Genomic DNA, 57,671 nt, shown 5'->3' on the forward strand with positions numbered 1-57,671 from the left:
TTGCCTGGATTGAAGAAAAGACAGGCATTGAATGTGTGAGTCAAGTTCGTTCTTATAAAGGGCTTATGGTGCATGTATTTGGAAAGCTGGCTGCGACTCTGTTTTTCTGGAATTTTTTACGAGTTAGCTCTTAATTCACATTAGAGGGTAAATGTTTTGCGCTGATATATGAGAAATCACATCGCTCAATAGAACATCAATGGCCGAAACCAATATCAATGCCAGCGGTGCGCCAATAAATACGGACAATTTGCTTGCCGCAAACAGCATGGTTGCTAGTCGGTTTTTATTTCCTGACTCTGCGACAAGTTATAGTGATAAAAACGGTAAATAATTATTTGTGATCCATTTTAAAATGGATCACAAATTGTTCGTTAATGAGGTACAGACTGGGCATTTCAGCCGCTGTACTCAACGCCGCTCTGATATAGTCCGACGAGATTGATGTTGGCCTCGTTTACACTAGAATTTGCAGCCAGTATCAACAGCTCAGCCTGAGTCATGGTGCCTCCGCTGCCTTGCAGCATCTCAACATAAGAATCTCGCACTGCTGACGAAGGCTGCTCGCCTACTACGTTTTGGTAGACAAAGTTGACAAAATCGACATTACTTGATGAGCCTGCCAGCGAAATGAACAACGGCGTATTGACGACCATCTGGCTGGCTTGCAGCATCGATTGACCGCTATCGAATAGCTGTAGCCCGATCGCTACGTACTCAGGAATGATATTGTTCGCATCAAAGGCCGCGCCGATGAGGCGCACGGTATTTCCTGCAGCCTGGCCCTGGGCAAGATCAGCTGCGAGATTTTTATCGAGAAAGTGGCCCCGCTCTATATTGTACAGATCGTCGTTGCCATCTGGCCCGCTCACATTAAAACAGGATCCATGCGCGCTGATTACATAATCTGAGCTGTTACCACTAAAGATTACGGTATCCGCACCGGCACCACCATCCAATTTATCATTACCCGCAAGCCCGTTCAAAATATCATTACCAGCCTTAGCCATAATAATGTCGTCCCCAGCGGTCCCAACGAGATTATCTGCGCCATCGGTAGCACCTACCGTTTCATTGCCGGGGACGGTTCCGGTCGCGCCAGCGAGATTCTTGGGTGAATTGATCCCGAACACGCCATCATGATTGATCGCATTCATGCCATCGATCGGCAACGAGAAATAGGTCATTGCGTCTGAAGTCGAATGGTCGGAATTTATTAAACTGACGGTCGCACTGCCACAATTAAATAAAAAATCATCAGAAATAATAAAATCCGGAGTCACAATGCCAAGATTGGCGAAGCTTTGTGTTGCGACGAGTATTGTCGCGCCAGCAGTGTTAGGATTGGGAAGATCTTTGAGTAATCTGATAGCTGTAGTTGAGCCATCTTGAGTGACTCTAATTGTCTGATCTATGCGAAATGTTTCCCCATTAACGGGATCAAGTGATATTTCTATAAACTGAATCTTGCCACTAATGTCCGTATAAAGCTCGTTGATGTGGTATGACATGGAAGCCCTCCTTACCAATGAAGTGGATAAACAACGACCGGGAAAAAATTCTATCGCACATTTTCCGAGAGTGATAGTAATTTAATGAATAAAAAGACCTAATATGATATGTAGTTAACCCGAATATTTCATAAATTGGCACGTGCCCTCACTTGTCTTTTGATTAATAAGAAAGATTTTGCTCAGTCGGGTGTATGAATCACTACACCCCTCCTTCTCAAAACTTCCCTATTAATCAAAATCCTGCGTGATCATCACACGAATTTATGAAATATTCGGGTTTAATGTAGAACAGCAGTTTACCGGATTGCGAAATGATGGCGATACAGCCAAAACCTTATTATCCACAATTTCCGTGGATAAGGCTGTGAGTAACTGCTTTATGTCGCGGAAGGATAATGCTTATTCCCGCTGCTTTAAAAAGATCCCAAGGCTTTTTCTCAACACTGGCGAATAAACAAACCAACACCGCGACGATTTTGTTGAGCTGCGGCCAATCGCGATAAATCCTAGACTCGCTGTATGGTGCAGATTAAACATAGCGATACAAACGGTGTGAGTAATCATTTGCAGCCTTGCTAACAAAATCGATAACAAATCGTTGGCGGGGTGCAGCAGAACGGTTCAACCACCGTACTCAACGCCGCTCTGATATAACCCGACGAGATTGATGTTGGTCTCGTTCACACTGGTGTTTGCAGCCAGCACCAACAGCTCAGCCTGAATCATGGTGCCTCCGCTCCCTTGCAACAATCCAGCGTAGAAATCTCGCTCTGCTGGCGAAGGCGGTTCGCCTACTACGTTTTGGTAGACCAGATTGACGAAATCGACATTATTCGATGAGCCTGCTAGCGAAATGAACAGCGGCGTATTGACGACCAGTTGACTGACTTGCAGCATCGACTGGCCATTATCGAATAATTGCAGCCCGATTGCCACAAATTCAGGGGTGATGTTGTGGGCATCAAAAGCCGCACCGATGAGGCGCACGGTATTTCCGGCTGCCTGGCCCTGTGCCAGATCAAATGCGAGATTTTTATCCAGAAAATCGAATCGCTCAATGCCAGGCAGCGTGTCATTGCCCTCCGGGCCGGTTACACTGAAACCGGATGCCGTTGCGTTGATCGCATATTCCGCCCTGTTGCCGCTATAGACCGCGGTATCTGTGTCAGCGCCTCCATCCAGTAAATCATTGCCCGCTTGTCCGTTCAAAAAGTCGTTACCCGCCCTAGCCTGAATCGTATCATCGCCAGCGGTTCCAATGAGATTGTCTGCGTTATCGCTCCCCGCAATCGAATGACTATGGATGGTTGCAGTCACGCCAGCAAAATTCTTGGGCGAATTAACTCCGATCGTGCCATTGTGGTCGATCGAGTGGATACCATCGAGCGGCAGCGAGGCATAAATCACCTCGTCGACATTGGCAAAATCGACAGTCGCGCCACCACTGGTGAACAAAAATCCATCAGGAACAATGAAATCCGGCGTTACCACTCCAAGATTGGCAAAACCTTGTGTGGCAATGAGCACCGTCGTGTTGGCTGTGAATGTATTGGGAAGATTGACGGGAAACCTGAAAGCATGCGTAACGCTGCCTTGCGTGACCGAAATGGTCTGATTGATCCAGAACGATTCCCCATTATCGGCGCCGACCGACATTTCTATAAACTGGATGACACCATTAGCGTCGGAATAAAGCTCGTTAATACGGTATAGATGAAATGACATAGGACTCTCCCAGCCAATGGAATGGACATAAATTCGATAGAAATTCTATCGCACATACTCCGCTAAAACTTGCCAAGCTAAAATTGACAAAAGGCAATACCAGGCCTTGAAGGTTCCATCAATTAGGCTCGACCTGACCATAAGCATAAATTTTATGAGCTAAACCTTATTATCCACAATTTCCGTGGATAAGGCTGTGGGTAACTGCTTTATGTCGCGGAAGGATAATGCTTATTCCCGATGCTTCAAAAATATCCCAAGGCTTTCCCAACGCTGGCGAATAAACAAGATTTGAAATCACGATGTTTATATTCCCACCTAGCCCGAATATTTCATAAATTGGCACGTGTCCTCACTTGCCTTTTGATTAATAAGAAAGATTTTGCTCAGTCAGGTGTATGAATCACTACACCACTCTTTCTCAAAACTTCCCTATTAATCAAAATCCTGCGTGATCATCACGCGAATTCATGAAATATTCAGGCTAACCCAGTGAGTTATTTACCTCACTTTCCGGGTTACTTCTTTAGTTGATTCTTAAAACAACCCTGTCTGCCTTGTCCCGTCCTTCTGTTCAAGTAGCATGTTTGCCGGTTGTTTCTCTGCGATCTGTGCGGCGTGGCGCAATTGCCAGGCAAATGAAGATCTGTTGAAAGCCCAAAACGGCGAAAGGGGCAGGCCTGCTTTTCTCAAAGCCTGCGCTGCATACTGATGGCAGGTATGAAAAGCGTGGTAAGAATGTTTTGCGGAATAAAACAGAGACGAATCGGAAACAGCGACGGGGTTATGGTGCATTATCGTGGCCTGAAGATGACCACGCAGCCGCCGATAGCCCTCTTCACTCACATGAAAGATAAAAAGATCAGAAGGAGGCTGGTGCGTGCGCTCTGCCCATACCTGGTCGTACCACCCAATCTCGACCACTCCCTCAGTCGGCCAGAAAAGTGCCCGTATGACACCCGTTACTCCTCTGCGACCTTCCAGATACCAGGCACGCTCGGCATAACCCCACTCTTCGAAGTACTGATTAGGAGCAGATAGCAGTGAATGATTAAGGAAAGAGGAGGCCCGAGGAAGCAGGTGTCTTTCTGGTTGTCCGTTATTTGTCGCCAGCTCCTTACTCTGTGGAAAAGCGATCATTGCATGCCATGCATCGAGTGATACATAGATAGTTCGCATAGTAGAATCAGGAGGCGGTGGCCATAAGCCCTCAACTGGCGAGACACAGGCCGAGAGCAGCATGTTAACCGAGAAGCACATTGCAATAGCGCGAACAAAACGCTTACTCGGAGCCTGATCTAAGTCAAATTTCAAGATGTTGAAAAATAATCAAACAATAAGATTACAACCAGTCATCACTGCACACAATTTAAATCGTTTCATTGCATCTATTTCTATCGTATGGATTTTTCATTTTGTCATTTGGCTGGAAAAAGCGTATCTTGATATCCGAATAGCCACCAATTAATTTCATAATGCATGAGTTCAAGAGTAAATTGACGCTAGCTAACATATCAGGATTTGCTCAGCTTGGAATGGTTTTCTGCAGATAAACCAAGTTATTAAAGTATGGACCAACCAGCTATTATTTAATACTTGAACTGACTAATCATCAACCTGGAAATTGTCAAAAAATGAATATACTCATTACTGGCGCAACAGGATTCATAGGTCGGCACCTGGTACAGCGCCTTAAGCAAGACCATCACACGATCAAGGTACTCAGTCGCAATGGCGTGCGGGCACGCCAGAAACTGGGGGTACCGGCTTTTGACTGGAATTATGCTACAGAGGAAGTGCCTCCTGAAGCACTGGAGAATACCCAGATTATCATTCACCTGATGGGTGAGAATCTGGGCGGCGGCCGCTGGACTGACAAACGCAAGCGCGAAATTTATGAATCACGCATTGTCAGCGCCCGCAAGCTAGTAGCAGCAGCCCCTTCCACTCTAGAATGTTTTGTCTGTGGCTCGGCTATTGGTATTTACCCAGGCGAAGGAGAAGGTATTTATGATGAAACCTATGCGGTGCCTGCCCAAGGAAGTTTCATGCAGACCATCTGCCGTGACTGGGAGATGGAGGCCGCAAAAATCGAAAACAAGGGTGTGCGCCGGGTCAGCATTCGCACAGGGGTAGTACTGGGTGATGGCGGCATGGTGGATAAACTCCTGCCGGTATTCAGGGTAGGATTGGGTGGACCTGTCGGTCATGGTCGTCAGTGGCTCTCATGGATTCATATTGACGATCTAGTATCGGTATACATAACCGCTGCACTGGACACTCGCTATCACGGTCCGGTAAACGCTGTTTCACCCAAGCCGGTACGATACCGCGAATTTGCTGCCGCCCTTGGCAAGGCGTTGCATCGCCCCACCTTCTTCCCTACCCCGGCTTTTATCCTGAAACTGGCGTTAGGCGAAGCCGCGGCCCTGGCTCTGAATAGCTATCACATCGCCCCCACAAAATTGCTACAGGAGTATGGCTTTAAATTTAAATTTACGGATTTACCTATTGCACTAGAGGATTTGTTCGGGAAAATTTAGCACTCAGCGCATCGAACGTGACGACACCACTGTCCGTTTTCTGGTTTCGGCAAGATTTGCGTCTGGAAGACAATGCGGGATTTTCTCAAGCCTTGGCATCCGGACGACCTGTCCTGCCCATTTTCATTTTTGACCCGTTTATTCTGGATAGCTTGCCTCGTGACGATGCTCGTGTCACGTTCATTTACGATACCTTGCAAATGATGCGGACTCGACTTCAAGCGCAGTTTAGCCGCTCACTTGCGCTCTATCATGGAAAGCCGCTTGATGTATTTGATCACATCTTGCGTTCATATCTTGTTGCTGCCGTATATACCAACCATGATTATGAACCTTATGCGCGAGAGCGTGACGATGTGGTGCGCAAATGGTTACGGTCAAAATCGGTGGATTTCCATACTTGTAAGGATCATGTTCTGTTTGAAAAAGATGAAGTTGCTAAGGAAGATGGCAGTCCGTATGTCGTTTACACGCCTTATATGCGCAAATGGAAAGCCATTCAGAGTCATACGACGCTTATCATTCATCCAACCGGAACGAAATTGATGAATCTGATCCAGCAATCTCCCCTGCCTGATCTATCACTGGCTGACATAGGTTTTAGCCGATCAACTATCGCCATACCTCCTTACCGGCTTAACTACGAGTTACTGCAGCATTATGAGCGTGACAGAGATTTTCCAGCCATAGCAGGCACTTCTCAGCTAGGGCCTCATCTACGCTTTGGCACGGTGAGCATTCGCAAAATTCTTCAGGTGGCACACCCAGTCAGTGAAACCTTTTGCAATGAGCTGATCTGGCGAGAATTTTTTTGCCAAATTCTGTGGCATTTTCCCCATACCCAGAATAAAAGTTTTAAGTCGTTATTTGACCACATTCAATGGTCAAATAACGAAGCTGAGTTCAAACGCTGGTGTGAAGGGATGACAGGCTATCCCCTGGTAGATGCAGGTATGCGTCAGCTCAATGCAACCGGTTTTATGCACAATCGTGTGCGCATGATCACAGCCAGCTTTTTGTGCAAACACCTGTTAATCGACTGGCGCTGGGGTGAAGCTTATTTTGCAGAAAAATTATTGGATTATGAAATGGCAAGTAATGTCGGCAACTGGCAGTGGATAGCAGGATGTGGCGTTGATGCCGCACCCTATTTCAGGGTCTTCAATCCCACCACTCAAATCAAAAGATTCGATAAAGACTTCGAATATATACAGACCTGGGTAAAGGATTTGCATGCCTCTACTTATCCTAAACCAATCGTCGACCACGCCTTCGCACGCGCGCGCTACCTGGAAATTTGTCGACAGGCTGTTAGCTGACTGTAGCTAAGATTAAAAGAAGTAAGGATCTCAGAGCACACCTTTATCATGAATGCGGTAGGCAGTCTCAACCGGCACAACCCACACCACGCCATCATGCGGTAGGCCCGTTTGGCATTCTCGTACGATTATGTCAACGATGATATTTACCATCTCATCGTTGACTAGTGCCGTTACCAGGATCTTGTCCGTAAAATCGGTTAATTCTTCACGCACTGTTTGATGCTGCTGTCCGATAGCCGTGGAAAATCCCTCACCTTTGCACACTACTAAACTGAAAAATTCAGGTATGCTATGCAGTGCGTTGCGTAATTGGTTCAGGCGCAAAGGACGAATAATGGCACGAACTTCTTTCATAATAGACTCTCCTCATGCTTCCAGGGGTTTTTCATCAAACCAGCGATACAATGTAGGGAGGACTACCAAAGTCAATAAAGTAGAAGTAATCAACCCTCCGATCACCACAATGGCCAAAGGTCGTTGCACTTCTGAGCCTGGGCCGGTAGCAAATAGGAATGGCACCAAACCTAGCATCGCCACAGTTGCTGTCATCAGAACTGGACGGAAACGCTGTTCACAGCCACGGGTAACCGCTTCAGCAACATTGACGCCCTCTTCACGCAGCTTACGAATATAGGAAATCAATACCACACCGTTCAATACGGCAATCCCCCATAACGCAATAAAGCCTACTGACGCAGGTACCGACAGATATTCACCGGTGACGAACAGGCCGATCACCCCCCCTATCGAAGCAAAAGGTAAAACGAGAATAATGAGTCCCGCTAGCTTGATTGAATTGAACAGCAAGAATAATAAGAAAAATATGGCCGCAATAGTCAACGGAACGATCACTGATAGCGTATCCATAGCACGCTCCATATTCTCGAATTGTCCACCCCACTCAAAGTGATAACCGGACGGTAATTTAATTTCCTTGGCAGTACGTTGCTGCAATTCAGCAACAAAACCTCCGAGATCACGCTCATGCACATTAGCGCCCACCACCACACGCCGTTTAGCAAATTCTCGCGATACCTGGGCAGGTCCATCAATAACCCGAATTCTCGCAACAGCGTGAAGCGGTATTAGCGCCCCGCCTCCCGCTATTGCGCCGTCAACACCTGCTGCCGTGCTAGGGGTACGTAATAACAGATCGTGGATGGCATCCACATTATTACGAAAATGCTCTGGATAACGCAGCACCAAGGAAAAACGCCGTTCGCCTTCGAATACATTGGTGATTATCTTGCCGCCAATCGCAGTTTCAATGAGTTCATTCACATCGGCAACATTCAGCCCATGACGTGCAATGGCGCGTCGGTCGATATCGATCGTCAGCGATTGCTGACCGGATAAGCGTTCAATGCGCAGATCACGCGCGCCCCGTACAGACTTTATAATACGCGCCACCTGCTCGGACAATTCTCTCAATTTATCCAAATCATCGCCAAAAATCTTGACTGCGACTTGTGACCGTACCCCGGTCACCATTTCATCCACCCTTTGCGCTATTGGCTGGGATAAAACAATCTGCACCCCCGGTAGAACTGACAGTGCTTTACGGATATCTTCTTCAACTTCTTCCTGGGTACGACCCGATGCCGGATCAATGTTCACAATAGGATCAGACTCATTAGGGCTGGCAGGATCAGCCGGTGATTCTCCACGACCGACTTTAGCCACCACACTCTTCACCCCGGGAATAGCAGCAATCATTTTCATGGCTTCTGTTTCAATTTTTAAGGATTCATCGAGTGAAATAGAAGGCACCCGAATGATCACAGGCGTAATCGAACCTTCTTTCATGATAGGGATGAACGATTTACCCAGGAGGGGAAACAAGACAAATGACAACCCCAATAAACCTACTGCAACCATGATCGTCTTTTTTTCACTGGCCAAAGCCGCATTAAGCAAACGCCGATATCCCGATTTGAGAAAAGCGATAATTTTCGTATCATGATCGGCGCCTCCTTTAAGGATATAGGAACACAATACGGGTGATAACGTTAATGAAACGACCAGCGAGATCGCTAGCGCTATGGCGATGGTATACGCAAGCGGGCTAAATGTTTTTCCCTCCATCCCTTCCAGAGTCATCAGCGGTAAGAACACCAGAATGATAATGGAAATTCCAAATATCACCGGTGTACCTACTTCCGCAACAGCATCAACAATCGTGCGCAGATGCGATTCGCGGGTACCACTGGTATGGCCCAAGCGGTGAAATACGTTTTCCACGACCACCACCGTTGAATCGACCATCAGCCCAATCGCGATCGCCAACCCTCCCAATGACATCAAATTGGCTGAGATGCCCTGCTGATTCATTACCATGAAAGTAACCAACGGCGTGATAATGAGTGTTGCCACCACGATCAGGCTGGAACGAACATCGCCCAAAAATATGAACAATATGATGATGACGAGCAAAATACCTTCGATCAGCACCTTAGTCACCGTCCATATTGCCGCATCGACCAGATCAGTCCGATCATAGAAAGGAACAATCTGCAGGCCACCCGGCAATAGATTCCGTTCGTTAATGTCTGCAACTTTCAACTTTATCCGTTCGACGATCTCCTTGGCATTCCCCCCTCTCAGCATCATGACGATACCCGAGACAGCTTCAGTATAACCACTCTTGATATTAGCACCCGCCCGCACTTCCGATCCAAATCTGACTTCAGCCACATCGCGCACAAACACCGGTATCCCTTTAATCTCTTTCAGCACGATATCTTCAATATCCTGCAAAGTATTAATAAGGCCAACACCCCGGATCAGATATTGTTCAGATTGCAGCGCCAAGATATTACCACTCGCATTCGCGTTATTATTGGCAATCGCCATGTCGACCTGTGCGAGTGTCAAGTCGTAATGACGCAACTGATCGGGATTAACCAGCACATGATATTGCTTGGCGAACCCCCCCTGGGAATTGATTTCCGCGACACCGGGAATTGAACGTAACATGGGGCGTACCATCCAATCCTGGATGGTACGCCGTTCAGTCAGCTCTTCCACAGTTAATTGACGCTCACCATCATCTGGATGCTCAAGATTATATTGATAGACTTCGCCCAATCCAGTCGATACGGGCCCAAGCACCGGAGTTACCCCTGGTGGCATCCTGTCCGCCACGCCGATCATCCGTTCCATGACAAGTTGGCGGGCAAAATAAACATCCGTCTCATCGGTAAACACCAGCGTAATGATGGATAAGCCACTTTTGTTTAGTGAGCACATTTCAACTAGACCGGGCAGGCCCGTCATCGCAATTTCGATCGGAACGGTGACAATTCGCTCCATTTCCTCAGGACTACGGCCGATCGCTTCGGTAGCAACTTGCACCTGTATATTGGTGACATCAGGAAAAGCATCAATGGATAATTTTTGAGCTGCTTGAAAACCTGCCCCCACTAAAATGAGTGAGATAACCGCAACGATAAGGCGTTGCTTAAGCATTGCGCGTACGATCGAAGCAAGCATGATCTATTCCAATTCAGCGAGCTTGCGCTCATTATCAAGATGAAAAGCACCTTCCAGTACGATATTCCGCTCATCGGTCAATCCATTGAGCACAGGACGCATTTCATTGATTTCCTGCGCCAGTTCAACAGGAACACGCAGGAAGTGATTATTACCTTGATCAACAAATACATAATCGATGTTGGAATCTCGCACCACGGCACTTTCAGGCACTACCAGGCTTCTATGAGGATTCTCAGTAATATGCATTTTAGCCAGCATGGCAGGTTTGAGTTTGCGCTTCGGATTCTCCACTTCCGTGCGTACCATGACCGTCCGGGTCAATGGATTAACGGTATCAGCGACAAAAATGATGACACCATCAAAACTGATGTCACCTAATGCTGGAATCTTAATCTCCACATGCTGCCCTTCCATCACATGACGTGCAATATGCTCCGGCACGTCACCCGTCGCCCAAACCGTCGATAAATCAGCCACCGTAAATAATTTATCTGCAGGTTGCACAACCTCACCAATCGCAACATTACGTTCAACAACAGTACCAGGCATGGAAGCAGTAATGGGCACAGAAGGAAGTATCTGTCCACGCTTCAGTAAATCATGCAAGGGTTTCTCATCCACTCCTAATAAGCGTAATTGGTCTTTTGCTGCACTGTATTCGGCACGAGACACTTGCAGTTCAGACTCACGACGCTGCAATTCAGCCGCACCAATCACATCGGCCGTAAAGAGCTGTTGCGCACGCGCAGCCGCCCTTTCTGCAAGCTGCATCACTGAATTCGCACGTAAATATGCCAGTTGTGCTTGCGTTAGTTCTGGACCGGCTATTCGCGCCAGAACGGTACCTATTTTTACTTCATCACCAAGCTTGGCGGAAACCTCAACGATACGCCCAGTGACGTTTGCACCTACTCGAATCAGCTTATGCTGATCTATTTCGATTTGACTCGGTACTTTTATTTTATCCGCCACATCCATGACTTCTGGTTTTCCGATCTTGATGCGCTGTATCATTTCTGGTTTGAGGATGATGCTATTTGGATCAGTTACTTTTGCTTGCGTCGTCTCTTCAGCCTGAGGCACTGAAGAATCATTCTTATCACATGCGGCTAAAAACAGAGCAACAAGAAATACAGCGCCAGTAATTAGAGCTTGAACATTCATGCGAAGATTTACTCCTTGGGATAATGCGCACGTAATCGATCGATTTCGGTAGCGGCTGACTGTAATTCAAAATAGGCTTGCAATAGCTCTGCGCGTGCGCCACGCAACACACGTTGCGTATCGAGCACTTCGATAAAACCACGTTCACCTAAACGAAAAGCGGCTTCTGCTACACGTAATGCAGATTCAGCCTCCTGAATGATGCCGCCCTCATACATCTCCACTCTCCGTTTTGCAATCTGCATGGCCTGCCAAGCGGACTCAAGTAGCCGATTGATTTCATAACGTCGATATTCCAAGGTATCACGCACACGTGCGGAATCAAATATGGCACTATCAATTTCACCACGACGCCGGTAAAACAAAGGAACTTTAACGCTTAGCCCAGCGGTATTCGAAGTGAATTGCTTATCCTGATAATTGCTATACAGAATATTCACTGAAGGTAAAACGGAAGCACGCTCCTGGTCGATACGCAGACGTGCACGATCTTGCTCAGCTTCCAAACGTAAGATATCAGGATTAGTTGTGATAATCTGTTTATGCAGTTCTTCGAGCTCAGGCAATTGAACCGGATCATTAAGGGAAGCAATTATCTCAAAATCAGATTGTAATCTGCCCGCAGTGAGCTGAAAAAGCGCAACCCTCGCTCTTTCCGCATTTAACAACGCAGCCTCTTTTCTGCTTGCCGCAGTCATCACTTCGGTATCAGCACGAATCAATTCAAAACGTGCAGACTCACCCACCTCAACACTTAGCTTGATACGTCGCTGTATCTCTTCCATCAAATCGAAAATACTCGATTCCATATCTGCTTGTTTTTGACGAAGCAATAGCTCATAAGCACGTATGCGCAATTGTGCCGCGAGATCCGCACGTACCTGATCCAGATTAGCGCGACTAGCTTCGACACCTGCTTCTGCTGATCCGATTCGGGCGCTTCGGAAAAAAGGATTTTCTAAAGGTTGAGTTACTGTTACTTGCCGCTGCATCGATGACGGACCGGTAAGTTCAAATGGAAGTCGAGGCGTATCTGGACCGGCCATAAAAGTAACTTCGGGATTAGGAAAAGCAGATGCACTCACTACCCCTGCCTCAGCAATATTGACTTGCGATCGAGCTGCATGAACCAAACCATTAGCTTCCAACCCCAATCGCTGGATCTCTTCAATAGAGTACTGGGTAACTGCTTCTTTAGCCCAAACAAAAGAACTAAAGGAAAAAAATAAGCAGAGTAAGATATAAAATTTCTGCATATGGGAAAACTCTGGACTATTAGTAATCTTTCAATTTTTAATGAAGTTATCAGTGCATATCTAATCGTGCAAATACATGATAGATCATCAATCATGTATTTGTTTATGATTTAGTGGACATTGGCATTATTTCACATAACAGATACTTACTTGTTTCTACTGATCAGAATTTAATTAATCAGCAACAACTATACGCAGTAGAAAATGAATCCAAGCTGAACAAGCTGGATAAAACTGAATAACAAAAATGCTACTTAATAAATTCCTGATTTCTGAGCGCTTGAATGATTCCGCTAAATTAGCATAGGCAGTTTGCTATCGTGACTTACCGTATCGAGAATATTAACCCTAATAACATATTGGCTAAAGAAATTTCTCCAAAAGGGATATAGCTCCAATCATCCTATCCATATCTTATAATTTCTACTTCACCTATTCGTCACTTTGTTCCTCGCTTATAAAGCCTAATTAACAATAATTTTTTTCTATTATCCATTAAATGGTTACATATGATTTATGAAGCTACATCTCCTCATTCCTGGCTTATTTTGGCCTGAAACTAAAAGAACAGAAGTTTATAGTGATTTATCTTTACCTGCTTTGGAAAGGATCCTGGCAAAAAGCCACTATACTGAGAGCCGATCTCAAGCGATAGAAGAATGGCTATGTCAGGCTTTCGGTGTGTCTAAACAGCAAGACTGGCCGGTCGCACCTATCATGTTACATATTGATGGAACAGACGCAGAACAAACTCGCAACGAGTATTGGCTACGCGCTGATCCAGTTCATCTCCGTATTGAGAACAATCATATTCTGATGGCCGATAGTCAAATTTTTACGATTTCCTTAAAGGAATCGATGCAATTTGCCGAAATTCTCAATCAGTATTTCAACAAAAGTGGAATATTTTTTTTACCACTTTACCCTGATCGCTGGTATGTCCGTATCAACAAAACACCTAACTTGCAAACTCGGCTACTCAGTGAGACGGTTGGTAAAAACATCAATAATCTGTTACCAGCTGGCGAAGATAGTTCAATATGGCATAACATTTTTAACGAGATACAAATGCTGCTACATGATCATCAGCTTAACCAAGAAAGAGAAGCACGTGGCGAATTGGCAATCAATAGCATCTGGTTCTGGGGAGGAGGAATTATGCCACAGGTTATACGCTCGACTTTTAATCAAGTATGGTGTGATCATGCTTTCGCCCATGCCCTAGCAGTTGCAAGTGGCATAGCGCATTATCCACTCCCTCATGATGCAACAGTGTGGCAACATTCAACCGGACCCAATAACCAGTTAGTGATTCTTGATACTTTGTGGGGAAAAACACAGTACAAGAATATATATGAATGGCGTCAATCTTTGAGCTCATTAGAACATAGCTGGTTTACACCCTTACTCGAAGCAATGAGACAAGGAAAAATCTCTCAATTGACGATTACTGCATTAAATGAGAATCACATAAGAAATTTTGTAATGACACCTAGCAGTTTATGGAAATTTTGGGTTAGAACTAAATCTTTATCAAATTATGCAAAATGATCAAATTCAGTTTTTTGTACATAATTTTTATTAATAGTCATAGAAGATGAGCGCACAAATATCTCTCAAATTTAGTGGCATCAAACCCTATCTCATAGCAAGCCTTGCCGTTACCGTAACAGGATCTCTTATTGCCGCCAACTACTTTATGCTTGGACTAGAGCCACAGATTATTCATATCCTGTGGATTATTCTGATCGCAGCGCTATTTGCCATGATCGCTCAGATCACGCGCACAGAAAAAGCTTTTGCAAAACATCTGGCATTATTTATAGCTAATAAAGAAAGACTTACTAATGAAATCAAGTATCGGCTCTGGGCCGAAAAAACTTTCTCAGAAAATAAAACCAGATTACAAATTGTTGATGAAAATTTTCCAGTCATGCTCGCATACTTTAATACTGAGCAGCAATGCCGTTACCATAATCGCGCTTATCGCCTCTGGTTTGGGTTGAATGCGGAGCAAATCGACAATCGATTTACACGAGAATTTTTAAGTGAACGTTTTTATTATGGACTTAAGCGCAGCATCAATAATATTTTGGCTGGCGAGATAGTACAAAATAAACGAATACAAAAATTAGCCAATGGTTCAACATGCCTCATTAGTGAGCAATTCGTGCCACATTTTGATTCAAAAGGGAAAGTCATCGGATTTTATACCCTGTATACGCCCCGCATTTTGAAAGAGAACGAGCAATTCTCAGATATAACCCAAGAACAAACAAAATCAGAAAATATTCTGATACAAGATAGCAGCAATGATGATGAGTCAAGTAGCGGAAATGAAAACAAGCATCCTTCATCTGTACCGATTGGCTCTGCAGCACAGGTTATTCAGGCTATTGAACAAGGTAAATTCCATTTATATTGCCAAAATATCCTATCGACAAAAAAAGACTCAAATCCATGCGCATACTATGAGATCTTGATCAGGATGGTTGAGGAGGAAAATAATCTTATACCCCCTGGAGCATTTTTATCTTTTGTCGAGAAATATCATCTGATGCCACGACTGGATCGCTGGGTTGTCAGTTATATGACCAAATGGTTATGCACGCACAAAATAAATTCAGGCATAACCGTTTATATTAACCTTGCCAAAGATACGTTGAGTGATCCCCAGTTTATTGATTTTGTTAAAAAACAGTTGCAGGAATCCAATATTCCTGCACAAGCATTATGCTTCGAAATTGAAGAGTCAGATGCCAAATCAAACTTCCCGAATGCTGCAATCTTTTCACAAAAGATCAGACAGATAGGTTGCAATGTTTCCTTATCTGGCTTTGGTCATGATCGAACTTCATTTAACTTACTCAAAAATATCAAAGTCGATTTCCTGAAAATAGATGGAAGTTTGATCTGTAATATGTTGAATGATCCAGCAGATCTAGCCAGAGTAAATGAAATTAACCGGATAGCGCATCTCATGAAGATCCAAACTATTGCAGAATCTGTTGAATCACCTGAAATTATTGAGAAATTACATGAAATAAGTGTCGATTTCGCTCAGGGATTAGGTATTGCACAACCACAGTTACTTAAAGAACTTAAATAAACGCAGATCAGTTTTAGCAGAAAATAGCATCCTATAGTAGCAATCATAGTGGCACTCCATTATCTCCATTTCATAATAGAGAATATATAGCATGGACAAGCTCTGAGCTTACTGCCCAACTCGCTTATACTCTTCCCATTGTTCAGGTGTGAGCGTTTTCATAGATAGTGCATGAACCTCTTGCTCCATCTTATCCTGCAAAGCACGGTAAACAAGTTGATGTTGCTGAATCATGCTTTTTCCCCGGAACTGTTCACTCACAATAACGGCGCTAAAATGACGCCCATCATCGCCTTCTACCTGAACCCATTCACATGGTAAAGATGTTGCAATACATTGTTTAATATGATCTGAGGTAATCATTCTTGATCCTTTAGATAAAATAAATACATCGTTAGATTTTATTGTTGCTAAAACGCAAATAAGAAAATCTAACAAAATTCGGGCTAATGGCGAATTTTATAACCACTCTTTAACATCCATAATGTCAGGCATGAAACTACTGCTAAACACAATATCACAACTGCCAGGCTGAAGTAGGGTGAAATATCCGATGTACCCAGGAAACCGTGGCGAAGTCCGTCAACAATATAAAAGAAAGGATTCAAGTGTGATATATATTGCCAAACGGGAGGCAGTGAGTAAATCGAATAAAATACACCTGATAAAAAGGTCAGTGGCAAGATAATAAAATTTTGGAAAGCAGCGAGTTGATCAAATTTTTCTGACCAAATACCAGCAATTATACCCAGTGCACCAAGCAGCATACTTCCTGCAATCGCAAACAATAAAATCCATAAAGGCAACTGTACTGGCACTTCGTACAATATCATCGTCACACCATAGACACCTAAACCTACTAATAATCCGCGCACTACCGATGCCCACACATAGGCGAGAAAAATCTCCAGATAAGACAAAGGCGACAACAGAATAAATACAAGGTTACCGGATATTTTCGACTGAATCAGGCTGGAGGATGAATTAGCAAAAGCGTTCTGCATCACAGCCATCATGACTAAACCTGGAACCAAGAAGGCAGTATATGCAATACCTTGGTAAATCTGTACACGCGTTTCCAGTACATGTGAAAAAATCAGCAAATAAAGCAGACTGGACAAAATTGGAGCCAGTATGGTCTGGAAGCTTACTTTCCAGAATCTCAGTAACTCCTTATAAAACAATGTGTAAAAACCAGTCATGATACCCCCAAAGGTTCAACGCCCATGATTTTCACAAAAACCTCTTCTAGATCCGGCTGCTGCAATTGCATTTCCAGTACTTGTATATTCTCTGCACGCAATACTGCAAGCAACGTTTCAACTTGGAAATAATCTTTTATTTTGAAAATATGCAAACCCTCATAACTACTTTTGGGCCACTCCTGTAAAGCAGCCGGCAATATCTCGGTAGAAAGCCGAAGCTGAATGGAGAAACCCTGAACACTATTGATCAGATTACGGATACTATCCAATGCAACAATTTTACCCTGCTTTAGCATAGCAACACGGTTGCATAGCGCTTCTGCTTCTTCAAGGTAATGCGTAGTTAGGACAATTGTATGACCATCTCGATTGAGCTGTTTTATAAAAACCCATAGTGCCTGCCGTAGCTCCACATCGACCCCGGCCGTAGGTTCATCCAGAATGATCACAGGAGGTTTGTGCACCAGAGCCTGGGCTACCAATACGCGCCGCTTCATTCCACCTGATAGCGCACGCATATTGGTATCGGCTTTATCAGTAAGATCCAGACGATGCAGGATCTCATCAACCCAGGCATCATTTTTTCTTATGCCATAATAACCAGATTGAATGATTAATGCTTCCCTTACGGTAAAAAATGGATCAAACACCAGCTCCTGGGGGACCACTCCAAGGTTCTTGCGTGAATGACTGTAGTCAGTTACTACATCATGTCCCATGATTCTTGCGTGTCCTCTCGTTGCCAGCGTCAATCCAGCAAGAATACTAATGAGCGTCGTTTTTCCTGCGCCATTCGGACCCAGTAAAGCAAAGAACTCACCAGGGTTAATGGAAAGATCAATATCTTCCAGCGCAGATAATGCACCATAACGCTTACTAAGCTGTTGAATTTCAATTGCTGCGGTCATAGAGGAATTAACTCTGAAGAGTGGCGGCTATCAGATAAAACAAAGGCAATTTATTTTACGATATTGGTATCGAGCGGGATAAAATCAGCCACGCTGTATAACTGTACCAGGCTGCTTAGATTCTCTGGTAAATTAACAAAATAGAGTTGCTGATTCCTGGCATGAGCCATGCGCAACCACTCAAATAGCATGCTAATAACCGATGAATCAACCTCAGTAACTTCTCCCAGATCGACCACCAGACCATCTTCATCAAACAAAGCAATTCCCTGCTGGGTAATTTCAACTACATTATCGACGATTATAGAGCCACGCACGTAAACTCTTCTACCCTCACGCTGAATTGCCATTACTTTGAATGCGTTATCAAAAAATATGATTATTTATTGACCTTCTAGTGATTTATTCTTCTTGGTGAGTGTTGCAATCAAACCATCTACTCCCGTTTTTCTAATTTCACTATTAAAAGAGCTTCGATAGTTCGTTACCAGACTTACTCCAGCAACGATTACATCATATACCTTCCAGCCTTTATCAGTTTTCTCCATGCTGTATTCAATTGGAACAGGTTCTCTGCCACGACCTTGGATGACACGTGTTTTAACTGTGGTGCTCTTGGCATCAGGTTGGGACGTTAAGGGCGCAACTTCAATTACTTCATCACGGTAATTCGTTAATGCATTGGAATAAGTTCTCACGAGCAAAGTCTGGAATTCACTCACCAACACTTTCTGTTGCTGAGGCTCAGCCTTAGACCAGTTTTTCCCCATTGCTAGCCGGGTCATGCGGGTAAAATTAAAATGAGGAAGTATTTTAGTTTCTATTAGATCAAGCACACGATCTTTATTACCTTTTTTAATACCATCATCTTGCTTAAGAATGGTAATGACTTCATCAACTGTGCTTTTTACCAACTGATCGGGTGCCATCTCTTTTGCTGATAACGGAAGAATTAGCAAAAAAGAAGCCAACAATAGAATAATTTTTTGAATAAGTGCTTTCATGTCTACCTCACCAAAATTTGTCAATCATCAAAAATCTTTAATCCTCGGCAGCCTTATCGAACAGAAAGCGCCCGACCATTTCCTCTAGAACCATAGCTGAATTGGTTTTCATGATCTTGTCACCTTCCGCTAACATTTCTTCATCGCCTCCGGGTGACAAGCCAATATATTGCTCTCCAAGTAATCCAGATGTCAGTATGCTAGCAAATGTATCCTTAGGAAATCGATAGTAAGCATTGATCCCCACCGTCACGACCGCATCGTAAGTCTCTAAGCTAAATTGGATATCGGTGACGCGCCCCACCACTACCCCCGCACTTTTAACAGGTGCTCTAATTTTAAGACCACCAATATTCTCAAAATTTCCTATGAGGGTATAGCTTTCACCCGTGTTATAAGTCGTCAGGTTCCCAACTTTTAATCCGAGTATCAGCAACGCGCCCATTCCGGTCATCACGAACAATCCAACCCAGAAATCCATTATTGTTCGCTGCATCAATCCACTCCCCTGAACATAAAAGAAGTTAAAACAAAGTCCAATCCCAAAATTGCCAGCGCAGAGGTCACTACCGTACGGGTCGTTGCACCGGATACCCCTTCAGCTGTAGGAGGGGCATCAAATCCTTCAAAAACCGCTATCGCTGTAACCGCCACGCCAAAGAAACAGCTTTTGATCACGCCATTTACGATGTCATAACGAAAATCTACCGCATTCTGCATTGACGACCAAAATGAACCCTCGTCAACCCCAATAAAAACAACAGCCACTAAATACCCTCCAAATACACCCATCACAGAAAACATGGCTGCCAGCAGAGGCATGGAAATGACTCCCGCCCAAAAGCGTGGCGCGACTATGCGTGCAATCGGGTCCACCGCCATCATTCCCATCGCAGATAGCTGTTCAGTCGCTTTCATCAAACCGATTTCTGCAGTGATCGCAGAACCCGCACGGCTCGCAAACAGCAACGCCGACATCACGGGACCCAGTTCTCGCACCAGAGACAGCGCCACGAGCGTACCCACTGCTGATTCAGAGCCATACTTCTGTAGTGTCTCATACCCCTGTAATCCCAATACCATTCCAACGAACAGGCCGGATACCAGAATAATGATGAGGGATAATACCCCAACGAAATAAATCTCACGTATAACCAGAGTAAAGCGCAGAAAACTGGTCATCGATTTCAGCAACACCAGGACAAAAAACCGCGCCGCGCAGCCTAAACGCCAAATGCCGTCAATCACCCGATGCCCAATAGCCTGGATACTGGTAATAATGCGTTTAGGCAAAATGTGTCTCCAACCTCAAGTCTTCTTGATACATTTCTGCAGGATAATGAAAAGGGACGGGGCCATCTTCCTCACCATGAACAAATTGATGAACAAACGGAGTGACTGATTCCTTCACTTCTGCCGGGGTGCCATGAGCAGTGATGACCCCATCTGCAAGGAAATAAACATAATCTACAATTTTTAAAGATTCCTGCACATCATGGGTAACCACGATCGAAGTCATACCCAGCGCATCGGTCAATCGACGGATCAGACTGCCAATGACGCTTAACGAAATCGGATCCAGGCCGGTAAAAGGTTCGTCATACATGATCAGCATGGGATCCAGTGCAATTGAACGAGCTAAGGCAACACGCCGAGCCATACCCCCAGAAAGTTCTGCCGGCATCAGATGATATGCGCCGCGTAAACCCACGGCATGTAGTTTCATTAATACCAAATCACGGATCATAGATTCTGGGAGGTTAGTATGCTCGCGCATCTGAAAGGCAACATTGTCGAACACAGACAAATCGGTAAACAAAGCACCAAATTGAAATAACATACCCATTTTTCTGCGTAATCTAAATAAATCATTCCTCCCGAGTTTATGTACTACCTGACCCGCGACTTTGACGCAACCTGCAGTGGGCTTGACTTCTCCCCCGATCAAACGCAATAGGGTAGTCTTACCAGAACCGCTTCCTCCCATGATAGCAATGACCTTGCCTCGAGACATGGTCATATTGACGCTTTTCAGAATGGGACGAGCACTATAGGAAAAGGCGAGATCTTTGATCTCGATCAGGGGTTCAGACATTGCTTACAACTAACTATGGAATTATATATTTAAGCAGAATGTTGAATTTTAATCTAGATTCCTCATGAATATGCCTTCATCTTTTGATTATTTATAAAAAATTAGCAACTCGTGACTATTCTTCTACAAAATGTTGGTAGATGCGCTCTGAGATCATGCTTTATTCCAGTACCCGCATATACGAGCCAATGATATTATTAACCCGAATATTTCATAAATTGGCACGTGTCCTCACTTATCTTTTGATTAATAAAAAAGATTTTGCTCAGTCGGGTGTATGAATCACTACACCCCTCCTTCTCAAAACTTCCCTATTAATCAAAATCCTGCGTGATCATCACGCGAATTTATGAAATATTCGGGTTAAAAATGGCCAAGACCATCAAACCTGAGAACCAAATGATATTTGGTAATTCCGCAGAAGCACCAGCTACAATAAAAAAACAGCAGTACTGCTGCACTGTAAAAAAAATAATCGATGCAACTGCATTCAATACCGATATCGGCTCGAAGCCGCATCAATCGTTTTATCAATTTCCACGGCAAATCATTCTCTTCGAGAAAGGTTGCAAGTTGCCTTAAATAGTAGAGCTACAGCTAGCCCACTACTCAATAAAAGGTACTATACAAATCCATTATAAAGTAATGCAATACATAAAACCGACCATAAAAATATTATCCCGCTTATTGGCGATTTTCATTTGTTTATACCTGCCTGCCTGTTCCGCTGACACAATCTACCGCTCGAAAGATGCACAAGGTAGAGTCACCTATTCAGATGCCCCTACCCCTGATGCCAAGCCAATCAGACTGCCAACTCCCATTCAGCGATCCTTGCATCAAGTTACCAAAGTGCTAGATGGGGATACCATCGTGCTAAAAAAGGGGGAGCGCGTAAGATTACTCGGCATCAATGCGCCTGAAATCGAAAGCCGTTATCGCGATGGTGAGCCAGGTGGCATGGCCGCGAAAGAATGGCTACAAAAAAAACTTCAAGGCCGGAACGTGTCCTTGGAATATGATTGGCAGAAACAGGATCATTACGAAAGATTGCTTGCTCATCTACACCTGTCAAATGGGGAACACCTGAATCTCATGCTGGTAGAAAAAGGATTGGCTATGGTGAATTTGCTACCTCCAAATCTTCGTTATGCTGATGCAATGATCAGAGCACAACAACGAGCAGAAAGACAAAAATTAGGGATTTGGTCGCTGCCTGACTATAAGCCACGACCACTCACACAGATATCGCAGAAATCACGTGGCTGGCAGCGTTTCCTGGGAACGCCCGTTTCATTGAAACGAACCAAACGTTATAGTCGTCTGATTTTCAACAGTAAGATCGATATTCGAATCGACAATGACAACCTTGCTTTATTTCCAGCGCTGGAAAGCTACCTTCATAAACCACTGGAAATTCGTGGATGGGTATCACGTCGAAATGATCATTATTCGATATTAATTCATCACCCCAGTGCGCTTGTCCTGCGCTGACTGCACCCTATCATTCATCAATTAACCCGAATATTTCATAAATTTGCGTGATGATCACGCAGGATTTTGATTAATAGGGAAATCTTGAGAAGGAGGGGTGTAGTGATTCATACACCCGGCTGAGCAAAATCTTTCTTATTAATCAAAAGACAAGTGAGGGCACGTGCCAATTTATGAAATATTCGGGTTAATCCCGGTTGCCTTACTAGTTGACTGCTTCTATTCCCTCATTACCCAATCAGAAATACGGTGAGAAAATGTCGATAAAATAAGTGCTGCTGAGAATTGCAATCAATCCCCGGCATTGCCGGGAGCTATCTTACTAAAACCTAACTATTTACATTTTGGATGAGCCGGATTAGCTGAACAGTCAGGACCACTCCCCCCTCCCCCACCGTCCCCTCCCTTTAGCACCGTTGCGGTGGTCTCGTGCAAACCAGTAAGTCCATCATTGTCAGTAACCGTCAGAAGGACGGTATGTAAGCCCTCTTTGAAGTTAACACTTACTTTCTCACCTGACCCAATTGGTTGACCATTCTCTGTCCAATTCCAGGAAACAATAGTGCCATCTTCATCTTTGGAAGTATCAGAGAAAGTGCAATTCAGGTCGGTGCATGTTTCAGTAAAACTTGCTACAGGCAGCTTGTTGGAGGATGAGGCAGAGGACCCTGAAACTTCCAGTAAGAAATTGCCATTGCCAGAATAGGAAGACACCCCTATGTAATAGTTACCTGCTGCCGCTGTCAATTTCGGTAGGTAATAAATGGTTTCCTGTCGCCCAACGCCACAGTACTAGCCTGATAGGGCACATTCACTGCGCGTGATATCGCCAGATCCACCGCTGATGATATTACCTTTATCATCCAGTAGATACATATCCAGATCAGGGTTCCATTCCCAACCACCCAGGATGTCGCAAATCTGAGGGTTATTCTGATCCCAAGCACAGATCAGATTCCCTTCGATGGTAACGGTAGCGGCAAAGGGAATACCTGCAACGATATCTTCCGTGGTTATGCTAAAGGGGCCAATTAATTGTTGACTTCCATTATTTACCATCTCCTTATATCGATGATAGCGAGGAAATAAAGTGGGAGCAGTATCGCCACCTCCTGCTTGTGCTACAGCACGATTGACATCCAATAATCCTGCACCGTATTCATTGTCAGGCATGATGGGTCCATTATTCGATAGCTCACCACGATCCTGTGCTGAGGAGATCAGCAAGTCACGTACGGCATCGACAGGAGCGGCATTATTCATGAGCAAAGGATTTTGCTCCAGCATCAGCGCGATCGATCCGGCTGTGAAAGGTGTCGCCATAGAAGTACCGCTATAGCTGATATAACCGGTCGGGTCACTTGCCTTGGCCGACAGAATACGTACGCCAGGTGCGGTAATATCAGGTTTGATGCGACCCTCAAGCGTCGGTCCACGGCTGGAGAAAGCTCACCCTTGCCATCCTCCGACCAGTTAGCAGCAGCGTCGACCGTAATTGCCTTCTCTGCCGCACCAGGTGCACCTATTGTGCCCGGTGCAGAACCTGAATTTCCTGCAGCAACAACGACAATTTTAGAATTAATAGGCGTAACGTTACAGCTAGCACGATAATTCGAATCTGATGCGCAGTTTACTGCCAAGCTCATGGCATCCTGTCCGTCCGAAGCACTTGTCGTACCTAAACTCATGGAAATAATCTGCACATCTGTCTGATTAGCGCAGTATTGGATACCTTCAATAATCTGGCTACCACTCCCCACTCCCGCTACCAGCCGCATCAAGCACTTTGGTCGCGTAGATGGAAGCTGCAGGAGCGATACCCGCAATCTTCGAGTTTCCACCTGTGCCGCCACCACCCAATGCTATGGCGGAAACATGCGTGCCATGACCATGATCATCATATGGAGCAGACTTGCTGTTGACTATATCAAGGAAATGAATCGTTCGCCCTGCAAACTGTTCGTGACTCGCATCGATACCGGTATCCACAATGCAAATACCGGTTTCACTCCAAAATTAGTCCTGGCTGCGGCTGCGCCAAAATCACTTGCAGCACCTGATAATTAGGTAGTAACGATAGGATCTTCTTCTACTCGAAAAATATTAGGAATATAGGAAAGCATTTCAACCTGCCCAGCTGTCATGGTTGCCTGAAATCCATGGATAAGGGTGAACTCACGCTGCAACGTGAAAGGCCCAATTGCTTGTTGCGCTGCCGCAGCATTGGATTGATTATTTCCCGGCCCGACAAAGGTAGCAATCACATTGATAAGATCATCCTTCGCCACACCTGCAATGTGCGTCTATAATCCATCCGACAGCCGGTCATTGTCTCGATCCGCCATAATACTCATTTCTTTCATACCCGCTTCTTTCGCGGCAATAGCTTTAGGGAAGCGTGTTTCCTGTGCATCATCTATGCGTGGAGAGGCATAGATCGCCTCAGTTACCAGGCTAAGCGAAAAAATTCCGGTGAGCATGCTCGTTAAGAAAGTGTTCATATTGATTCCTGTGTGAAATGGTCGCAGTAATATTTCTGGAGAGAAAAATCTGTTTGTGCTCTGCCTGCATCTTAGCGACTCATGCAACATGAACAATTGGACTATGGTACGAATCAGGCACGAGCCTTCTAAAAAACACTGACGAAGTGAGTTGATACAAATAGCGGATAGCATCTAATGCTGACTGAAGTTAGAATGCCACGCAACAACCGGATCAATAAGGAAAAACTTGAATAAGCGATCTACCTTCTCATTTGCTGCCAGAATCAAAAGTTTCAATTACGCCTTTGCTGGCATTGCAGTATTGATAAAGAGTCAGCATAACGCCCGGATTCACTTGCTTGCGACCATTCTTGTCATCGGTTGCGGACTGTTCTTTCAGATTGATTCTGTTGAGTGGTGCCTTGCTATTTTGGCTATCCTGGCAGTATTGGTTTCAGAAGCTTTAAACACTGCCATTGAGTTTTTATGCAATGCCGCTTCCCCCACTCCGCATCCACTCATTAAAAAATCAAAAGATGTGGCCGCAGGCGCCGTACTGATCAGCGCTATTGGCGCCATCATCATCGGACTCATCATTTTTCTACCCTATTTCAAAGCACACCTATCACAAGCGCTTAATTGATCCGTTGCGCGGCAAACCTCGGCCTTCAGGCCGGGGAGAATGTCAATCACAGCTTTATCACCCGCTTGTACATATTTTCTACCGCTTACATCATATGATACGAATGGTCGATGGCATTATTCACCATTGATGGTGATAACCAGGCGCCTGCTTCCTCCATAATTGCGATGCTCGCACAAATAAATCCCCTGCCATGTACCCAGATTCAACCGGCCATGAGTGATGGGGATGGTCAAGCTGCTACCTAGCAAACTGGATTTTAAATGCGCAGGAAGATCATCGCTTCCTTCGTCCATATGTCGGTAATACGGCGCGTCCTCAGGTACTGCATGATTGAAGTAATCCTCAAAATCCTGGCGTACTGTCGGGTCTGCATTTTCATTAAGGGTTAACGATGCAGAAGTATGGTGCATAAAGATATTCATGATGCCTATGCTGACACTTGTTAATTCCGGCAGCTGCTGCAATATTTCATCCGTTGCCAGGTGAAATCCGCGTGTGCGGGGTCTAAGATGGAGTTGTTTTTGTATCCACATGAAATATCAGTTTATTTTTTCAAACTAAGCAGTTTTCTCAATTCCAGGCTGCGGGGTTTTTCTGAACCAACGGTATAACATATTAACTGGATACTCAAGTTTCTTGCGGCTTCTGTTCTTGCAGTTGTTTCTCAATCTGCAGTTTAGTTGAATAACTAAGGCAGTTCTGTTTTATTGGTCCATGTCACTTTTCACTACGATCAGATAAACTACGACATCAAAAATTATCTGCACCCCAATTTTACTTATGACAGAAACTGTTATTGATTTGATTCGTCACGGCGAACCTGTTGGTGGACGCCGTTATCGTGGCCATAACATCGACGATCCTCTCACCGAAAAAGGCTGGTCTCAGATGTGGGATGCTGTGGGTGAATATAATGCGTGGCAGCAGATCATCACTTCCCCGCTTCAACGTTGCCTGGCGTTCGCACACGCGCTGGGGGAACGTCACGGAATAGATGTTGCTGTTGAACCTCGATTCAAAGAAGTGGGATTAGGTTCGTGGGAAGGACTTAGTCACGTTGAAATTAAAATGGGTAAAGCGGATGAGTTTCAGGCTTTCCTGAGAGATCCGCTAAACCACCGGCCTCAAGGTGCAGAGAAACTCGATGAATTTGCCAATCGGGTCGACCTAGCCTATGACGAAATCGTTGAGCGTTATCGCAATAAACACTGTCTTATCGTTGCACACGCAGGTGTCATTCGCGCACTGATCGTAAAAACAATTCATGCAGCACCGACTGGTTTCTATCGCATTAAAATCAATAATGGTGGAATTACCCGTATTCGCCACACAGAAATGGGTGGAATGCTGGAATTTCTCAATGGGAAGCTCTGCTAAAAACAAATGACGTTCCTTGCACCGGTACTATTGCGCTGAGATTACATAGCTGAAATCATTGCAAGCCTGATAGCAAGAGCAAGCATTTATTTACAGTTATCGCTGGTCAGATTATAGCTTGATCTTTTTGGGATTAGGTGATTTTATTTATGGATTAAAGAAACCCCATCAATTTAGAAAGGAAGGAATAAATATGCTCACAAAATACATTGACTATCAGGATGGCGATACCCAATTGGAAGGTTATCTTACCTATAACGAAACAGGCGCCCCCAAACCGGCCGTGTTGATTGCGCATGACTGGAGTGGTCGGCGCGAATTTGCCTGCAAGGCGGCTGAAAGAGTCGCGGCTATGGGTTATGTGGGTTTTGCGCTGGATATGTATGGCAAAGGTATTTTTGGTCGCGATGGGGATACCGAAGGCAATGCAGCACTCATGAATCCCTATGCAAGTGATCGAACTCGGTTGAGACAAAGAATTAACGCTGCATTACCTGCAGTGCGTGAGCTGCCACAAGTTGATACAGCACGCATCGCTGCCATGGGTTACTGCTTCGGGGGTATGTGTGTACTGGAGCTGGCTCGATCTGGCGCTGATGTGCGAGGCGTCATCAGCATTCATGGCATTTTTACACCAGGTAATGTAGCCAATGACAAAATAACCGCTAAAGTCCTCTGTCTACATGGCCATGATGATCCCATGGTGCCGCCAGAACAAGTATTCGCTTTTGAAAAAGAAATGACTGAGGCGAATGTAGACTGGCAGGTACATGTCTATGGTGGCACCATGCATGCTTTTACCAATCCTGTGGCGAACAATCCCAGTTTTGGTACAGTCTATAAGGAAGTAGCAGCAAAACGGGCTTATCAGTCGATTACCAATTTTTTAGGTGAGATATTCCAGTAGGAGTAGCCAACACAAATTCTGTCTAAACCCAGGTGCTAAAACTGCTCGTCTTCCCGCAAATACCGCCACTGTCCCTTCGGTAAATCACCCAGCCTGACCTTGCCGATACGCACACGCTTGAGGCCCATCACGTTAAGCCCGACCAGTTGGCACATACGGCGGATTTGGCGCTTCTTGCCTTCCTTCAAAATAAAGCGCAACTGATCCTGATTCTGCCACGTCACGCGTGCAGGCTTGAGCAGTACGCCGTCAAGACTGAGACCATGATTGAGCAAGCGCAGGCTTTTATCGTCCAACTTGCCTTCCACTCGCACCAGGTATTCCTTTTCAATTTGTGAATCGGCGCCGATCAGCTGCTTGGCGATACGACCGTCCTGCGTGAGCACCAGCAATCCAGTAGAATCAATATCCAAACGTCCGGCAGGGGCAAGACCACGCAGCTGCGCAGAGGAGAACTGCTGCGGCGAGGGATCGTTCTTATAGTGATTGCCCGCTGTGAGGAGCGTCACTGCCGCCTGGTAGCCGGGCTCCGGCTGACCGGAAACATAACCGATGGGCTTGTGCAGCAGGATGGTGACGCGCTGGGTTTGTTGGGCTTGCGCCTGCTTGTTGAGAGTGATGTTCTGGTTGGAGTGGATCTTGGTGCCAAGCTCGGTGATTTTTACGCCGTCCACGTATACCCACCCGCGTTCGATGAAGGTATCCGCTTCACGGCGTGAGCATAGGCCACGTTCAGACATGATTTTTGAAAGCCTTACTTTTTCCATGTTTCCTAGTGGACAAAGATTAAATAAGATCACTCATTGATCTTATTTAATGTGCATTATCGCAGCGTTACCCTGAGCAACCCTTGCGATGGGTATCTCATCTTATATTTATTTTGCTGATTTCAGTCTTTATTAAAATAATATGCCCATAGTAAATTATACCGTCAAGCTATGTTGTTGCTTTATTTAATTAAATGCAAAGCGTAGGGGGGGCCGCATCTTGCCTTTTGCCATTAACACAGGACAACTAATGAGCGATCCAGTTATTTAAACCGATTAAAAAGTCAATACAGGCGAAATTTTCGGAGTAATATATTTCAAAGCACTTTGACAAGCGCAGGTGATAAGTTTTTAGTGTGCATCTATAAAGGAGCTACCATGAAACATCACAAATACCTCATTGTTGGCGGTGGAATGGCTGCCGATTCAGCTATTCACGGCATCCGCCAAATTGACTCAAATGGTACGATCGCCATGATCTGTGAAGAATTACACCCACCCTATGATCGCCCTCCTCTATCCAAGTCTTTATGGAAAGACGCGCAATTTGAGTCGATTTGGCGTAGCCAGCATAATCTCGATGTTGCCTTACATTTAGGCAAGAAAATAGTGAACCTTGATCCGGCGAAAAAGACTGCAACTGATAATGCCGGAAATGTATATACCTATGAAAAACTTTTACTTGCTACTGGCGGGTTAGTTCGACGGTTGCCCGATTCAGATGAAAATATCATCTACTTTAGAACTGTGGATGATTACCGGAAATTACGCGAATTATGCGAGCACGGTGCAGATTTTGTTGTCATCGGTGGCGGCTTCATAGGTTCAGAAATTGCTGCCGCACTTGCCATGAACAATAAACAGGTAACAATGATTTTTCCTGAAGCCAGTATTGGCGCTCGTGTCTATCCACAGGCACTCTCAGAATACTTGAATAACTATTATCGGGAAAAAGGCATCACCATTCATGTATCTGACACGGTTAAATCCATTCGGAAAACAGGCACAAAATGGACCGTAATTACAGAAAATGGCACTGAAATATCCGCTGACGGAATTGTAGCCGGACTGGGAATCCAGCCCAACATTGATCTCGCCGAGCAAGCAGGACTTAGAATCGATAATGGCATAGTAGTCGATGAGTTGCTCCGCACGAGTAATCCCGATATTTATGCTGCAGGCGATGTAGCCAATTTCTACAGTCCACTCCTGGAAAAACGGATACGTGTAGAACATGAAGATAACGCAAATATCATGGGAGAAATGGCTGGCAAGAACATGGCCGGTCAGTCGAATCCCTACCACCACCAGCCTTTTTTCTACTCTGATCTATTTGATCTGGGATACGAAGCAGTTGGCGAGCTTGATGCTGGTCTCGATATCATCGAGGACTGGAAGGAGCCCTTCCGCAAAGGAGTGATCTATTATTTGCGTGATGGGCATGTACGCGGAGTCCTCCTATGGAATACCTGGAATCAGGTCGAGGCCGCTACTCAGCTGATTGCTGAGAAAGCTGAACACACCCGTGCAACACTACTAGGCCGGATCATCGATTAGTCATTACACTTATGCCAGTATTTACATGACTCAGCAGCTGAGATGTGTATTTACCGATAGAAAACAATTAATCGGAATTATCCATCAGCCGTATTGTGTCAATAGCACGAACAAAATACTTGCGAATATAGCGATAAGTTCAGCGAAAGGGTTGCATCTTGCCTTTGCCGCCTTATAGAACTACCAATGCTTTTTCGCTCTATTCCACTTATATAAAGCTGCTGCAAATAGATTGTAGGCAATCCGGCATAGTTGTTTGATGGTGGGTAAACCGAACAGCCTTGCCTTCCATTTTTCATAGGGCGAATGTTGCCAAATCACCAGAAACGCATCAAAACCAATATGCATTTGGCCACGCCCATCGACGACGTGTAGTCGCTCGCGAACCGGTTCAATCTCCGAGTTGATCTCGGAGACCCATTGGGAGTTTAAGTGAACGTCTTTCCACTCAATCGCACACCCTTCCATTTTGCCTTTCTGGCGCTCTATACCAGCCTTGCATATAGGGCAAGCGGAGTTGTAATAGACTTTAATTGGATCTTTTCCGTTCATCATTGAAAATTTACCCAAATATTATCTTAGAAAGGAAATTTATCCCAGAGTCGATCGATACGCGCTTTGACCGCGGCGTCCATCTCGATTGGCTTTCCCCATTCACGCGCTGTTTCTCCTGGCCATTTGTTGGTAGCATCGAGCCCCATTTTCCCACCCAGACCTGAGATGGGACTCGCAAAATCCAGATAATCAATCGGAGTGTTTTCCACAATCAAGGTATCTCGCGCTGGATCAACTCGCGTCGTAATCGCCCAGATGACTTCTTTCCAGTCGCGGATATCGATATCGTCGTCTGTGACAATGATAAATTTGGTGTACATAAATTGGCGCAGGAAACTCCATACGCCAAACATCACACGTTTGGCATGCCCGGGATATTGTTTTTTCATGCTAACCACGGCCATACGGTAGGAGCATCCCTCTGGTGGCAGATAAAAATCAACGATCTCGGTGAATTGCTTCTGTAGCAAGGGTACAAATACCTCGTTCAGAGCTACTCCCAGAATAGCAGGCTCATCAGGCGGTTTGCCGGTATAGGTGGAATGGTAAATCGGATTGCGGCGCATGGTGATACGTTCGATGGTGAAAACTGGAAAAGTTTCCTGCTCGTTATAGTAGCCGGTATGATCGCCATAAGGTCCCTCGACAGCCGTTTCATCGGGGTAAATGAAGCCTTCAAGCACGATTTCCGCGCTGGCCGGTACTTGCAAATCATGGCTTAAACATTTGACGACTTCTGTTTTTGCACCGCGCAACAAACCGGCAAACTGATATTCGCTCAGACTATCCGGCACCGGTGTAACCGCTCCCAAAATTGTTGCCGGATCAGCTCCCAGGGCAACGGCAATAGGATAAGGCTGGCCTGGATGAACCATGCAGAAATCGCGATAATCCAGCGCACCCCCCCGGTGCGCGAGCCAACGCATAATCACTTTATTCGGTGCAATCACTTGTTGCCGGTAAATACCGAGATTTTGCCGTGCTTTGTGCGGACCGCGCGTGACCGTGAGCCCCCAGGTAATCAGAGGAGCGACATCCCCTGGCCAACATGTCTGGATTGGCAACTTGGTTAGATCAACTGCCTGCCCTTCCCACACAACTTCCTGGCACGCGGCACTGGAAACGATTTTTGGTGTCATGTTGAGTACCTGCTTCAGCACCGGCAATTTCTCCCAGGCATCTCTCAGGCCTTTGGGCGGATCAGGTTCCTTGAGATAAGCCAGCAGTTTGCCCACTTCTCGTAGCGCAGCAACGGATTCCTGTCCCATTCCCAACGCCACACGCTCAGGCGTGCCAAACAGATTACCCAATACCGGGATGGCATGCCCTTTGGGTCTCTCAAACAGCACAGCAGGCCCCGCTTTTTTGAGTAATCGATCACAAATCTCGGTCATTTCCAGATAAGGATCAATCTCGACCGTTACACGCTTTAATTCACCCCGGTTTTCCAGTTGCGTGAGGAAATCTCGCAGATCTTTGTATTTCATCGATATAGAAGGTTTAGAAGCCAGCTGTCATGAAGGAATCGAGCGCAATACCCGCAAACACTGTAGCGCCGACCCAGTTATTGTGCAGAAAAGCCTTGAAGCAGCGGGCAGGGTTACGGTCGCGAATCAGAAAATACTGATAAGTTACCAGGCCCAATACCATTGCTAGCGCTAGATAATAAGGAGCGCCTCGTTGTAATAGCCATCCTACGTAGACCATCACGCCTAAAAAAACGGCATGACACAGCATGATACCGATTACGTCAAAATGCCCAAGCGTGATTGCGGATGTCTTGATACCGATTTTGAGATCATCTACCCGATCAACCATGGCATATTCCGTATCATAGGCGATGACCCAGCATAAGTTTGCAATTAACAACAGCCAGATGATGGCAGGCAATTCACCGGTTTGTGCAGCAAACGCCATGGGAATGCCAAAACTGAAAGCAATGCCAAGATACGCTTGCGGCATAACAAAAAAGCGCTTGGTGAATGGATAGGTTCCCGCCAGAAAAAGAGCACACACAGAAAGTAATAGCGTCAACTGGTTCAATGGCAATACCAGCAAAAACGCGCAGAAACTCAATCCAGCCGCCAACAGCACTGCTTCTTTGGGACTGACTATGCCGGCTGCCAGGGGGCGGTTTTTGGTGCGTTCAACATACGGATCGATACGGCGATCAGCAAAGTCATTGATCGCACACCCTGCAGAGCGCATCAATATAGTACCCATGATAAAAATGGCCAGAATCATGAAATCAGGTAGACCATCGGCTGCTAGCCATAATCCCCACAAGGTGGGCCATAACAGCAACAAAATACCGATAGGCTTATCCAGTCTTATCAGTTTTGCATAGGCGGCAAGCCGCTCATTATTCATCATATTTTTAACCTCAGAATGGCTGGCAAAAAGACTTCAGTCACCAAAATAGGTTGCCCCTGTAATGTAAATAGTGACCGCCGCGCCCATAAGCTAGTTGGAGGTGTTTGCAATCTTTGGCAGGCTCGTTTAAATAGTGGGTGATGGATATTCAGTTGTTTGTAGCCAAATTCAGCACGTTTAATCATCGGATTGGTAAATAACATGGTGCCTAATGATCGATTGCCCAGACGACTCAATCCCCGCCACGCACTCTGCAGGTGTTTTCGTGCCACAACTGAATGCGCGAATACTACCGGGATATCACCGCAGTAAAGATACACTTCGCGCACTAAGGCCAATTCACCTCGGCGCAAATTCATCATAACCAATTCGTCAGTACATGCGGGTGCAAGCGATTGAAAGAGCGGATCAACAGAAAATTTGCTACAGCGTTGTTGTATCAAGCGTGTTAGCGAATCTCGATGCAATAACCACCAGCGAATGTTAATCGACGCAGTGACAGGAACAGGATACCACGCCAGTGGCTGGTCAGCACTCATTGAAGCAAAATGACAAAAGCTGAGATTATAAAACAGACACAGCGTAAATGACGTCTGCTTTGTTAAAAAGGATAGCGTTGATCAGAAATTTAATCCAGAGTCCTCAATTGAGTACCATTTATGACATATAACCAGTTGCAAGTGCCTGTGCCCAGTCAGGGTATTTGTGCGAATTCGCCAATTTGACCATAGATTGATAGTGATAAGGCACAGAAACGAGAGAAGCGATCCAATGATCGTTCAATAACTCCAGAATGGCGTAATGGGCATCTGGTGTACCATTTTCAATAACATGACGATAAGGCGTTGCATCATCATAGGCAGGTAGTCCAACACTACCTGGATTAACGATAAGTTGGCCAGATGAGGAACGAATCGCGCGCGGTTTGTGAGTATGGCCGCACAGCACTAGCTTCGCTTGAGTTGTACCAAGGCGTGCATCAACCTCTTTACGCGTTGCCATACGTGCCCCATGAACGTCGACAGTTTCCAAAAAATACTCTGAATCACTTGCTGGTGTACCATGACAAAACAGGATATCAGTACCCAAATTTCCTTTAGGGAAGAGAGTCTTGAGCCATGCCAGTTCCTTCGGTGTTAATTGAGAGTAGGCTAATTCATCTATATCAGTGCACTGTTCCGTCCCATGTGCAAGAAGTTGGCGATCATGATTACCCGCGAGATGTACCCAATCTTGCGCCATCAAGTATTGCGCTGTTTCCAATGGAAGCAGCGGACCGGACAAGTTATCACCAAGATTGATCACAGTATCAACACCGTGGTGTTTGAAATGTGCAACAACCGCTTCTAGAGCAGGTAAATTACCGTGGATATCTGAAACAACAGCAATTCTCATATGAACCCCGCTTAGAAAGCGTAAGCTCTCTTACTTACGATAAGATAATGGAGTAACCCCGCCGGACTCCATGATGAGACAGACGGGGTCTGACATGATAAATGTCAGGAATAACCAACCATCACCCGCCTTAGGAAGGCTGCTGAATTCCTGCCAGTAACCAGGCTGCATTACGATCCTTGAGATCTTTTTGTACATGCCAAATCTCATCAAATGGCTCTGGCAGCGCATCAGGTGATTCACGCAATTGTCCATTAAAACGCACGCTGGCAATGGCCAAATCATCAGTGACCGTGACATCCAATAAATTGGCATCAATATAGGTTACCTCAGTTTTCTGAGGCTTATCACCACTCTCGTTAATTTGTTTGCTGAGCTCAGCAAACATTTCGGGTGTCGTATATTCGCGAATATCATCCAAATCACATGCACCATGAGCAGTCTGCAAGCGGATGAACGAGAGTTTGGCATTACGCAAGAATGGCTCTACTTCAAAATCTGCAGGAATACTATTTGTGGTACCGCTACTACCCGTAGCCGCTGAACCCATTTCTCCCACCGCTGATGGTGTTATTGAGTTCGGAGTGAGAATACTGCTAGCACGATCTGCACCGGCACTCGAAAACTGCATTGGACGAGACTCCTGGCCTGTTCGGGGTTTACGCATCATACGTACAATAAAGAATATCACGGCTGCTAGGGCGATCAGTACCAGAATATCCGCCATATTGATATTTTCAAACGCCCCCCCCATGAACAGCGCTGCCAGCAAACCACCCGCAGCCAAACCGGCTAATGCGCCACCCCATTTGCTTGCGCCACCCGCAGCAGCGGCTGCAGGCGCTGCTGCTTGAGACTGCGCTGGTTTTGGAGTAGCCTGTTGATTGATGGATTCACGCTGTGTTCCGATGCTTTTACCACCACCCATCCGTCTTGCTTCCGCGTCAAATGGCAGCAAGGCAAAAGTAAACATGGCTAATGTCAGAAGCGTCAGTATTTTCTTCATATTTATCTCCAAAAGCACTGTTGAAAAGATCAGTATAACATTATCATTTGATTGTAGTGGTGACTTGGAATTCCACTAAACAATCCAAGTTTATATTCATTCATAAGATTATGGAGTAATCACACTATGGCAACTACCTTAATTACCGGTACAAATCGTGGCATTGGATTGGAGTTTGTCCGTCAATATGCTCAAGATGGTTGGTATGTGATAGCCTGTTGCCGTCAGCCTGAAAAAGCGGAAGATCTCAGTCGGCTCACGGCTCAATACCCCGATCACATCAGAATTTATGCACTCGATGTGGCAGATCATCAACAAATTGACCAATTAGCCAGGTCATTGACCAGTGAAACCATTGATCTGCTGATCAACAATGCCGGTATTTATCCGCCTTCTGATGATGGAGGTTTTGGCAGTATCGACTATGCTGCATGGATTCAGGCCATGCAAATCAATACGATGGCCCCGCTCAAGATGGCAGAAGCTTTTATCACTCAAATCAGCAGCAGCAACTTAAAAACGATAGCTACAATTACCAGCAAAATGGGGAGCATTGCTGATAATCAACGAGGTGGAAGCTATATCTACCGATCAAGCAAAGCGGCAGTCAACATGGTTGCCAGGAGTCTTGCCATTGATCTGAAACCTCGTGGCATCACTTCAGTATTGCTACACCCTGGCTGGGTGAAAACCGATATGGGCGGACGAGATGCGCTCATTTCGACGGAACAAAGCGTTACAGGCATGCGACGTATATTGAGTGGCGTAGCATTGGCAGATACAGGAAAATTTTTCGCCTACGACGGGCAACTCATCCCCTGGTAAGCGCTTTTGCTGTCCGATCTACATGCTGATTCATTGCAAATAATCTGACGATAGCGATTTTTCTGAGTGGTAGGGGAAACCACTGCGAAATGCTTATTTTCCTGAATTCAGGAAGAAAATGAATCTGTGGCAGGATATTAGTGAATTTTCACAGATCAGACTTTGTGGTGAATTTTACTCCAGCAGCTTTTTCTTGAGGATCGTATTGACCTGTCCCGGATTCGCCTTACCTCTGGATGCTTTCATGATTTGTCCAACAAGCGAATTGAAGGCTTTTTCTTTTCCACTGCGATAATCTGTAACCTGCTGGGAATGAGCAGCAAGCACCTCGTCAATGAGTTTTTCGATTTCGCTATCATCCGAGATCTGCTTGAGTCCTTTTGCAGCAATAATAGCATCGGCGCTTCCGTCATGCTCACCCTGCCACATACTATCAAAGACATCCTTGGCGCTTTTTCCTGAGATGGTACCATCGCTGATACGCGTAAGTAATTCTGCCAACTGCGCTGGACTTACCGGGCATTGTGCGATCTCGATACCTTCTTTGTTGAGCCGGCCACTAACTTCTCCCATAACCCAGTTAGCACAGAGCTTAACCTGTGCCGGGAGCTGCTTAACCGTATTTTCGAAATAATCGGCCATTTCCCTAGTTGCAATCAGTACACTTGCATCATAACTTGACAGCCCAAAATCTTCTACATAACGATTGTGTCTTGCTTCTGGTAACTCTGGCAGCATTACTTCGACCCGTTCAATCCACTCTTTCGATATCTCCAAAGGCAGTAAATCAGGATCTGGAAAATAGCGATAATCATGCGCATCTTCCTTGCTGCGCATGGTACGCGTTTCATCCCGGTTAGCATCATATAGTCGCGTTTCTTGGGTAATACTCCCCCCGTCTTCCAGGATCTCAATCTGTCGCCTAGCTTCAAAATCGATTGCTTTTTCAAGGAAGCGGAACGAGTTAAGATTCTTAATCTCACAGCGTGTACCCAACCTTTCTGCTCCACGCGGCCGGACAGAGACATTGGCGTCACAGCGGAATGATCCCTCCTGCATATTACCATCACAAATCCCGATCCAGCGAACCAGCGTATGCAGCGCCTTAGCGTAAGCAACCGCTTCTGCGCTACTGCGCATATCCGGCTCGGAAACAATTTCCAGCAAGGGTGTACCGGCACGATTTAGATCAATACCACTCATGCCATGAAAATCTTCATGCAATGACTTGCCTGCATCTTCTTCCAGGTGCGCGCGTGTTAGCCGGACTATTTTTTCGGTCTCACCCACCTGGATCTTGATACTCCCTCCCTCTACAACTGGCAGCTCAAACTGGCTAATTTGATAACCTTTTGGTAAATCAGGGTAAAAGTAATTTTTCCGTGCAAATATTGAAGGAGAGTTAATTTTTGCTCCAACTGCCAGGCCAAATTTGATCGCACGTTCAACTGCCCCATAGTTTAATACTGGCAGCACCCCCGGCAACGCAATATCGACTGCGCACGCCTGGGTATTGGGTTGCGCTCCATAGGCTGTAGAGGCACCTGAGAATATCTTCGATTGTGTCGAGAGTTGAGTATGTACCTCAAGACCGATAACAATTTCCCATTGCATGTTCAAAAAACCCCTTTTACTTCTGAAGTAGCTGATAAATTATGAATAATTACTTGCTATGCTTCAGGCAAGCGCGCAGGTGCGCGCAGATGCCAGTCTGTCACTTGCTGATATTGATGTGCGATATTTAACATCTGAGCTTCTCTGAAGTAATTACCGATGATATGCAATCCCACCGGCCTGTTCTTGTCACCAAATCCCACCGGAATCGACATACCTGGCAATCCAGCTAAATTTGCTGCGCTGGTATAAATATCCGATAAATACATCTGAATGGGATCGTTGCTCTTTTCACCAAAATTGAATGCAACTGCGGGTGAGGTCGGTCCCATGATGACATCACATTGCTTAAATGCTTCAGTAAAATCACTTGCGATCAAACGGCGCAGTTTCTGCGCTTGAAGATAATAAGCATCGTAATAACCATGGGATAGCACGTACGTACCAATCAGGATACGACGTTTGACTTCCGCGCCAAAGCCTTGGGTTCGTGTTTTTTTATACATATCTTCAAGGTCAGTATATTGTGCAGCACGATAGCCATAGCGTACCCCATCAAAACGAGATAGATTACTGGATGCTTCTGCCGGAGCCAAAACATAATAAACCGGAATAGCAAGCCCAGTATTTGGCAAAGAAATCTCAACAATCGTTGCGCCCAGTTTGCGATACTCTGCAATAGCAGCTTCTACCGCACTTGCTACATCATTGCTCATACCTTTAGCAAAGTATTCCTTAGGTAGTCCGATACGTAGCTGCCCAAGTGGTTTTTCCAGATCACAAGCATAATCTTCGGGTTCCCGCTGCAAACTGGTCGAATCACGCGCATCAAACCCTGCCATGACATTCAATAAAAACGCCAGATCCTCGGCTGATTTGGCCATTGGCCCTGCTTGATCCAAACTGGAAGCAAACGCAATCATGCCATAGCGAGAAACCAATCCATATGTAGGTTTGATACCAGAAATACCGCACAGTGCTGCCGGCTGGCGTATGGAACCACCCGTATCCGTAGCCGTCGCAGCAGGTGCCATACGCGCAGCCACTGCGCATGCAGAGCCTCCAGAACTACCCCCGGGGACGGCTGCAATATCCCAAGGATTTTTGACGGACCCATAGTATGAAGTTTCGTTACTGGATCCCATAGCGAATTCATCCATGTTGGTTTTGCCGATATTAACGGCACCTACTTGATTGAAGCGCTCAATTACAGTCGCATCATAGGGAGAGATAAAATTCGAAAGCATTTTGGACCCGCACGTCGTCAACCACCCCTTGGCACAGAAAATATCTTTTTGTGCAACAGGTATTCCCGTGAGAGGATAAGCTTGTCCTGATGCAATCATTTTGTCAGCAATTTGTGCCTGAGCAAGACTCATCTCTTCATTGAGGGTAATAAAAGCATTCAAATCTTGATTAAGCGCCTTAATGCGTTTAAGAAACGCTTTAGTCAGTTCTAAGCTGGAAATTTTTCTTTCTGCAAGTTGTGCAGCGAGCTGCTTGAGGCTAGCGTTCAACATGAGGATTCAAAAATGGTGAATTACAAAAAATAAACTGGAAAGGGGCAATGCGCTTAAGCTCTACTCAATCACTTTAGGAACTAAATAAAGTCCTGCTTCCACCTGTGGCGCGATAGATTGAAATAGCATATGTTGGTCAGATTCAGTAACGACATCTTCACGCAACCGTTGTATCATATCTTGCGCATGACTCATTGGCTCAATATCGGCTGTATCCACAGTCTGCATCTGTTCGATTAAATCAAAAATACCAGATAATTGCATAAGTGCTTGTTGTGCTTCATCCTCACTAATTTCAATACGAGCGAGATTGGCTACACGTTTTACATCATCTAATGATAGAGTCATTTACTGTCAAGAGCTTTATATTTAAATACGTAATAGAGTATCATGACATGTCTGATGAGCGCATACTTTTTGCACATCCACAGTACTTCAATCACTTCTTTTTTTACTGAATCTGTCATCATTAATGGAATTTCGCCATCATGTTTAACCTCCTGAACAATAACTTTTTAGGAAATTATTTCTCAACGGATATGGCAGTTGATTTAGGCACAGCCAATACACTGATTCATGTTCGTGGTCATGGTATCGTATTGAACGAACCATCAGTCGTTGCAATTAGGCAAGAAGGCGGATCCAGCGGCAAGAAAGTTATCCAGCAAGTTGGGCTTGCAGCAAAGCAAATGCTGGGACGCACACCTGGCAACATTACTGCCATTCGCCCTATGAAGGACGGCGTAATTGCCGATTTCACCGTAACTGAGCAGATGCTGAAACAGTTCATTAGAAAAGTAAATCCTCCGCGTCTGTTTTCTGCTAATCCACGCATTGTGATTTCTGTTCCTTGTGGCTCAACTCAAGTAGAACGACGTGCGATTCGCGAAGCCGCCTTTGGAGCAGGCGCACGTAAAGTAGAACTCATAGAAGAGCCGATGGCCGCTGCCATTGGGGCCGATTTACCGGTTGAGACGCCCACGGGATCCATGGTGGTTGACATCGGAGGCGGCACGACTGAAGTTGCGGTGATTTCTCTGGGAGGCGTTGTTTATTCAAATTCTGTACGGGTGGGAGGGGACAAATTTGATGAAGCGATTATCAATTATATTCGTCGCAATTACGGCATGATGATCGGGGAAGCCACTGCTGAGATCATCAAGACACAAATAGGCTCGGCTTACCCAGGAACGGAAGTACGTGAAATCGAGATCATAGGGCGTAATCTGGCAGAAGGCATTCCGCGCAGTTTCACAATTTCCAGTAATGAAATTCTGGAAGCATTGTCCGAGCCATTGAACAATATTGTCAGCGGGGTTAAAACCGCCCTGGAACATACCCCTCCGGAGCTTGGATCGGACATTGCTGCAATGGGGATGGTCATGACAGGGGGCGGCGCATTACTGCGTGATATTGATCGTCTATTAATGGAAGAAACAGGCTTATCGGTCATTATTGCAGACGATCCGCTCACTTGCGTAGTACGGGGTGCTGGCATCGCGCTTGAAAATATTGATCGATCCATCGGGATTTTTGCTCACGAATTTTGATCTGATTTCAATCAGTTACCATGGGTTATTCAAATAAATAACTCAGTAACGAAATTTTAAATTTAAAATGCGATGGAGACAGTTCCACAATTTTTCAGAGCTGGTCCGAGTCCACAGGTACGCTTATTTTTTTTTGTATTATTATCCATCCTCCTGATGGTAATGGATACCCGCTTTAATTCCTTTTCTGAAATACGTCAGACTGTTGGCATGATCATCTATCCTCTGCAAAGGCTCGCACATATACCAACAGCCTTATATGATCAGGCAGGAGAGCTCATAAATGATTTTCGGTTGACAAAAGAAATTGCTTCTCTCAGACAGCAATATTTCTTTAACCAACAAAAACTCTTCCGGCTACAAATGCTAGAAGAAGAAAATGCCCAATTGCGCGCATTGCTGGGTGCTGCCCGGCAAACAGAAGCCAAGGCGATCATGGCAGAAATTTTATATGTTCCACGCGATCCCTTTAATCGTAAGGTAACCCTCAATAAGGGAAGTTTTAGTGAGATCGAAGCAGGTCAGGTAGTCGTAGATAATTTGGGGGTCATCGGACAAATAACACAAGTTCACCCCTGGTTATCCGAAGTCACACTCATCACTGATAAAGATCATGCTGTTCCTGTACAGGTTGCCCGTAATGGCTTACGCTCAATCGTTTCTGGTGCTGGCAAAAATAATGAGTTAGAGCTACGCTATTTATCGGTCAACGCGGATATCCAAAAAGGCGATTTACTTATTACCTCCGGGATTGGAGGTGTCTATCCGCCCGGTCTACCTGTAGCGCGAGTAGAAAATATTGAGCATGATCGCTCACGTGGTTTTGCGCACATCAAGTGCACTCCTATCGCGGGTGTGAATAGAAGCAGACAGGTATTGATACTTTCCTTATCATCACCCGCGCCCAAGCAACCTGAAGAAGAGCCGAGAAGCGCCGCTCCGCAAGAAAAGCAAAGGAGAAGCCGTGTCCAATGATTATCTTGGCCAGGAGCTCCCGCTGGAAGCAAAAAGCAGCTTCATCTTTTTCAGCCTGTTGATTGCGCTATTATTCAACCTACTGCCCCTACAAGAAATCATCTTGTTACTTCGTCCGGATTTTGTCGCGATTACGCTACTCTATTGGAGTGTTAACCACCCGCAGCGTATTGGAATGAGTCTTGCTTTTATTGCTGGTTTAGTCATGGATGTCAGCAATAGCAGTATTTTGGGTCAGCATGCATTGGCTTATTGCCTGATCACATTCTTTGGGATGATACTGCATCGACGCCTACGATTATTCAATGTCTTTCAACAAGCACCTCAAATTCTCTGGATGCTGCTCATAACTCAGTTTGCTGTATTTCTAACGGGTATGCTAGGAGGCACTTATTTCCTCGACTGGTATTACTTTTTACCTAGTGTTACAGGCGCATTATTGTGGCCAGTGATTTCATTCTTGTTGGGCATCCCTCAAAAACCGAAAAGTGATCCTAACGAACTATGAATTATGGAGTTGAGCTTCGTAATCATTTGCGTGAATTACGTCATTTCCATATCAGGCTTACGATCAGCGCAGGCTTTGTCGTACTGTTATTTTGCCTACTGCTTACTCGTTTTTTTTATCTGCAGGCACTCCGGGGAGAACACTACACTACCCTGGCAGAAGCTAATCGAATAGCCATTATGCCACTCGTTCCCAATAGAGGTCTGATTTATGATCGCAATGGAGCAATACTTGCACAGAACCATACGACTTATGCCCTGGAAATTGTACCGAATAAAGTTGCCAGCCTGGAATCAGCCATAGATGAATTAGCGACCGTAATTGAAATCACACCGGAAGATCGTCAACGATTCAATAAACTGAGGCGGGAGAGCACGCGCTTTAAAAGTTTACCCATTCGAACTCGTTTATCAGATACTGAAGTAGCCAGCTTCGCAGCAAATCGCTACCGATTTCCTGGAATGGAAATTAAAGCACGGTTACTTCGTCATTATCCTCACGCCGAACTTTTATCCCATGTCATTGGATATATTGGCCGTATCAATGATAAGGATCTCGAGCAACTCGAAAACAATAATGAGCTAGAAAATTACCGAGGTTCCCTTCATATCGGAAGAATAGGCATTGAACAAAGTTATGAGAAAGAATTACACGGAATAACCGGCTTTGAACAAGTCGAAACAGATGTAGCAGGCCGGTACGTACGAACATTATCCCGCACCCCACCTGTAGCTGGTAATGATTTAGTTCTCTCTCTTGATATCAAATTACAGCAAGCAGCAGAGCGCGCATTCGGTGATTATCGGGGGGCATTAGTAGCGATGGATCCAACAAATGGTGAAATCCTCGCTTTTGTCAGCAAGCCGGGGTTTGATCCCAATCTATTTGTAGATGGTATCGATCACTTGAACTGGCGTTTACTCAATGAATCTATAGACAGACCTCTCAATAATCGTGCACTTCGAGGAATATATCCACCTGGCTCTACCTTTAAGCCTTTCATGGCGTTAGCTGGATTAGAATTAGGCAAGCGCACGTCCGAGTATTCGATTAATGATCCAGGTTACTTTAGCCTGCCCGGTAGTCAACACCGCTTCCGGGACTGGAAACCAAGTGGGCATGGCCGGGTAAATCTGCACAAATCACTCGTTATTTCCTGTGATACGTACTATTACACCCTTGCAAACGATCTAGGAATAAACAATATTTTCAGCTTTATCAGTCAGTTTGGATTTGGCAGAAAAACCGAGGTTGATATTCCAGGTGAAGTGGCTGGACTCCTTCCCTCACCTGAGTGGAAAATGAAGCGTTTTAAGCAAAACTGGTTCCCTGGTGACACGATTTCCGTTGGGATCGGTCAAGGCTATAATCTGGCCACACCCCTTCAACTGACTTTCGCCACCATGATTCTTGCCAACAAGGGCACAGCTTATCGTCCGCATTTTGTGAAACAGATTCAAGATAACAAAATAGGCCAATTATTTGAGAATAAAGCCAATCAGATGCATACGCTAGATTTAAAAAAAGAAAATTTGAAACACGTCAACAATGCACTAGCTGATGTAACACGCCCTGGTGGAACAGCAGCACGAGCAGGTGCAAATGCTGCTTATACTTTTGCCGGAAAAACAGGCACCTCACAAGTCATTAATATTAAACAAGGCGAACGCTATATTGCCAGCAAAATACAGGAACGCCACCGTGACCATGCGCTATTTACAGCTTATGCGCCAGCAGAGAATCCAAAAATTGTGATGACGGTGCTAGTTGAAAACGGTGGCTCTGGCGGCTCGACTGCTGCACCTATTGCACGGCAGATATTGGATTATTTCTTTCTTGGAAAAACACCTGAGCCCATACTTGCTGAAAAAGCAAATAATCGATCGCATTAGAAATGTAACAGATAATTAATACGTTAACTTAAAGCTATTGCTTCTTTGACACATCGTTACCGTCGATCAACCATAATGGGTATTGGTAATTAAGTTGTTATGATTGAATTCAAGCGCCTATGGCATTATCTCACACGCTATATCGATAACTTCTTGTTAGGCGGGATCTTTTTATTGATGCTGGTTGGACTAATCGTACTCTATAGCGCGAGCGGAGGAAATTTAGGCCGGGTTAGCAGCCAAATATTAAATATGATCGTAGCGCTCATAATTATGTGGTTGGTAGCCAATATTCCCCTTCAGCAAATTATGCGCCTTGCCTTACCATTGTACATAATAGGGATCGCTCTATTGATTGGTGTTGCCCTGTTTGGTGAGATACATAATGGCGCACGACGCTGGCTAAACATAGGAATCACAAGGATTCAACCTTCCGAGCTGTTAAAAATAGCTGTTCCCCTCATGATGGCCTGGTATTTTGATAAATCCGAAATAACCCTGCGTTTACGCGATTATGCCGGCGCTACCTTGATTCTATTATTACCCGTATTACTGATTGCTCGTCAACCTGACTTGGGAACAGCCTTATTGATTACAACGAGCGGTTTTTATGTCCTTTATTTTGCGGGTTTATCCTGGCGGGTGATGGCTGGTTTGTTAGCTACTGCTGCAAGTGTATTACCATTATTCTGGTCATTAGCAATGCATGACTATCAGCGTAAGCGCATTTTAACCATGCTTGATCCTTCTCAAGATCCGTTAGGGGCAGGTTACCACACTATACAAGCCAGCATTGCCATCGGCTCCGGAGGCATTACCGGAAAAGGATGGCAAAAAGGAACACAATCCCAGCTGGATTTTTTACCCGAACAAAGTACCGATTTTATTTTTGCAGTATTCTCGGAGGAATTTGGTTTAATCGGCAATGGTTTGTTATTATTATTGTATCTAGTCGTCATCGGGCGTTGTATGATCATTACGGCCAATGCACCGACACAGTTTACCCGCCTCGTTGCCGGCTCGATCACATTGACTTTCTTTACCTATGTTTTCGTCAACATGGGGATGGTCAGTGGAATCCTGCCTGTAGTAGGTGTGCCCCTTCCATTGATCAGCTTTGGAGGAACATCTCTAGTAACGATGCTACTGGGCTTTGGTATTTTGATGAGTATACAAACACACCCTAAACTGGTAAAAACATAAGGATGGTATACCCATGTTTACAAATACACCTCATTCATTTTCTACTTTCTGGACATCTTGTCTTACTCCTCTCCTATCCATTATTGCGCTGATCACGTTAGTAGCTTGTAGTGGCACATCTAAGTATGCCGGGTCGCAAGAAAAAAGCGCGGCTACAGTCTCAACGGTCTCTGCAAGAACCAAAGGAGGAGGTTATTATCTTGATGATGGCCCACCTGACAACCCACCGTCCAATCTAGACTCTATTCCCAATGCCATTCCACGCATCGAAACCTTAAGGTCAGCCAATATGCGCCCCTATGTTGCATTGGGCCAAACATTTACACCCATGACATCACTCGCCCCTCACAAAGAGCAAGGTATCGCCTCTTGGTATGGGCGTCGCTACCACGGTAAACAAACTGCTTCTGGAGAAGTGTACGACATGTATGCCATGACGGCCGCTCATCCAACTTTACCCATTCCAAGTTATGCTCGGGTTACTAACCTTAATAATGGCAAATCGGTGATCGTTCGCGTTAATGATCGAGGTCCTTTCTTGGCAAATAGAGTCATTGATCTTTCCTATACTGCAGCATACAAACTGGACGTCCTCGCAAATGGAAGTACTCCAGTGGTAGTTGAAACGATCATTCCAGGTGTCGCATCGTCTTCCCAAGTAAAAAAAACCGTATCTATACAACCACCTAATACACAAAGCAATAGAATCTACCTGCAACTTGCCGCATTTGGTTCTGCCAGTAATGCCCACAGCTTTCTTTCACAAATACGGGCAGAACTGCCATCCATCACTCATAAGACTGACATCACCAATGAAGGTGGTCTATACAAAATCCATATTGGACCCTATTTCAGTCAGGTAGCTGCCAGAAAAACTGCTGACGAAATCGCGCAACGCATCGCTGTCAAACCGATATTAACAATGCGTTAACAGCTGATCGCGCACACTGTGCTAGAGTCTGTGTTCAGCGCGCATGCCAGTAGCGACGGTTAATCTCACGCCAGCTGCCAACCGAAATGCCATTATCTTTAAACTTCAGCAATATTGCTCCATCACGATCACTGTGCATCAGTTGACTTCCCAGCGCACGGTAGCGCTCAACGACTTCCTTACTGGGATGCCCAAAGTGATTACGATAGCCAACAGTGAATAGGGTAAGCCTGGGGTTGACCTGTCGTATAAAAGCTTCTGTCGAAGAAGTCTTGCTACCATGATGAGGTGCGATCAGAACCGTTGAGCGAAGCTGCTGGCTCGCGCGCGCAAGCAAGGCCTGCTCTGAACTCTTCTCAATATCGGCTGGCAATAGCACACTTCCATGATGTGTAGTAATTTTCAGTACGCAGCTGGATTCATTGGTTTTTCGCCTATTGAGATCATAGTTTTGTACTGAAGGATGTAACAATTCAAAATGAACATCATCCCATTGCCATGATTCGCCCGCAAAGCATTTCCTCCCATTCTTAGCAGCTTGCTGGATAGGATGATCAGCATTCAATGATGATAACAATAACTTCACGGGCATTGCTTCTGACACAGACAAAGCACCACCGCTGTGATCTAAGTCTGCATGGGATATCATCATAAGATCAAGTTGACTGATTCCTTCACCGCGTAAAAATGGCACAATAATCCGCTCTCCGCTATCGGTTTCTCCAAAACTGGGTCCCGTATCGTATAACAGCGCATGATGCTCGGTACGCGCCACCACTGCTAACCCCTGGCCGACATCCAGCACAGTCAACCACAACTCGCCAACTCCTGGTTTGGGTGGGGAAACTACAAATAGCGGCAGCAATGCCACCACTCCCAGCCATCGCGCAGGAAAGCCCGAGAAAACGCCCAAACCTGAGCCAGCTGGCAGAAACAACCAAACGATACCTGCTATACCGGCAATCACCGTCCATAAGGGAGGAGTATGCTGCTGCCAGACAACCTGGGAAGCTTCGCTTAGCCATTTCAGCAGCGCCATGCCGCCGCTTAATATTTCATGGGCGGGTAATAGCAAAAAATCAAGAAACGGCACAATTGCAAGTAGCGTCAGCGGAACCACCGCTAGGCTCACTAATGGAATAGCAATTGCATTCGCTATCGGTGCGATCAGCGACACTTGCTGGAACATCACTAGCAGTAAAGGACTCAACCCCAGTGTAATTACCCATTGCACACGGATCCAACTGATTATTGCGCTCATTTTGCCAATACGAGCAAAGGTTACTAACGTGATCAGCGCTATCGCACCAAACGATAGCCAGAAACCGGGTGAGATCACTGCCCATGGATCAAATACCACTACGATCAATAACGCCCATACGAGCACAGCGGGCGGCGATACCCTACGATCACTCCAGAGCGCAATGGCCATGATTGCCAGCATCAGAAATGTCCGTCTAGTGGGAACTGAGAAACCGGCTAGTAATGCATAGCACAGTGCCGCCAAGAGACCTGCGGCAACAGCCATTTTGCGCGCTGGCAGTAAGAAGGATAACCGAGGGCATCGACGCCAGAACCAATAGACCAGTGAAAAAACCATACCTGATACCATTGTCACATGAAGCCCCGAGATAGACATAAGATGATTGGTGCCAGTACGTGTGAAAATCTGCCACTGCTCGCGGGGGATAGCATGCTGCTCCCCTACTGCCAAGGCAATTTGAATGCCTGCATAGGGATGATCAGCTAAAACATGTGTAAACCGTGTGTGAATCTGCTGACGGGTATGCTCAATCAAATATTTAGGATAGTTAACCCACTCATCCAAACGCACATTATTTTCTGATATGCGAACATAGCCCATAGCACGGATATTGCGTTCTATGGCTTTTGCCTCAAAATCGGAGCCATGGGGATTGGCGTTGCCATGGGGGCGCTTTAGCCGTACGGTCAGTCGCCAGCGCTCACCAGCATTGACCTTAGGAAGCACGGATTTGCTGACTTCCTCAAATCTCTCACACATTTTGTACCAAGTCAGCATGATATGCGCGGGCACCTCTGCCTCTGACGTTAGCACTTGCTCTACATCAAACCGGAAGCGCACACTTCGATCCGTCACTTGCGGCAATTCCGCGATGACACCTATCAGCTCGATATCGCGGCTTTCCCATTCATAAGGTAAAGTATCTGCCATACGCCAGTGAGCAAACATCGCTGCCCAGAAAAAACCCAATCCAAGAAAAAAACCAAATAACAGAATTTTTCGGATTGCGACAAATGCATTCGGATAAAAGTAAGCGTAAAAAAATAACAGTATCGCAGCAGGCAGTAACGCTACTGCCCATTGTATTCCAGGCAATTCAGCCTGTAGCTGCAATAAACAAGAACCGAATACAAAGGCAAGACTGTAGGTTTGTGTCAGCAATTTTTGCGATTACCAAATGAAAGGCGCACTGTTGATTCTTGCAATGAACAAATTGCAGATATGAAAGAATCATTGCTGTTTATATACGACGGGAAAATTCAGAGACTGAGGAAATTAATAAATTCACAAAATGGGAAGGCGTATGTAGATAAATCCTGAAATGGCAAGCTTATTTATTCAAAGACGTTACTGCCTGCCGATTAACGTTAACGCAAAATGATCATTTACGGTTAAAATGTCACATTTAATTCTAGAGAGATTAATTATGTATCGTATCGCCCCGAGCATTCTATCGGCAAATTTCGCCAAACTAGGCGAAGAAATCACCAACGTCCTGGATTCAGGCGCAGATATCATTCACTTTGATGTCATGGATAACCATTACGTCCCTAATTTGACTATCGGCCCTCTGGTGTGTGAAGCGATACGCCCTTTAACCCAAGCAGTGATTGACGTGCATTTGATGGTTGAGCCCGTGGATCGTATCATTCCTGATTTTGCCAAAGCAGGCGCCAATATCATTTCTTTCCACCCGGAGGCTTCCAGGCATATCGACCGTACCATCGGTTTGATCAAGGAACAAGGATGCAAAGCAGGCTTGGTCTTTAATCCGGCTACTCCTCTTGGCTATCTTGACCATGTTCTGGATAAACTAGATTTAATCTTGATCATGTCTGTCAATCCCGGTTTTGGTGGACAAAAATTCATCCCTGAAGCACTCAATAAATTAACAGCGGTCCGCAAACGTATCGATGCAAGCGGCAAAGACATTCTGCTGGAAATTGATGGAGGTGTAAAAGTCGATAATATCGCTGAAATCGCGCGCGCGGGTGCGGATACCTTTGTTGCGGGATCGGCTATTTATGGCGCTGGCAAAGACAGTGACCCACATCGCTATGATACGATTATCTCGGCAATGCGAGCAGAGCTAGCAAAAGTTTAGTAATGGTTGTTTTTACCTTTTTATTACCCATCACCTGAACAAAAATAAATGAATCAGAATAGTTTGCAATGTGCTTGCCGTACAACAGAAATTGAGTTTCCTATCCAGATTAAAGCCGTTGTCATCGATCTGGATGGTACGCTGCTTGATACCGCAACAGATCTCGCCTTTGCCGCGAATAAGATGCTACAGGAACTAGGCAAACCAGAATTACCGCTCGCTACCATCCAATCCTTCATAGGAAAGGGTATTCAGAAACTGGTGAAACGTTCGCTAACGAATAGCCTAGAAGATGAGCCAGATCTTGAATTATTCAGCAAAGCTTTGCCTATTTATGAGCGAAATTATGGTGAACATCTGTATACCCATACTCGTCCCTATCCCGGGGTTATCGAGGGATTGAATGCACTCAAGGAGGATGGGTTTCAGTTAGCCTGTATTACCAATAAAGCTGAAGCATTTACCTTGCCACTGCTACGTGCAACTAACCTGCTGAGTTATTTTGAGATCGTATTGTCAGGTGACAGTTTGCCCAAAAAGAAACCAGACCCCATGCCCTTGCTGCATGCCTGCAAGCACTTTCAAATTGAACCGTGTGAATTGCTGTTAATTGGCGACTCACTCAATGACACGATTGCAGCACGTGCGGCGGGATGCAATATCTTCTGCGTGCCCTATGGTTATAATGAAGGGCGGGATGCGCATGAACTGGATTGCGATGCAATTATTTCTTCACTGCTTGAAGCAACGAAATTAATCAAAAAAATAAATTAGTTTCAGTTACAAAAGAGCGTCGAAGAATTTTTCATAACGGTCACGCTGCACTGCATTGCGAATAAGCATCCTGCTCGATGAACACATTAATAAGTATCCTATCGCCAAGCTACTCTCTGATTTCTTTCTTTTTGAAGAGGTGAGTGTGTGACTCAAAGTGAATTCAACGACCTGGCAGTCCAGGGTTACAACCGCATTCCCCTGGTGCTGGAAACTTTTGCTGATCTTGATACACCGCTTTCAGTTTATCTCAAGCTCGCCAATCAGCCCTATTCCTATTTGTTGGAATCGGTACTGGGGGGTGAACGTTTTGGGCGTTATTCCGTTATCGGGTTGCCTGCAAAGACACGCATAGAAGCATATGGTAATGATGTCACTATCATCAAGGATTCCAGTTCTAAGAAAATCAATGTCGGGAATGTACTAGACTTTATCGAATCCTATCTTGCTGATTTTAGAATTGCACCGTATGAGGGTCTACCTCGCTTCTGCGGAGGGCTGGTAGGCTATTTTGCCTATGATACAGTACGTTATATCGAACCAAGACTGGCCGGTCATGCCCGACCCGATACCTTGCATACACCGGATGTACTGCTATTGCTGTCCGAAGAGTTGGTTGTAGTAGACAATCTTTCTGGAAAACTTTATCTCATCATCTATATCAATCCAGATTCGGACAACGCTTACCAGACCGGAAAAAATCGGCTCAAAGAGCTACTGAGCAAGCTACGGCAACCTTTAACCATTCCGGTTGAAAAACCAAGCAATTCAAGCACTGCCGTTTGTGAATTTAGTGAAGCTGACTTCATCGCAGCCGTAGAACGCGCTAAACAATATATCGTTGATGGCGACATCATGCAGGTCGTCCTTTCACAACGCACCAGCAAACCTTATTCAGCCTCCCCGCTTGCGCTCTATCGCGCACTGCGTAGCCTCAACCCCTCTCCCTATATGTTTTATTATCATCTGGATCATTTTCATATCGTCGGGGCTTCACCTGAAATCCTGGTACGACTTGAAAATGACATGGTAACGGCACGCCCAATTGCCGGGACACGCCCCCGCGGCAAGAATATGCAGGAGGATTCAGCGTTAGCGACTGATTTACTGGCTGACCCCAAAGAATGTGCCGAACATGTCATGCTGATGGATTTAGGGCGCAATGATATCGGGCGTGTTGCCCAAACCGGTACAGTCAAAGTGACCGAAAACATGAAAATCGAGCACTACTCCCATGTCATGCATATTGTTTCCAACGTGGAAGGTAAACTCAAGCCAGGCCTAAATGCGATCGACGTATTACGCGCCACTTTCCCGGCAGGCACAGTCAGTGGCGCACCCAAGGTCAGAGCAATGGAAATTATCGATGAACTGGAGATCTCCAAGCGCGGAATTTACGCAGGTGCAGTCGGTTACCTGAGCTTCAATGGCGATATGGATCTGGCTATTGCGATCCGTACCGGTGTGATCAAAGATGGCAAGCTGCATGTCCAGGCAGGCGCCGGTATTGTTGCTGACTCTGTACCTCTTAACGAATGGATCGAGACACAAAACAAAGCCAAAGCTTTATTGCGTGCTGCTGAGATCGCTGAGAGCGGACTGGACAGCAAAATTGAATAAGCACCGCGCTTTAACCAGATCGCTCATTAGTGTTCTGAATATAACTCAGTTTTTTCACAACTTGCTTCATTAACTAGTAGTAGACCGTTCCAGCATAACGGTTACAGAAAACGCCGTTCGGCCTGAGCCTGTCGAGGGCCATAACAGTTGTTAGCGATTTGACAAGCTCACCGAGAACGTAATGGTTTTACTGGAACGATCCACTAGTAGTTCGTTCCGTCAATACAGTTACACATTAAACTACGCCGAGGTTGAACTTATTCCAACGGAACACGACGGGTGAAGCGTTAATCTCGTCAATGCCCTTCAGAATTCGTGCCTTTAGTTCATCAATGGAGCTTACGCGGATGTGGCGCAGAAAGGTTCTGGCCATCTTCGAGATGGCGCACTTGATCAGGTTGAGCCAAGAGCCATGCTTGGGGGTATGGACATACTCGAAGCGCCCCGGGCGGGTAGAGTTCATCGAGTTGCTTGAGCAACGCGATGAACTCCGCGCTACGATGACGGTCTGCCACATTGGCAAAGATATGCCCCGAATGCAGATCAATTCCGGCCAGTATCGACACAGTGCCATGTCGACTATATTCATGGTCGCGCCCAACGGCTGAATGTTTTCCGGGAATGGGTGGCAGTCGGGTGTGGTTAGTCCGATGGCTTGAACACCAGGTTTTTCATCGACGCTGACGGTATAGATGGGTTCAGGCCGTCCGTCATGAACCGCGCCTTCGCGATAGATCGAAACGTCCTAGTAAACCAGCAGGACTTCCTGCATCTTGCGGTCAAAATCCGGATCCCGTTTTTCCAGGTAGTAGCGAATCTTGTAGGGCTTGATTTCGTTCTCATCGAGAATGCGCCAGACGGGGGAAAGTCCGCCGCCTCAGCGCACTCAGATACAAAGCGCGCTAAGCCGGAGATCGTCCACAGTTCCGCCGCCAAGCCATAATCTTTTGGCTTAGTGCAGGCGATGCTCGCTACCCAGGCGCGGGCTTCATCGCTAATCTCAGGTTTGTGCGGGCGGTGATAGGTATCCTTCAATCCCATCTGCACACCTGCCGCCAGCGCCTTGTCGATACATCGGTAGATCACCAGGCGACCGACCCCAATTTACCGTTGCAGGCCAGTAATAGAGATACCATCAGCACAACCGATCAGTATCTTGGCGCGTTCAATCTCGCACGCCGGTGCTGTTCTTGATCTGGATAACTCCTTCAGCATCTTCTTTTGATCCTCCGCCAACACCAGCGCTGTGCACGTTTCGTTTTCCCCGCCATGGTCACCTCCGTCAAGAGTTGCATGATGTATAAGAACCATGGCTATTATAAATCAATCCGTAATGCTAATGCTGAAACGAACTACTAGTAGTTACTAGGAGAGTAAATAAAAAACAGATATAAAATGATTTATTTACAAGATTTTATATATTCTCTAAATTATGATTTCTATCGAAAACTAGAATTACTGAAGCCTAAACCTCTGTTGAGAGTCAATTTGGAGAAACTTTACTCATTACATATCGAAACTTACCAGATTTTTCCTTAGGAATTTCTGCTACTTCTTCAATAATAATTTCTACATTCTGGCCCAATCTTGATTGAAATTTATGTTTTATCATTTCGCTAATAGTAGGATCTAATCCAATTTCGCTTACGACCCATACACGAGTAAGATTCAGACTTTCTTGTATGATTTTGAATGCGCTGATCTGTGGTAAATTCCTCAAAATATAAATTAACGCTAAACCATGCATGACAGTACCATTTTGCGCCATTACAAAATCAGTACTACGCCCTTGAATTTCTCTTAATAAAGGAAGTCCTCTCCCACAGCTACACAATTTGTCATCTAGTGAACCTATATCACCTGTACGATAGCGGATAAATGGAAAGTCGCTACTCGCAAGATGCGTAATTACTATCTCGCCAGACTGTCCTGGAGGCAGAGGGATGCCGTGGTGATCAGTGATTTCAACGATAATATCTTCAGCAGTAATATGCATATTTCCTACTGGGCATTCATGCGCAATAAAACCCGCATCACGCCCCCCATAGCCATTTGCAACAGAACAACCAAAGACTTTACTGATTTGCTGACGTTGATCATCGTATAGTCGTTCGGAGGTAACAAAAGCAACTCGAATACCCAGATTATCCATTTGCATACCTATTTTTTCAGCATGGCCTGCAATATGGGCCAGCGCTGATGGGTAGCCAAAAAGCATTCTTGGTCGTTGAGACTGAATTTCTTTCAGAAATATATTCAGCTTTTGCTCGGACATTTCAAATGCAGGTAATAGCTTGCTCCGAAACAAGCGGTCACGCAAAACACGTATGCTGTCTTGTGCATCTAGTTCTATAGGAGATCCCCAGACAACAATCTCTGGATCACCGATATCCACATCCCACCAGCGAGTTGCACGCCATTTTGCAGCGACATCATGACTAATACGCTCGTTACCTATATAAAAAACCAGTGGCTCACCACTTGAACCTCCGGTATTAAAACGAGCTAATTTCTGTGCTTTAATTGATTTAAATGCATCTATGTTGTTGCGAATCTTTGCTTTATCAAGTAAAGGCAGATGTTTTAAATCAGCGAGAGAGTTGATTTCAGTTGGGTTAAAACCTATTTCAGCAAATAAACCGTGATAATAAGGAACATTTGCTTGAGCATAAAAAAGTAATCGGCGCAACCGAGTAAATTGGAACTGTTCGATTTGCTGTCTTGGCCACCACTGTGATATTTCCAATTGTTTGCGTACAGAAACGCTATTATGGCACTTAAGATATTCATGAATAGGAAAAAATAGACTGGATACCAGTAACGTATAAAAACTCTTTCTCTCGTTATAGTTAGAATTCATTCTTTATCTAATTGAATGATTTAGCTAGAACCTGTTCATAAACGCTCAATAAACGATTCTGCACATTGCGCCAAGCATATTGCTGCACAGTTATGAGACCTGCTTCAGCAATTTTCCTTGCTTTGATAGGGTCATTGAGTAAAGTCAGAATAGCGCGAGACATTGCTATTGGATCTCGAGGAGGAATCAGTAACGCTGTTTTATCATGGGCTACTAGATAGGGGATACCTCCAACATTGGTACTCACTACCGGTACTCCACAGGCTAAAGCTTCTAGAATCGAAATGGGCATGTTGTCAACTAAACTTGGATTGACCATTACATCTGCGCTACGATAAAGACTAATAATAGCCTCATTATCAACTCGGCCAGTGAATGTTACCGCATCCACTAATCCAAGCTCTCTTACCAATGCATTAAGTACTAATTCTTCAGGCCCCGAACCGGCTATTGTCAATCTTGCATCAGAAAAAACCCTTCTAACTTGATAGAAAGCCCGTATAGCTGTGGCATTGTCATATATTGCCTCTAAGTTACGTGTCAGAATGATATGAGGTGCTTTTGCAATCTTCTGATTCCTTTTGTCAGTTTGTTCTGAGAAGCGATCGAGATTAATAATATTAGGTACAATAATCGTTGCAAATCCTCTTCTCTTAAATATTTCTTCAAGAAAATCGGATGGCACGATGATTGCAGCAGTCAATTCCAGACTAGGCTTAACCCAGAAAAAAGATTTTTCAAAAAAAGCTTCTGCTTCTCCACCTCGATAATTAATTACAGCAGGCTTTTTTTTAATTCGTGCGATCCAGATGACTGGTGCAGCATAGAGATGCCATGACCAGCCGGAATTAGCCATAACATGAAATAATTGTACTGTATCCGCTGAGCGCCAGAGGTTAATTAAGTAAGGTATCAGTCGAAAAAGAGCTCGAATCCCTTTGATCTTGTTTATCCATTCAGGATAATAGGGAGAGTTTACTTGGATGAGTTTGATCTGAGCGCCTTCCTGACGTAGTAATCTGGCTAATTGCTCAGTTTGATTTGCCATTCCACCCGAAGGGGGCGGCAAAGGGCCTACTAGTCCAATATACAATTCAGAAACCTTCAATCGGTTTTCCTTGGTTCGCTATAAGTTGTTTATAAACAGCTTTGTATTTTGCGACACTGACTTGCCAATTACGCTCTGTTTCTACAAAGAGACGCCCTGCTCTACGTAAATTAGGCCATTGATGGGGTGAATTCAAAAGATTATTTACCTTTTCTGCAAGTGATTGAGTATCACCCGCTTTGAACAGTATTCCTGTTTCCCCATCTCGAATGAGTTCTAAATGTCCACCCACATCGGAAGCAATCAATAGCCGACCCTGCGCCATGGCCTCCAAAGGTTTGAGTGGTGTTACCAAATCTGTTAAACGCATAGATAAGCGAGGATAAATTAATATTTCAATCAAGTCATAGTAATCTTTTACTTGATCATGAGGCACGCGCCCAGTGAAAATGACTTTATCCTGAATACCAAGATCTTTAGCAAGTTGTCTCAGATGAGCGTCTTGTGGTCCTCCTCCTACCAGCAATATACGCAAATTAGAATGTATCGGTAACATAATCGGCAAGGCGCGCAACAAAATTTCAAGTCCTTCATACGCATAAAACGATCCAATGAACCCAATTACGCGCTTATCCTGCAGACCAAGTTGAATTTTAAGCGTTCTATCTGTTTCATTACCGATTGAGAATTTCTCGATATCAACCGCATTAGGAATAGTAGTAATTTTTTTGGCTGCAATACCTCGCCTTACAATATCATTGCGCAACCCATCACAAATAGTTGTAATTGCGTCGACTCGGCGTAATGCATAGTTCTCAAGAGCGCGCGTCAAGCGATAACGCAATCCCCACTCCCGGCTAGTACCATGATTGGCCGCGGCATCTTCCCAGAACGCTCTTACTTCATAAACTACAGGGATACCCAATCTTTGCCCAACACGAATAGCAGGAATAGCATTAAGTACCGGAGAATGTGCATGCAAAATATCAGGTTTAACAATTTTAGCAACTTCATCCAGCCGTTGAGTCAAATTATTGATAACTGAGATTTGATTCAGAACAGGTAGTTTATTAATAACACCGG

The 57,671-nt window shown here is 45.2% G+C and carries 57 protein-coding genes and 1 pseudogene (1 of these 58 running past the window's edge); 20 read left to right on the plus strand and 38 right to left on the minus strand.

Features of this window, described 5'->3' with window-relative positions; genetic code table 11:
- Window positions 1–135: 135 nt before the first annotated feature.
- Entirely contained in the window at window positions 136–249 is a 114-nt protein-coding gene (locus BLP80_RS16645) for a hypothetical protein (RefSeq protein WP_371128820.1), read from the minus strand.
- On the opposite strand from BLP80_RS16645, the gene BLP80_RS16260 reads away from it, so the two are divergent.
- The gene (locus BLP80_RS16260) at window positions 200–334 is read left to right on the plus strand and encodes a hypothetical protein (protein WP_256325010.1); all 135 of its coding nucleotides are present in this window, start codon (window positions 200–202) and stop codon (window positions 332–334) included. The two genes, BLP80_RS16645 and BLP80_RS16260, sit on opposite strands and share 50 nt — an antisense overlap.
- A gap of 64 nt (window positions 335–398) precedes the next feature.
- Here BLP80_RS16260 and BLP80_RS07935 read toward each other — a convergent pair whose 3' ends face one another.
- The 3 genes from BLP80_RS07935 to BLP80_RS07950 all read right to left on the minus strand — a co-directional run bounded on the left by BLP80_RS07935 (window position 399) and on the right by BLP80_RS07950 (window position 4,553).
- Window positions 399–1,511, minus strand: a complete 1,113-nt coding sequence (locus BLP80_RS07935; RefSeq protein ID WP_090542057.1) for a DUF4214 domain-containing protein — start codon at window positions 1,509–1,511, stop codon at window positions 399–401.
- A gap of 624 nt (window positions 1,512–2,135) precedes the next feature.
- Window positions 2,136–3,239, minus strand: a complete 1,104-nt coding sequence (locus BLP80_RS07945; protein ID WP_090542061.1) for a calcium-binding protein — start codon at window positions 3,237–3,239, stop codon at window positions 2,136–2,138.
- A 537-nt stretch (window positions 3,240–3,776) separates the two neighbouring features.
- Entirely contained in the window at window positions 3,777–4,553 is a 777-nt protein-coding gene (locus BLP80_RS07950; protein ID WP_143002255.1) for a DUF2459 domain-containing protein, read from the minus strand.
- Between the two features lie 320 nt (window positions 4,554–4,873).
- On the opposite strand from BLP80_RS07950, the gene BLP80_RS07955 reads away from it, so the two are divergent.
- Both BLP80_RS07955 and BLP80_RS07960 read left to right on the plus strand, forming a co-directional pair.
- Entirely contained in the window at window positions 4,874–5,782 is a 909-nt protein-coding gene (locus BLP80_RS07955) for a TIGR01777 family oxidoreductase (RefSeq protein WP_090542065.1), read from the plus strand.
- A gap of 17 nt (window positions 5,783–5,799) precedes the next feature.
- Complete coding sequence (locus BLP80_RS07960) at window positions 5,800–7,101, plus strand: cryptochrome/photolyase family protein (protein WP_090542067.1); 1,302 nt, start codon at window positions 5,800–5,802, stop codon at window positions 7,099–7,101.
- Between the two features lie 30 nt (window positions 7,102–7,131).
- On the opposite strand, the gene BLP80_RS07965 is transcribed toward BLP80_RS07960, so the two are convergent.
- From BLP80_RS07965 to BLP80_RS07980, 4 genes are read right to left on the minus strand one after another with little or no spacing between them, the layout of a single operon-like run.
- A complete protein-coding gene (locus tag BLP80_RS07965; RefSeq protein WP_090542069.1) occupies window positions 7,132–7,458 on the minus strand; it encodes a P-II family nitrogen regulator in 327 nt (108 codons plus the stop codon).
- Window positions 7,459–7,470: 12 nt separating this feature from the next.
- Window positions 7,471–10,596 (minus strand): efflux RND transporter permease subunit, encoded by a 3,126-nt coding sequence (locus BLP80_RS07970; protein ID WP_090542071.1) that lies wholly within the window; start codon window positions 10,594–10,596, stop codon window positions 7,471–7,473.
- A 3-nt stretch (window positions 10,597–10,599) separates the two neighbouring features.
- On the minus strand, window positions 10,600–11,763 hold the full coding sequence (locus tag BLP80_RS07975; protein WP_090542073.1) for an efflux RND transporter periplasmic adaptor subunit: 1,164 nt from the start codon (window positions 11,761–11,763) through the stop codon (window positions 10,600–10,602).
- Window positions 11,764–11,771: 8 nt separating this feature from the next.
- Window positions 11,772–13,019, minus strand: a complete 1,248-nt coding sequence (locus tag BLP80_RS07980) for a TolC family protein (protein WP_090542075.1) — start codon at window positions 13,017–13,019, stop codon at window positions 11,772–11,774.
- 516 nt (window positions 13,020–13,535) lie between these two features.
- Between BLP80_RS07980 and BLP80_RS07985 the strand changes: the two genes are divergently transcribed.
- Complete coding sequence (locus tag BLP80_RS07985; protein ID WP_090542077.1) at window positions 13,536–14,570, plus strand: phosphoglycerate mutase; 1,035 nt, start codon at window positions 13,536–13,538, stop codon at window positions 14,568–14,570.
- Window positions 14,571–14,616: 46 nt separating this feature from the next.
- The gene (locus BLP80_RS07990; RefSeq protein WP_090542079.1) at window positions 14,617–16,128 is read left to right on the plus strand and encodes a sensor domain-containing phosphodiesterase; all 1,512 of its coding nucleotides are present in this window, start codon (window positions 14,617–14,619) and stop codon (window positions 16,126–16,128) included.
- Window positions 16,129–16,236: 108 nt separating this feature from the next.
- Here BLP80_RS07990 and BLP80_RS07995 read toward each other — a convergent pair whose 3' ends face one another.
- From BLP80_RS07995 to BLP80_RS08030, 8 genes are all read right to left on the minus strand, one after another.
- On the minus strand, window positions 16,237–16,491 hold the full coding sequence (locus tag BLP80_RS07995) for a BolA family protein (RefSeq protein WP_090542081.1): 255 nt from the start codon (window positions 16,489–16,491) through the stop codon (window positions 16,237–16,239).
- A gap of 83 nt (window positions 16,492–16,574) precedes the next feature.
- Window positions 16,575–17,330, minus strand: a complete 756-nt coding sequence (locus tag BLP80_RS08000) for an ABC transporter permease (protein ID WP_090542082.1) — start codon at window positions 17,328–17,330, stop codon at window positions 16,575–16,577.
- The gene (locus BLP80_RS08005) at window positions 17,327–18,241 is read right to left on the minus strand and encodes an ABC transporter ATP-binding protein (protein WP_090542084.1); all 915 of its coding nucleotides are present in this window, start codon (window positions 18,239–18,241) and stop codon (window positions 17,327–17,329) included. The genes BLP80_RS08000 and BLP80_RS08005 overlap by 4 nt, the downstream gene beginning before the upstream one ends.
- A gap of 50 nt (window positions 18,242–18,291) precedes the next feature.
- On the minus strand, window positions 18,292–18,591 hold the full coding sequence (locus BLP80_RS08010) for an STAS domain-containing protein (RefSeq protein WP_090542086.1): 300 nt from the start codon (window positions 18,589–18,591) through the stop codon (window positions 18,292–18,294).
- Window positions 18,592–18,624: 33 nt separating this feature from the next.
- On the minus strand, window positions 18,625–19,245 hold the full coding sequence (locus BLP80_RS08015) for an MlaC/ttg2D family ABC transporter substrate-binding protein (protein ID WP_090542088.1): 621 nt from the start codon (window positions 19,243–19,245) through the stop codon (window positions 18,625–18,627).
- Window positions 19,246–19,282: 37 nt separating this feature from the next.
- A complete protein-coding gene (mlaD, locus tag BLP80_RS08020; protein WP_090542090.1) occupies window positions 19,283–19,741 on the minus strand; it encodes an outer membrane lipid asymmetry maintenance protein MlaD in 459 nt (152 codons plus the stop codon).
- Window positions 19,741–20,538 carry a lipid asymmetry maintenance ABC transporter permease subunit MlaE gene (gene mlaE / locus BLP80_RS08025; protein ID WP_090542092.1) on the minus strand — a complete coding sequence of 266 codons (798 nt, stop codon included), beginning with the start codon at window positions 20,536–20,538 and terminating at the stop codon, window positions 19,741–19,743. The genes mlaD and mlaE overlap by 1 nt, the downstream gene beginning before the upstream one ends.
- The gene (locus tag BLP80_RS08030; protein ID WP_090542094.1) at window positions 20,531–21,340 is read right to left on the minus strand and encodes an ABC transporter ATP-binding protein; all 810 of its coding nucleotides are present in this window, start codon (window positions 21,338–21,340) and stop codon (window positions 20,531–20,533) included. The genes mlaE and BLP80_RS08030 overlap by 8 nt, the downstream gene beginning before the upstream one ends.
- 645 nt (window positions 21,341–21,985) lie before the next feature.
- Between BLP80_RS08030 and BLP80_RS08040 the strand changes: the two genes are divergently transcribed.
- Window positions 21,986–22,834, plus strand: a complete 849-nt coding sequence (locus BLP80_RS08040) for a thermonuclease family protein (protein ID WP_090542098.1) — start codon at window positions 21,986–21,988, stop codon at window positions 22,832–22,834.
- Window positions 22,835–23,167: 333 nt separating this feature from the next.
- Here the strand turns inward: BLP80_RS08040 and BLP80_RS08045 are convergent, their stop codons facing one another.
- The 6 genes from BLP80_RS08045 to BLP80_RS08065 form a co-directional block, all read right to left on the minus strand.
- Window positions 23,168–23,548 carry a PKD domain-containing protein gene (locus tag BLP80_RS08045; RefSeq protein ID WP_143002256.1) on the minus strand — a complete coding sequence of 127 codons (381 nt, stop codon included), beginning with the start codon at window positions 23,546–23,548 and terminating at the stop codon, window positions 23,168–23,170.
- A 78-nt stretch (window positions 23,549–23,626) separates the two neighbouring features.
- A complete protein-coding gene (locus tag BLP80_RS08050) occupies window positions 23,627–24,235 on the minus strand; it encodes a S8 family serine peptidase (protein WP_256325013.1) in 609 nt (202 codons plus the stop codon).
- Window positions 24,121–24,612, minus strand: coding sequence for a S8 family serine peptidase (locus BLP80_RS15160; protein ID WP_176754315.1), 492 nt, complete (start codon window positions 24,610–24,612; stop codon window positions 24,121–24,123). Before BLP80_RS15160 ends, BLP80_RS08050 begins: the two co-directional genes overlap by 115 nt.
- Window positions 24,581–24,823 carry a S8 family serine peptidase gene (locus BLP80_RS08055; RefSeq protein WP_176754316.1) on the minus strand — a complete coding sequence of 81 codons (243 nt, stop codon included), beginning with the start codon at window positions 24,821–24,823 and terminating at the stop codon, window positions 24,581–24,583. The genes BLP80_RS15160 and BLP80_RS08055 overlap by 32 nt, the downstream gene beginning before the upstream one ends.
- A gap of 74 nt (window positions 24,824–24,897) precedes the next feature.
- On the minus strand, window positions 24,898–25,122 hold the full coding sequence (locus BLP80_RS08060) for a hypothetical protein (RefSeq protein WP_090542106.1): 225 nt from the start codon (window positions 25,120–25,122) through the stop codon (window positions 24,898–24,900).
- 15 nt (window positions 25,123–25,137) lie between these two features.
- On the minus strand, window positions 25,138–25,335 hold the full coding sequence (locus tag BLP80_RS08065; protein ID WP_090542108.1) for a hypothetical protein: 198 nt from the start codon (window positions 25,333–25,335) through the stop codon (window positions 25,138–25,140).
- A 229-nt stretch (window positions 25,336–25,564) separates the two neighbouring features.
- Between BLP80_RS08065 and BLP80_RS08070 the strand changes: the two genes are divergently transcribed.
- The gene (locus tag BLP80_RS08070) at window positions 25,565–25,960 is read left to right on the plus strand and encodes a diacylglycerol kinase family protein (protein ID WP_090542110.1); all 396 of its coding nucleotides are present in this window, start codon (window positions 25,565–25,567) and stop codon (window positions 25,958–25,960) included.
- A 116-nt stretch (window positions 25,961–26,076) separates the two neighbouring features.
- On the opposite strand, the gene BLP80_RS08075 is transcribed toward BLP80_RS08070, so the two are convergent.
- Window positions 26,077–26,496 carry a secondary thiamine-phosphate synthase enzyme YjbQ gene (locus BLP80_RS08075; protein WP_090542112.1) on the minus strand — a complete coding sequence of 140 codons (420 nt, stop codon included), beginning with the start codon at window positions 26,494–26,496 and terminating at the stop codon, window positions 26,077–26,079.
- Between the two features lie 247 nt (window positions 26,497–26,743).
- Here BLP80_RS08075 and BLP80_RS08080 point away from each other — a divergent pair, with 247 nt between their 5' ends.
- Window positions 26,744–27,340 carry a histidine phosphatase family protein gene (locus tag BLP80_RS08080; protein WP_090542114.1) on the plus strand — a complete coding sequence of 199 codons (597 nt, stop codon included), beginning with the start codon at window positions 26,744–26,746 and terminating at the stop codon, window positions 27,338–27,340.
- A gap of 193 nt (window positions 27,341–27,533) precedes the next feature.
- Window positions 27,534–28,247, plus strand: coding sequence for a dienelactone hydrolase family protein (locus BLP80_RS08085; RefSeq protein ID WP_090542116.1), 714 nt, complete (start codon window positions 27,534–27,536; stop codon window positions 28,245–28,247).
- A 35-nt stretch (window positions 28,248–28,282) separates the two neighbouring features.
- Here BLP80_RS08085 and BLP80_RS08090 read toward each other — a convergent pair whose 3' ends face one another.
- Entirely contained in the window at window positions 28,283–29,014 is a 732-nt protein-coding gene (locus BLP80_RS08090) for a pseudouridine synthase (RefSeq protein ID WP_090542118.1), read from the minus strand.
- Window positions 29,015–29,392: 378 nt separating this feature from the next.
- Between BLP80_RS08090 and BLP80_RS08095 the strand changes: the two genes are divergently transcribed.
- Window positions 29,393–30,571 (plus strand): NAD(P)/FAD-dependent oxidoreductase, encoded by a 1,179-nt coding sequence (locus BLP80_RS08095; RefSeq protein ID WP_090542120.1) that lies wholly within the window; start codon window positions 29,393–29,395, stop codon window positions 30,569–30,571.
- Between the two features lie 180 nt (window positions 30,572–30,751).
- On the opposite strand, the gene BLP80_RS08100 is transcribed toward BLP80_RS08095, so the two are convergent.
- The 6 genes from BLP80_RS08100 to BLP80_RS08125 all read right to left on the minus strand — a co-directional run bounded on the left by BLP80_RS08100 (window position 30,752) and on the right by BLP80_RS08125 (window position 35,900).
- Window positions 30,752–31,126, minus strand: a complete 375-nt coding sequence (locus tag BLP80_RS08100) for a thiol-disulfide oxidoreductase DCC family protein (RefSeq protein WP_256325011.1) — start codon at window positions 31,124–31,126, stop codon at window positions 30,752–30,754.
- Window positions 31,127–31,149: 23 nt separating this feature from the next.
- The gene (gene ubiD, locus BLP80_RS08105; protein WP_090542121.1) at window positions 31,150–32,613 is read right to left on the minus strand and encodes a 4-hydroxy-3-polyprenylbenzoate decarboxylase; all 1,464 of its coding nucleotides are present in this window, start codon (window positions 32,611–32,613) and stop codon (window positions 31,150–31,152) included.
- A 13-nt stretch (window positions 32,614–32,626) separates the two neighbouring features.
- Window positions 32,627–33,499 carry a 4-hydroxybenzoate octaprenyltransferase gene (gene ubiA, locus BLP80_RS08110; RefSeq protein WP_090542123.1) on the minus strand — a complete coding sequence of 291 codons (873 nt, stop codon included), beginning with the start codon at window positions 33,497–33,499 and terminating at the stop codon, window positions 32,627–32,629.
- Window positions 33,496–34,038: a chorismate--pyruvate lyase family protein gene (locus BLP80_RS08115; RefSeq protein ID WP_090542125.1), complete on the minus strand. Its 543-nt coding sequence runs from the start codon at window positions 34,036–34,038 to the stop codon at window positions 33,496–33,498. Before BLP80_RS08115 ends, ubiA begins: the two co-directional genes overlap by 4 nt.
- A gap of 118 nt (window positions 34,039–34,156) precedes the next feature.
- Entirely contained in the window at window positions 34,157–34,894 is a 738-nt protein-coding gene (locus BLP80_RS08120; protein ID WP_090542126.1) for a metallophosphoesterase family protein, read from the minus strand.
- Between the two features lie 130 nt (window positions 34,895–35,024).
- On the minus strand, window positions 35,025–35,900 hold the full coding sequence (locus BLP80_RS08125; protein WP_090542128.1) for a Tim44 domain-containing protein: 876 nt from the start codon (window positions 35,898–35,900) through the stop codon (window positions 35,025–35,027).
- 126 nt (window positions 35,901–36,026) lie between these two features.
- Here BLP80_RS08125 and BLP80_RS08130 point away from each other — a divergent pair, with 126 nt between their 5' ends.
- Window positions 36,027–36,725: an SDR family oxidoreductase gene (locus tag BLP80_RS08130; RefSeq protein WP_090542130.1), complete on the plus strand. Its 699-nt coding sequence runs from the start codon at window positions 36,027–36,029 to the stop codon at window positions 36,723–36,725.
- 174 nt (window positions 36,726–36,899) lie between these two features.
- Here the strand turns inward: BLP80_RS08130 and gatB are convergent, their stop codons facing one another.
- Genes gatB through gatC form a run of 3 tightly spaced genes read right to left on the minus strand, consistent with a single transcriptional unit; the run spans window position 36,900 to window position 40,207 of the window.
- Entirely contained in the window at window positions 36,900–38,339 is a 1,440-nt protein-coding gene (gene gatB / locus BLP80_RS08135; protein WP_090542132.1) for an Asp-tRNA(Asn)/Glu-tRNA(Gln) amidotransferase subunit GatB, read from the minus strand.
- Between the two features lie 56 nt (window positions 38,340–38,395).
- Window positions 38,396–39,859 carry an Asp-tRNA(Asn)/Glu-tRNA(Gln) amidotransferase subunit GatA gene (gene gatA, locus BLP80_RS08140; protein WP_090542134.1) on the minus strand — a complete coding sequence of 488 codons (1,464 nt, stop codon included), beginning with the start codon at window positions 39,857–39,859 and terminating at the stop codon, window positions 38,396–38,398.
- 60 nt (window positions 39,860–39,919) lie between these two features.
- Window positions 39,920–40,207 carry an Asp-tRNA(Asn)/Glu-tRNA(Gln) amidotransferase subunit GatC gene (gene gatC, locus BLP80_RS08145; protein WP_090542136.1) on the minus strand — a complete coding sequence of 96 codons (288 nt, stop codon included), beginning with the start codon at window positions 40,205–40,207 and terminating at the stop codon, window positions 39,920–39,922.
- A gap of 140 nt (window positions 40,208–40,347) precedes the next feature.
- Between gatC and BLP80_RS08150 the strand changes: the two genes are divergently transcribed.
- The 6 genes from BLP80_RS08150 (at window position 40,348) to BLP80_RS16515 (ending at window position 46,918) form a co-directional block, all read left to right on the plus strand.
- The gene (locus tag BLP80_RS08150) at window positions 40,348–41,409 is read left to right on the plus strand and encodes a rod shape-determining protein (protein ID WP_090542138.1); all 1,062 of its coding nucleotides are present in this window, start codon (window positions 40,348–40,350) and stop codon (window positions 41,407–41,409) included.
- 72 nt (window positions 41,410–41,481) lie between these two features.
- Complete coding sequence (mreC, locus tag BLP80_RS08155; RefSeq protein ID WP_090542140.1) at window positions 41,482–42,384, plus strand: rod shape-determining protein MreC; 903 nt, start codon at window positions 41,482–41,484, stop codon at window positions 42,382–42,384.
- Window positions 42,374–42,892: a rod shape-determining protein MreD gene (gene mreD / locus BLP80_RS08160; protein ID WP_090542142.1), complete on the plus strand. Its 519-nt coding sequence runs from the start codon at window positions 42,374–42,376 to the stop codon at window positions 42,890–42,892. Before mreC ends, mreD begins: the two co-directional genes overlap by 11 nt.
- Entirely contained in the window at window positions 42,889–44,784 is a 1,896-nt protein-coding gene (gene mrdA, locus BLP80_RS08165) for a penicillin-binding protein 2 (RefSeq protein ID WP_090542144.1), read from the plus strand. The genes mreD and mrdA overlap by 4 nt, the downstream gene beginning before the upstream one ends.
- Window positions 44,785–44,883: 99 nt before the next feature.
- Window positions 44,884–45,987, plus strand: a complete 1,104-nt coding sequence (rodA, locus tag BLP80_RS08170; protein WP_090542146.1) for a rod shape-determining protein RodA — start codon at window positions 44,884–44,886, stop codon at window positions 45,985–45,987.
- A gap of 13 nt (window positions 45,988–46,000) precedes the next feature.
- Window positions 46,001–46,918 (plus strand): septal ring lytic transglycosylase RlpA family protein, encoded by a 918-nt coding sequence (locus BLP80_RS16515; RefSeq protein ID WP_090542148.1) that lies wholly within the window; start codon window positions 46,001–46,003, stop codon window positions 46,916–46,918.
- Window positions 46,919–46,952: 34 nt separating this feature from the next.
- On the opposite strand, the gene BLP80_RS08180 is transcribed toward BLP80_RS16515, so the two are convergent.
- The gene (locus tag BLP80_RS08180) at window positions 46,953–49,343 is read right to left on the minus strand and encodes a DNA internalization-related competence protein ComEC/Rec2 (RefSeq protein WP_090542150.1); all 2,391 of its coding nucleotides are present in this window, start codon (window positions 49,341–49,343) and stop codon (window positions 46,953–46,955) included.
- 265 nt (window positions 49,344–49,608) lie between these two features.
- Between BLP80_RS08180 and rpe the strand changes: the two genes are divergently transcribed.
- From rpe to trpE, 3 genes are all read left to right on the plus strand, one after another.
- Entirely contained in the window at window positions 49,609–50,286 is a 678-nt protein-coding gene (rpe, locus tag BLP80_RS08185; RefSeq protein WP_090542152.1) for a ribulose-phosphate 3-epimerase, read from the plus strand.
- A gap of 48 nt (window positions 50,287–50,334) precedes the next feature.
- Window positions 50,335–51,060 (plus strand): phosphoglycolate phosphatase, encoded by a 726-nt coding sequence (locus BLP80_RS08190; RefSeq protein WP_090542154.1) that lies wholly within the window; start codon window positions 50,335–50,337, stop codon window positions 51,058–51,060.
- 147 nt (window positions 51,061–51,207) lie between these two features.
- Window positions 51,208–52,680 carry an anthranilate synthase component I gene (gene trpE / locus BLP80_RS08195; protein WP_090542157.1) on the plus strand — a complete coding sequence of 491 codons (1,473 nt, stop codon included), beginning with the start codon at window positions 51,208–51,210 and terminating at the stop codon, window positions 52,678–52,680.
- A 235-nt stretch (window positions 52,681–52,915) separates the two neighbouring features.
- On the opposite strand, the pseudogene BLP80_RS08200 reads toward trpE, so the two are convergent.
- The 4 genes and pseudogenes from BLP80_RS08200 to BLP80_RS08215 form a co-directional block, all read right to left on the minus strand.
- Window positions 52,916–53,951 (minus strand): annotated as a pseudogene (locus BLP80_RS08200) (IS630 family transposase).
- A 212-nt stretch (window positions 53,952–54,163) separates the two neighbouring features.
- Complete coding sequence (locus BLP80_RS08205; protein ID WP_090542159.1) at window positions 54,164–55,540, minus strand: phenylacetate--CoA ligase family protein; 1,377 nt, start codon at window positions 55,538–55,540, stop codon at window positions 54,164–54,166.
- 7 nt (window positions 55,541–55,547) lie between these two features.
- Window positions 55,548–56,588 (minus strand): glycosyltransferase family 4 protein, encoded by a 1,041-nt coding sequence (locus BLP80_RS08210; protein WP_176754317.1) that lies wholly within the window; start codon window positions 56,586–56,588, stop codon window positions 55,548–55,550.
- Between the two features lie 46 nt (window positions 56,589–56,634).
- Window positions 56,635–57,671, minus strand: partial view of a TIGR04063 family PEP-CTERM/XrtA system glycosyltransferase gene (locus BLP80_RS08215; RefSeq protein WP_090542162.1) — the 3' portion only. The gene runs 193 nt beyond the window's last position; 1,037 of the gene's 1,230 nt are visible here — the last part of the coding sequence; its start codon lies off the right edge, out of view; it ends in the stop codon at window positions 56,635–56,637.

Origin of the sequence: Nitrosomonas sp. Nm132 (genome assembly GCF_900100485.1) — a bacterium.
Lineage (GTDB): Bacteria > Pseudomonadota > Gammaproteobacteria > Burkholderiales > Nitrosomonadaceae > Nitrosomonas.

Bases quoted from the DNA above. Each gene is read 5' to 3' on its own strand.
- BLP80_RS16260 (WP_256325010.1), top strand. From the start codon at position 200: ATGGCCGAAACCAATATCAATGCCAGCGGTGCGCCAATAAATACGGAC.
- BLP80_RS07935 (WP_090542057.1), bottom strand. From the start codon at position 1,511: ATGTCATACCACATCAACGAGCTTTATACGGACATTAGTGGCAAGATT.
- BLP80_RS07945 (WP_090542061.1), bottom strand. From the start codon at position 3,239: ATGTCATTTCATCTATACCGTATTAACGAGCTTTATTCCGACGCTAAT.
- BLP80_RS07955 (WP_090542065.1), top strand. From the start codon at position 4,874: ATGAATATACTCATTACTGGCGCAACAGGATTCATAGGTCGGCACCTG.
- BLP80_RS07965 (WP_090542069.1), bottom strand. From the start codon at position 7,458: ATGAAAGAAGTTCGTGCCATTATTCGTCCTTTGCGCCTGAACCAATTA.
- BLP80_RS07970 (WP_090542071.1), bottom strand. From the start codon at position 10,596: ATGCTTGCTTCGATCGTACGCGCAATGCTTAAGCAACGCCTTATCGTT.
- BLP80_RS07975 (WP_090542073.1), bottom strand. From the start codon at position 11,763: ATGAATGTTCAAGCTCTAATTACTGGCGCTGTATTTCTTGTTGCTCTG.
- BLP80_RS07980 (WP_090542075.1), bottom strand. From the start codon at position 13,019: ATGCAGAAATTTTATATCTTACTCTGCTTATTTTTTTCCTTTAGTTCT.
- BLP80_RS07985 (WP_090542077.1), top strand. From the start codon at position 13,536: ATGAAGCTACATCTCCTCATTCCTGGCTTATTTTGGCCTGAAACTAAA.
- BLP80_RS07990 (WP_090542079.1), top strand. From the start codon at position 14,617: ATGAGCGCACAAATATCTCTCAAATTTAGTGGCATCAAACCCTATCTC.
- BLP80_RS07995 (WP_090542081.1), bottom strand. From the start codon at position 16,491: ATGATTACCTCAGATCATATTAAACAATGTATTGCAACATCTTTACCA.
- BLP80_RS08000 (WP_090542082.1), bottom strand. From the start codon at position 17,330: ATGACTGGTTTTTACACATTGTTTTATAAGGAGTTACTGAGATTCTGG.
- BLP80_RS08005 (WP_090542084.1), bottom strand. From the start codon at position 18,241: ATGACCGCAGCAATTGAAATTCAACAGCTTAGTAAGCGTTATGGTGCA.
- BLP80_RS08010 (WP_090542086.1), bottom strand. From the start codon at position 18,591: ATGGCAATTCAGCGTGAGGGTAGAAGAGTTTACGTGCGTGGCTCTATA.
- BLP80_RS08015 (WP_090542088.1), bottom strand. From the start codon at position 19,245: ATGAAAGCACTTATTCAAAAAATTATTCTATTGTTGGCTTCTTTTTTG.
- mlaD (WP_090542090.1), bottom strand. From the start codon at position 19,741: ATGCAGCGAACAATAATGGATTTCTGGGTTGGATTGTTCGTGATGACC.
- BLP80_RS08030 (WP_090542094.1), bottom strand. From the start codon at position 21,340: ATGTCTGAACCCCTGATCGAGATCAAAGATCTCGCCTTTTCCTATAGT.
- BLP80_RS08040 (WP_090542098.1), top strand. From the start codon at position 21,986: ATGCAATACATAAAACCGACCATAAAAATATTATCCCGCTTATTGGCG.
- BLP80_RS15160 (WP_176754315.1), bottom strand. From the start codon at position 24,612: ATGCGGCTGGTAGCGGGAGTGGGGAGTGGTAGCCAGATTATTGAAGGT.
- BLP80_RS08065 (WP_090542108.1), bottom strand. From the start codon at position 25,335: ATGAACACTTTCTTAACGAGCATGCTCACCGGAATTTTTTCGCTTAGC.
- BLP80_RS08075 (WP_090542112.1), bottom strand. From the start codon at position 26,496: ATGTGGATACAAAAACAACTCCATCTTAGACCCCGCACACGCGGATTT.
- BLP80_RS08080 (WP_090542114.1), top strand. From the start codon at position 26,744: ATGACAGAAACTGTTATTGATTTGATTCGTCACGGCGAACCTGTTGGT.
- BLP80_RS08085 (WP_090542116.1), top strand. From the start codon at position 27,534: ATGCTCACAAAATACATTGACTATCAGGATGGCGATACCCAATTGGAA.
- BLP80_RS08090 (WP_090542118.1), bottom strand. From the start codon at position 29,014: ATGGAAAAAGTAAGGCTTTCAAAAATCATGTCTGAACGTGGCCTATGC.
- BLP80_RS08095 (WP_090542120.1), top strand. From the start codon at position 29,393: ATGAAACATCACAAATACCTCATTGTTGGCGGTGGAATGGCTGCCGAT.
- BLP80_RS08100 (WP_256325011.1), bottom strand. From the start codon at position 31,126: ATGATGAACGGAAAAGATCCAATTAAAGTCTATTACAACTCCGCTTGC.
- ubiD (WP_090542121.1), bottom strand. From the start codon at position 32,613: ATGAAATACAAAGATCTGCGAGATTTCCTCACGCAACTGGAAAACCGG.
- ubiA (WP_090542123.1), bottom strand. From the start codon at position 33,499: ATGATGAATAATGAGCGGCTTGCCGCCTATGCAAAACTGATAAGACTG.
- BLP80_RS08115 (WP_090542125.1), bottom strand. From the start codon at position 34,038: ATGAGTGCTGACCAGCCACTGGCGTGGTATCCTGTTCCTGTCACTGCG.
- BLP80_RS08120 (WP_090542126.1), bottom strand. From the start codon at position 34,894: ATGAGAATTGCTGTTGTTTCAGATATCCACGGTAATTTACCTGCTCTA.
- BLP80_RS08125 (WP_090542128.1), bottom strand. From the start codon at position 35,900: ATGAAGAAAATACTGACGCTTCTGACATTAGCCATGTTTACTTTTGCC.
- BLP80_RS08130 (WP_090542130.1), top strand. From the start codon at position 36,027: ATGGCAACTACCTTAATTACCGGTACAAATCGTGGCATTGGATTGGAG.
- gatB (WP_090542132.1), bottom strand. From the start codon at position 38,339: ATGCAATGGGAAATTGTTATCGGTCTTGAGGTACATACTCAACTCTCG.
- gatA (WP_090542134.1), bottom strand. From the start codon at position 39,859: ATGTTGAACGCTAGCCTCAAGCAGCTCGCTGCACAACTTGCAGAAAGA.
- gatC (WP_090542136.1), bottom strand. From the start codon at position 40,207: ATGACTCTATCATTAGATGATGTAAAACGTGTAGCCAATCTCGCTCGT.
- BLP80_RS08150 (WP_090542138.1), top strand. From the start codon at position 40,348: ATGTTTAACCTCCTGAACAATAACTTTTTAGGAAATTATTTCTCAACG.
- mreC (WP_090542140.1), top strand. From the start codon at position 41,482: ATGGAGACAGTTCCACAATTTTTCAGAGCTGGTCCGAGTCCACAGGTA.
- mrdA (WP_090542144.1), top strand. From the start codon at position 42,889: ATGAATTATGGAGTTGAGCTTCGTAATCATTTGCGTGAATTACGTCAT.
- rodA (WP_090542146.1), top strand. From the start codon at position 44,884: ATGATTGAATTCAAGCGCCTATGGCATTATCTCACACGCTATATCGAT.
- BLP80_RS16515 (WP_090542148.1), top strand. From the start codon at position 46,001: ATGTTTACAAATACACCTCATTCATTTTCTACTTTCTGGACATCTTGT.
- rpe (WP_090542152.1), top strand. From the start codon at position 49,609: ATGTATCGTATCGCCCCGAGCATTCTATCGGCAAATTTCGCCAAACTA.
- BLP80_RS08190 (WP_090542154.1), top strand. From the start codon at position 50,335: ATGAATCAGAATAGTTTGCAATGTGCTTGCCGTACAACAGAAATTGAG.
- BLP80_RS08205 (WP_090542159.1), bottom strand. From the start codon at position 55,540: ATGAATTCTAACTATAACGAGAGAAAGAGTTTTTATACGTTACTGGTA.
- BLP80_RS08210 (WP_176754317.1), bottom strand. From the start codon at position 56,588: ATGGCAAATCAAACTGAGCAATTAGCCAGATTACTACGTCAGGAAGGC.